This is a genomic window from Streptomyces sp. SCPE 10, from assembly GCF_051980735.1.
GTDB lineage: Bacteria > Actinomycetota > Actinomycetes > Streptomycetales > Streptomycetaceae > Streptomyces > Streptomyces misionensis.
In genome coordinates this window covers 3,444,001-3,500,779 of record NZ_CP197069.1, presented here as the reverse complement: position 1 = coordinate 3,500,779, position 56,779 = coordinate 3,444,001, and the positions used below count along the sequence as shown (strand labels likewise).

The following is a 56,779-nucleotide window of genomic DNA, read 5'->3' as shown; positions in this document are numbered from 1 at the left end:
GCCGCGTCATGGAGCTGCTGCGGCACCCGACCGAGTCGCCGTACGGCAACCCGATCCCGGGCCTGGAGGAGCTGGGCGAGAAGGACGGCGCCGACCCGTTCCTGGACGAGAGCATGGTCTCGCTGGCCGACCTGGACGCGGGCACGGACGGCAAGACGGTCGTCGTGCGCCGCATCGGCGAGCCGATCCAGATGGACGCCCAGCTGATGTACACGCTGCGGCGGGCCGGGGTGCAGCCCGGCTCGGTGGTGAGCGTGACCGAGTCGGCCGGCGGTGTGCTGGTGGGCAGCGGCGGTGAGGCCGCCGAGCTGGAGGCGGACATCGCCTCCCATGTGTTCGTCGCCAAGCGCTGAGAAGGGAAAGGGCCCCGGCGCCTGACGGCGCCGGGGCCTGTCCTCCCCATCGCTGACCCGGAGCCCCGAGCTCTCAGGGTCAGTCCCCCTCGGACCGTTTTTCCCCGAGCGGTCCGCCTCCCGCCTGAAAGATCCCCTCGGCGGCGGCGATCATGCCTCACGGGATGTCACTCGAAGGAGGGGTGTTGTCCGCAGGGGCAGCATTTTCGAATACTTATTCGATAGTCTGCGTGATCACACGGGGGGATCGGACACCGCGGGCGAAGCTGGGGGTGCCAGGCCCATGGCACGGCGTATCGATGTGACGGGAGCGGGCGGCGTACGCCTGGCGGCGTGGGAGTACGCGGACCCGCCCAAGGAGACCGAACCCCTGCGGGCCGCTCCCGGTGTGCTCTTCCTGCACGGACTCACCGGCCGCGCCTCCCACTGGGCCGCCGTGGCCCGCCGGCTCGCCGGGCGGTACCGCACCGTGGCCCTCGACCAGCGCGGCCACGGCCGCAGCGAGAAGCCCCCGCAGGCCGCCGCCCACAGCCGGGCCGCCCACGTCGAGGACGCGGCGGCCGCCATCGAACAGCTCGGCCTCGGCCCCGCCCTCGTCGTCGGGCACGGCATGGGCGCGCTGACCGCCTGGCAGCTCGCCGCCGAACGCCCCGAGCTGGTGCGCGGCCTGGTCAGCTGCGACATGCGGGCCGCCGCGCTCGGCGCGGCCTCGCAGCGCGAGTGGGCGCAGTGGCTGCGGTCCTGGCCCGTCCCCTTCGCCACCCTCGCCGACGTCCACAGGTGGTTCGGCGAGGACGACCCCCGGGTGGAGCGCCCCGACCCGGCCCGCGGGGCGTTCTACGCCGAGGTGATGCGGGAGGGCGAGGACGGCTGGCGGCCGGTCTTCGAACCCGAGCAGATGCTCCGCTCCCGGGAGACCTGGGTGTACGACGCCCACTGGGAGGACCTGGCCCGGGTCCGCTGCCCCGCGCTGATCGTGCGCGGGCTCGACGGCGAGCTGGGCCGGGCCGAGGCCCAGGAGATGGTCCGGGTGCTGCCCCAGGGCGCGTACGCCGAGATACCCGACGCGGGCCACTACGCCCACTACGCCCACCCGGAGGCCTGGCACTCGGCCGTCGAGCCCTTCCTGGACCGGATCACGGGCGACCGGCCGGCCGCCGACTGATCACCCCTTGCCGACCGCGGTCAGGATCTCCGGCAGCCGGGCCGCGGTGCGCGGGGCGGCCAGCCGCAGTCCGAGCAGGGCGAGTCCGGCGCCGTACACCGCGCCGACCGGCAGCGGCAGCCAGGACAGCTCGCCGCCGCCCAGCCACAGCACGAGCGCGATGACGGGGGAGCAGAGCACGGCGGAGCAGACCATGCCGCCGAAGATGGCGATCCAGGCGATGCCCGCCTGCCCGGGGACGACGTTCTTGTAGCCCTCCTGAGGGATGGAGTACGGGAACCGGGCCGAGGCGTACGCCCCGGTCGCCAGCATCGCCCCGAGCAGCGCCAGGGACAGTCCCAGCACCCGCGGCAGCGTGGCCCAGGCGTCCATCAGGGCGACGGTCAGCACGGTGACGAGGGTGGCGTACGGCAGCGTGATCAGCAGCAGCGCGAGGGCCCGGCCGCGCAGCTCCTCGTACGCGTCCCGGGGCGAGCTGATGGTCTGGGCGACCATCCAGAAGGCCGAGGTGTCCTGCCCGAACTGGTTGTTCATCTGGAGGCCCAGCATCCCGGCGGCGAAGCACGCGAGGTAGATCGAGCCGGTGTGCTGGATCGCGTAGAAGACCGGCAGGAGCAGCCCGACCGCCAGCGAGGTCACCCAGGCGGCCTTGGTCTTGGGATCGCGCCAGATGTAGCGCAGGGTGCGCTCCATGACCGCGCCGGTGCGCCCGCCGGGCAGCAGCCGCGTAAGACCGCGGGTGCGCCGCCGTCCGGCGCGGGCGTCGCCGGCGGCCTGGAGCGTGGAACCGTCCGGCGCGGTCATCAGCTTGGTCAGGCTCCGCGCCCACACCGCGACCAGCACCACCAACCCGGCCGCCGTGATCGCCAGTTGGGCGACCGCGACGCCGTACGACCCCTCGCTGGCCGTGCGCACCGCCGCCACCGCCGAGGCGGGCGGCACCCAGGACAGCACGTCCGCGACCGGCCGCAGCCGCCCCAGACCGCCCGAACCGAGGCTGCGGGCACCGAAGTTGACCAGCTGGGAGCCGACGGCGATCACCAGGCCGCTGAGCACGGCCAGATCGCGGCCCCTCCGGCTGGTGAGCAGCCGTACGTTGGCGACGGCCACCGTCCGGGCCAGCGCCACGCACACCAGCAGCGCGAGGACGAGGGCGAGGACCGCGACGACCCATCCCGCCGCGCCCCGCGCCGGCACCAGCACGCACCCGGCCAGCAGCAGCACGCTGACCAGCGGGCCGATGCCGACCAGGGAGGCCACGAGCAGCGAGCGCACCAGCGGACCGGGCCGCAGCGGCAGCATCACCAGCCGCGTCGGGTCCAGGGTCTCGTCACCGGTCGGGAAGAACAGCGGCAGGAACGCCCAGCCCAGCGCCAGCACTCCGGTGCCGACCACGGAGACCGTGTACCCGTGCGGCTGCCCGCGCAGCAGGATCATGCCCAGCAGCTGCGCCAGCGCGAACAGCAGCGCGAAGACGGTGGAGGTGATGAACGCGTCGCGCCGGCCCTTCGACTGCCGCAGCCCACCCCGCAGCAGGGACAGCTTGAGGCGTACGACGGTGGTGGTGAGGTCGGTCATCGGCCGGCCCCGCCGCCCAGCCAGTCCAGCTCGGACCCGGCGTCCCGGCCGTTCGCCCCGACCAGCTCCAGGAACGCGTCCTGGAGCCGGGGGTGCGCGCCGCGCACCTCGGCGAGCGGGCCGGTGGCGCGGATGCGGCCGGCCGCCATGACCGCGACCCAGTCGCACAGCGACTCGACCAGTTCCATCACGTGGGAGGAGAAGACGACGGTGGCGCCGGAGGCCGTGTACCGCTCCAGGACGCCCCGGATGGTCTGCGCGGACACCGGGTCGACGCCCTCGAACGGCTCGTCCAGGAAGAGCACTTCGGGGTTGTGCAGCAGGGCGGCCGCGAGGCCGATCTTCTTGCGCATGCCGGTCGAGTAGTCGACCACCAGCTTGTGCTGGGAGCCGGCCAGGTCGAGCACGTCCAGCAGCTGGGTGGCCCGCTTGTCCACCTCGTCGCCCGGCAGCCCGCGCAACCGGCCGCTGTAGCCGAGCAGTTCGCGCCCCGACAGCCGCTCGAACAGCCGCAGCCCCTCGGGCAGCACCCCGATCCGCGCCTTCACCGCCACCGGGTCGCGCCACACATCGTGCCCGACGACCTCCACGGTGCCCTCGTCGGGCCGCAGCAGCCCGGTCACCATGGACAGCGTCGTGGTCTTGCCGGCCCCGTTCGGCCCGACCAGCCCGATGAACTTCCCCGCGGGCAGCTCCAGATCGATCCCGCCGACAGCCACCTGCTGCCCGAACCGCTTCCAGAGTCCCCGTATGCAAACCGCCGCATTGGTCATGCCTGAAGGTTAGGCATGACCGCGGGCCGGGGGGTGGCCCACCCGAAGACGCGTGCGGGCCGCGGGTCAACGGTCCCGGCCGCAGGCGTACGCCAGCGCCGAGATCAGCTCCTCCGCGTCCGGCAGCCACCGGTTCGCCGGGGTCGGCCGCCGCGCCCACTGCACCGCGCCCCGCGCCCCGACCCGTGTCGGCGGCGCCGCCAGGTACGCCCCCTCGCCCAGCGTCACCAGGTCCAGCGACGCCGGCACCCACCCCAGCTCGCGCACCAGTTCCGGCACCTTCAGCGAGCCTCCCGGCAGCACGAAGAACTGCATCCGCCGGTCGGGAGAGAGGGCGACCGGACCCAGCGTGAGCGCCATCCGCTCCATCCGGGCCAGCGCCAGGAAGCCCGCGCTCTCCGGCACGGACAGCGCGTCGAAGGTGCGGCCCGTCGGCAGCAGTACGGAGGCCGTCGGCTGCTTCTGCCACAGCCGGCGCACGACGGTCGCGCTGCCGGTCGCCTGGGTCGCCCAGTCGGGGCGCGCGGGGTGCGCACCCGGCGCAGGGCAGGAGGCGTTGCCGCACGAGCACCGCGGCATGCCGGCGACGGGCTCCAGCCAGGTGCCCGGGAACACGTCCCAGTGCCGCTCCTCCGCGTACCGCACGGCGGCTTCCTGCGGTGATTCCCCGCGCTGTTGCGGAATCTGCCCGGCAATCTGACTGTCTTCGGCGGCCGCGATCGTCTCTTCCACGCTCCACTCAACTCCCGCGTCCACCTGGAGTTACGGCCCCTGCCCCGGCGGGGGGAGGAGCATCGCTTTTCCGGCCAGGCGCATGGGTGCATCCGCGGGGGCGCGTGGGAGGGGGCAGGGCGTGAGTTGGGTAGCCAGGGTGGGGGTTGGCATCAGCCTGTACCCGGCAAACCGCACATGTCGTGCATTGACGGTATATCAGCCGGGCAGTGATCTTTCCGACACGGTCCACGCTCCAGGGGTTCGCAGGGGGTAGCACATGGCCGCAAGGCCTCTCGTGGCGAGGCAGCCGAACGAACGGCTGCAGGCACTCATCCAGGAAGCGGGGTGCTCCAACGCCGGGCTGGCCCGGCGGGTCAACGTGTGCGGCGCCGAGCACGGCCTCGACCTGCGCTACGACAAGACGTCCGTCGCCCGCTGGCTGCGCGGCCAGCAGCCCCGGGGCCGCGCCCCGGCGATCATCGCGGAGGCGCTCGGCCGCAAGCTCGGCCGTACGGTCACGATCGACGAGATCGGCATGGCCAACGGCAAGAACCTCGCCTCGGGGGTCGGCCTCCAGTTCTCGCCGACGGTGCTGGGCGCCATCGAGCAGGTCTGCGAGCTGTGGCGCAGCGACGTGGGGCGCCGGGACTTCCTCTCCGGGTCCTCCGTCGCCGCCTCCGCGCTGGTCGAGCCCAGCCGCGACTGGCTGATCTCCGCGCCGGACGCCCAGGTGGCCCGGCAGGCGGGCCCGCGGGTGGGCCAGGCCGACGTGGCCGCCGTGCGGTCCATGACCCAGGCGCTGACCGACCTGGACCACCAGTTCGGCAGCGGCCATGTGCGCCCGGTCCTGGTGCACTACCTCAACAGCGTGGTCTCCGGACTGCTCGCCGGCTCCTACCGGGAGTCGACCGGGCGTGAACTGTTCGCCGCCGTCGCCCGGTTGACCGAGCTGGCCGGATACATGGCCGTGGACACCGGCCAACCCGGCCTGGCCCAGCGGTACTACATCCAGTCGCTGCGGCTCGCGCAGGCCGCCGGTGACCGCGGGTACGGCGGTTATGTGCTCGCCGCGTCCATGAGTCACCTCGCCGCGCAGCTCGGCAACCCGCGCGAGATCGCCCAGTTGGCACGGGCCGCGCAGGAGGGCGCGCGCGGGCATGTGACACCGCGCGTGGAGGCGATGTTCCACGCGGCCGAGGCCCGCGGGCACGCCCTGCTCGGTGACGCGCGCGCCGCGGACGCCGCCACCGGGCGGGCGATCGCGTCCATGGAGCGGTGCGACGCCGGCTCCGGGGACGACCCGGCGTGGATCCGCCACTTCGACGAGGCGTATCTTGCCGACGAGTTGGCGCACTGCCACCGCGATCTCGGGCAGGCCGAGCAGGCGGCCCGCTGCGCCGAGCAGGCGCTGGCCGGACATCCCGAGTCCCGCGCCCGCAGGCGCGCGATCGGTTATGTGCTGCTCGCCACCGCCCAGGTGCAGCAGCGGGAGGTCGAACAGGCCTGCGCCACCGGCATGAAGGCGGTGGACCTGCTGGAGACGCTGCGCTCCAACCGGGGCGCGGAGTACCTGGACGACCTCCAGCAGCGGCTCGAACCCTTCCGGGACGAGGCGGTGGTGCGGGAGTTCGGGGCGCGCCTCGAACTCCAGCAGGCCGCGTGAACACCGGCCCCGCGCCCGGGTGAACGTGTGGCGAACGCCACCCGGGAATGCGACCGGGGTCATATACAGCGTCGCGGGGGATCGTTCCGTTACTGCCGTGGCAGAAGGGGAGGAAGCGGACCGAGCTGCGTAGCACCCGGCTCCGGGGACCCGGTAGCGTGAGCCGACGATTCACAAGGTCCCCCATTGGTAGGAGTCCCGGTGACGCAGAGTGGACAGGGCGAGGAGCTCTCGGCGCAACCCGCGCGCGAAGGCATCGTGCTGCCCTCCGACGGAGGAGAGCCCCTGCTGCCGGGCACGCACGCCACGCCCGCCGGCGGACAGGCCTGGGGCGGATCCTGGGGGCCCGGCCGGCAGACGCCCCAGGCGGGCCGGCCGGACCAGGACTGGCCCCCGGCGGCCGCCCAGCAGTGGACCGACCACGGCGTCCCGGCGCAGCAGCCCCCGTCCGGCGCCGGACCGCTGCCCCCGGAGGGCGCCCCGGCCCCGTCGTACGGCGGTCAGCAGCCGGGCTACGGCGCCCAGGACCCGTATCAGCAGCATCAGCACCAGCAGCCGCAGTACCCGGCGCCCGGCCAGGCCGCGGCGCCGCTGCCGCCCGCCGCGCCGGGCGGCTACCAGGCCCCCGGCGCCCTGCCCCCGATGGCCGAAGGCGCCACCCAGTACCTGCCGCCGGTGCCCGCGGCCCCCGCCGACGAGGGCGCCACGCAGTACATACCGCCGGTGACCGGGGGCGCGCTGCCGCCCCAGTCGGCCGGCGAGGAGACCCGCTTCCTGGGTCTGACGGACCAGCGGCCGTCGCCGGACGCCGAGGCGACCCAGTACATCCCGCCGTACCAGGAGCCGGGGCAGGCACCGGGCCAGGGCCAGGGCGGGGACCGGCAGCCGCCCGCCGAGTTCGACAACCTCTTCCGCAACGCCCCGGCCGGGGCCACCGCGCAGCTGCCGCGGGTCGAGCAGCCGGGCGCCTACCCGCCGCAGTACGCCTCGCCCCAGACGGCGTACTCCGCGCGGCCCGGACGCGAGGACGGACAGGACGAGCGGCCGCGGCGCAAGCCGTCGAAGGTGCCGCTGATCGCCGCCGTCGGCGTCGGCATCGTCGTGGTCGGCGTGGGCGCGGGCGCGCTGCTCAGCAGCGGCGGCGGCTCGGACAGCACGGACGACAACAAGACGGTCGCCGCCACCTCCGCGGCCCCGCAGAGCTCGGGGCCCGCCGTCGACCCGGCGCGGGCGCAGGCGGTCGAGCTGGACAAGCTGCTCGCCGACAGCGGCAGCAGCCGGGCCGCGGTGATCAAGTCGGTGGCCGACGTCAAGCAGTGCGCGAGCCTGGACCAGGCCGCCTCCTCGCTGCGCGACGCGGCCGGGCAGCGCGGCCAGCTGGTCACCCGGCTCGGCAAGCTCGGCGTGGACAAGCTGCCGGACAACGCCGCCCTGACGGACGCCCTCACCAAGGCCTGGCGGGCGTCGGCGTCGGCCGACAACCACTACGCGGCCTGGGCCGACCAGGTCAAGGGCGGTGGCAAGCGGACCTGCCACAAGGGCCACGCCAAGGTCACCGACGAGGCGCAGGCCGGCAACCGCGCGAGCGGCACCGCCAGCCAGCAGAAGACCAAGGCGGCGGCGCTGTGGAACGCCATCGCCCAGAAGTACGGCCTGACCCAGCGCCAGCCGACCCAGCTCTGAGCCGGCCGGGCACGCGGGCGTGCGTCACCGCACGTCCGCGTTCTCCAGGGTGCCGGTCATGTCCGCCGTGCCGTCGATCCCGCCGACGCCCTGGCCGGCCGCGACCAGCTCGCCGCCGCGCACCACCTGGAGGGTGACGTCGGCGTTGACCATCCGCGGGAAGCCGACCGAGGCCAGCTTGCCCTCGTAGGGCCAGTACAGGGTGGGGGTGAGCCCCCCGGTGGAGACCCGCAGACCGCTGTTCAGGGTCTTGCGCACGGAGTCGGCGCTCACCTCGCCGCCGCCGATCCTGTCCAGGACGGCCTTGAACACGGTGTAGGCGATCCAGGTGGTCTGCACCCCGGCGTCCGCGGGATCGATGCGGTTGTCGTCGAAGGCCTCCTCGCTGATCACCCGCTTCATCGGCTTCCAGCGCGGGTCCGAGGCCGGCGGGTACCAGCCGGTGACGTACGCCCCCTCGTACGGCCCCGACGCCCCGCCGGTGGAGTTGATCATCGTCTGGTCGACGCTGCCCAGCACGGTGCCCAGGCGCACCGCCGGGAAGTCCGCGCGGGCCCGGCGGAAGGAGTCCATGAAGGTGTCCGTGCGGTCCCCGAGCGCGGGCACCACACAGCCCTTGCGGAGCGTGTCGCCGCTCGCGAACCTCAGCGCCCGGTCGGACTGGTCGTCGTAGCCGGTGAGGTCCTCGGCAACCAGCTGGTCGCCCGCCCCGGGATGGCCGGCCGCCTTCAGCCCCGAGTCGAGCATGGCGGGCAGCTGGTCGCCCGCGATGCTGTCCGGGCGGACCAGCGCGACCCGGCCGCAGCTCGCCCCGAGCGCCCGGCCGAGACCGGCGAGCAGGGCGGGCTGGCCGCCGTTGACCGGGTACGACATCGGGCCGGTGAACTCGTCGTCGGTGACGCCGTAGCCGCCGATGTAGGGGATGCCGGCACTCTCCAGCGGGGCGAGGAAGGAGTCGCCGAACTGGCTGTAGGAGCCGACGACCGCGACCACGTTCTCGGCCGCCGCGCGCCGGGCGCACTTGGCGGCGGCCACGCTGTCGTTGTGGTCGTTGCAGGTCAGGACCTCCAGCTTGCGGCCGTTCAGACCGCCGTGGGAGTTGATCCACTTGGCGTAGGCGAGGGCCATCGCGGGCATGCCCGGCTTGTTGGTGGCGCCGGTGTCCTGCGGGGCCCAGGTCATGACCTTGACGGTGTCCCCGGCGTCGCCCGTGACCGAGGGCAGGACCCCGCAGCCGGCGGTGAGCGACGTGCACAGGGCCATCGCGCCCAGGGACAGGGCGGCGGCCCTGCCGGGGCGGGAGAACGGGGTGGCGGGGGAGGGGGACGTGCGGGTGGTGCGGGGCCTGCCGGTCATGAACCCGCACCATTCCCCCACACCGCTAACCCGGGAGTGACCCATGGTCGACGGAAGGTGACGCCCGGGTGAATTGCGGGGGCCGCTGAAACTCCGGGCGGGCGGAACGTACGATCGTTGACCGTGCAAGGTTCGGAGAACTCTTCCCGTCGCGGCCGTCGCTCCTCCACCATGGGCGGCATGCCTGTGAACGACATGCCGTGGTGGCGCTGGCGCACACATGTGCGTTCCGCACTGCACATGCTCTCCGACCCCGTCTTCCAGCGGGACGTCTGGCTGGCCGGGGTGGACGGCTACGGCGACGTCACCGACGCCGTGTACCGGCTGGTGGAGGACACCTGGCTGGACAACTGGTCCGCGGAGAAGTACGTCGGCACCATCTTCCGGGACTCGCAGGAGGCGGCGCTCGTCGACACCGCCGTGCTGCGGGTGCTGCGGATCATGCACCAGGTCGGACCGGACGCCCCGGTCGCCGCCTACCTGGAGCATCAGGGCTGGCCGGAGGCGGTGCGCGCGGCCCGGGACGCCCACATACGGCTCGCGGCGAGCGACGGCGACGATCCGGACGCCCCGCCGAAGAGCCTCGAAGTGCTGCGGATCATGACCAGGTCCGCTTAGCGGACGTCGGCCCGCGGCCGGGGAGCGGTGTGGGATTCTGTGGTGCATGAACGAGCAGCCCGCGCCCGCCGCCCCGGCCGACCAGTACGTCCTCACCCTGTCCTGCCCGGACAAGCAGGGCATCGTGCACGCGGTGTCCAGCTATCTGTTCATGACCGGCTGCAACATCGAGGACAGCCAGCAGTTCGGCGACCACGACACGGGCCTGTTCTTCATGCGCGTCCACTTCACGGCCGAGGAGCCGGTCACCGTGGACAAGCTGCGCGCGAGCTTCGCCGCGGTCGGCGACTCCTTCCACATGGACTGGCAGATCCACCGGGCCGACGCGAAGATGCGCGTCCTGCTGATGGTGAGCAAGTTCGGGCACTGCCTGAACGACCTGCTGTTCCGGGCGCGCAGCGGCGCGCTGCCGGTGGAGATCGTCGGCGTGGTGTCCAACCACACCGAGTTCGAGGAGCTGGTCGGCTCCTACAACATCCCCTTCCACCACATTCCGGTCACCAAGGACACCAAGGCGGAGGGCGAGGCGAAGCTGCTCGACATCGTCCGCGAGGAGCGGGTCGAGCTGGTGGTCCTCGCCCGGTACATGCAGGTCCTCTCGGACGACCTGTGCAAGCGGCTCAGCGGCCGGATCATCAACATCCACCACTCCTTCCTGCCGAGCTTCAAGGGCGCCAAGCCGTACCACCAGGCGCACGCCCGCGGCGTCAAGCTGATCGGCGCCACCGCGCACTACGTGACGGCCGACCTCGACGAGGGGCCGATCATCGAGCAGGAGGTCGAGCGCGTCCGCCACGACGTCACCCCGGACCAGCTGGTGGCCATCGGCCGGGACGTGGAGTGCCAGGCGCTGGCCCGTGCGGTGAAGTGGCACGCGGAGCGCCGGATCCTGCTGAACGGGCGGCGCACGGTCGTCTTCGCCTGAGCCGGTTCTCCGGGCCGCGCGCCCGACCGGCCACCGGGCGGCCCGTCCGCCCGTCCGCCCGCAGGGCCGTCCGTTCGCCTCGGCTCACTGCTCGGCGATGGTGAAGTAGCGCGCGAACGCCGGTACGACGTCCCGCTCGCCGATCTCCCCGTCCCCGTCCGCGTCCAGCGCGGCGGCGACGGGGCCGGCGGCCTCCTCCGGGACCTGGCACACCCGCAGCACGCGTACGGCCTCCGCGACCGTGACCCGGCCGTCCCCGTCGGCGTCCGCGACGGCCAGTGCCGCGTGCAGGAAGGGGCGGGCGATCTCGGCGAACCGCTCGGGGTTGTCGCGCAGCCGCTTGACCGCGCCGCTGACGAACTCCTGCCGGGTGATGCGCTGGTCGCCGTCACGGTCCGCGATCCCGGCCATGCCCTGCCAGAACGCCTCGGCGCCGGCGTACAGCGCCTGGCCCTTCGCGGAGCGGGCGGGCACCGCGAACTCGGTGAGCAGCGCCTTGGTCACCGCGTTGAAGTCCTCGCGGGCGATGAAGCCGTTGCCGTCCTGGTCGAAGGTGGCGAACCGGGCTGCGATCCGGCGCTCGTACTCGGTGCTGACCATGTCGTTCGGGCCGCCTTACGTGTGCGTGGGGGGTGATCCACGGAGCGTACGACGCGCGTGACGGCAAGGTGACGGAAAACCGATGGTTATGCCAAGTCCGGGGGAATTCGACGCCAAGAGTGTGGTCTTGTCGCAAAGTCCGGTGTGTGGGCGGATGCACAGGCCCCCGCGGGTTCGGGGTTCACGCGGACAGGGGGCCCGCCTCCTCGGTCGTGGCGGAGTCGAGGTCCGGGTGGACGTCGAAGAGGCGGCGCACGCCGAGCGCGCCGAGGACGCGGTTGACGTGCGAGCCGTCGTCGGCGCCCCGGTCGGGCAGGACCAGCCGCAGCCGGCCCTGGCAGGAGCGGATCAGACGACGCGCGGCGACCAGCACGCCGACCCCGCTGGAGTCGCAGAAGAAGACGTCGGAGAGGTCCACGACGAGGCTGTGGTGGCCGTCGGCCACCACGTCGTGCACCCGTTGGCGCAGCACCGGCGAAGTCATGAGGTCCAGCTCGCCGCGTACGTGGAGCACGGCCCATTCGCCTTTTTCGACGCCGGTCACATTGAATGCCACGGCCCAGCCCCTCCGCTCGCCGGTTCTCCCGGAACAGCCCGGAAACGGAAGCAGTTCCTACGTTTCATTCCGCGCGGCTGCCCAGCCGCGTTTCCCTGAAACTCGATGCGGTAAACAGCACACGATCACTTAGGGGCTTGTTCCGGTCACTACCGATCTACTTTGATCAGATATGCAGGAGTCGCGTGTGAAGGAAATGTGAAGGGGGCACTATCACCTGCGGTGCGCCGGGGGGCGCACTTTGGCACAAAGAAGCATGCGTCGTGCATCGTGCCGACTACATTCGGCACGACGGCCGCACAGGTCCGGCAGGCCGGACGACGGGCGAGGGGAGGGGACCCCATGGCCAAGAAGGACGCACCACCGCGCTGGGACCGGAAGATGCAGCAGCGGCTCGCCCGGGGCGAGGCGGCCGCGCTGGGCGAGGTGTACGACCGGTTCGCCTCCCTGGTGCACAGCCTGGCCCACCGCGTCCTCGGCGACGAGAAGGCCGCCGACGGCGTCACCCGCGAGGTCTTCGCGCACATCTGGGAGCACCCCGAGACCTACGACCCCCGGCAGAGCCCGCTGCGCACCTGGATCGCGGACGTCACCCACCGGCTCGCCGTCCAGCGGCTGCGGGACCGCGAGGAGGAGCGCGGGCAGGAGGCGGACCGGGACCCCGGCGAGCCGCCGGCGCACGAGGAACTGGAACGCAAGGTGCGCCACGCCTCGGTGGCCGCCCGCGCCGACTACATCGTGCACTCCATGCCCCTGCCGCTGCGCCGCGCCCTCGAACTCGCCTACTTCCAGCGCCGCGACTACCGCCAGACGGCGGCCGACCTCGGCGTCACCGAGGACGAGGCCCGCCGCCGGCTCCGCCTCGGCCTCCAGCTCCTCGCCACGGCCCACGACACGGGCACCCCTCCGGGCTACGGCGGTGCGGTGTGAGCGGCGCGGAGAAACACCGGGCGGACCTCGGCGAGCCGTACGAGCGGCGGATACCGATGCCCCGCACCGCCGTCGAGGACAGCGGGTTCGTGCCGCCCGGACGCCCCGGCCCCGGCGAGGCGGCGGCGCCACCGCTCGATCTGCCGCACGACGTGCTGAAGTCACTGCTCGGCGCGTGGGCGCTGGCCGCCTGCTCGACGGCGGAGACCGCGGCCGTGGAGCACCACCTCGGCGACTGCGGCGGCTGCGCCGACGAGGCCCGCCGGCTGCGCGAGGCCGTCGGTCTGCTGCAACAGCCCGAGACCCTCGACCTGGACCCGGCGCTGCGCACCCGCGTGCTGCGCTCCTGCCTGGACCGCCGGCCGCCGCGCATCCCGGTGCCCGAGTGGGCGGCGCCGTACGACGCGGAGACCGCCCGCCTGGACGCGCTGCTCCAGGACTTCGGGGACGCGGAGTGGCACGCGCCGGTGCGGCTGCGCTGGTTCGAGGACGACACCCAGGTGGGCCGTCGTACGACCGTCGCCGGGGTGATCGCGCACCTGCTGTCGGTGGACGGGCTGATCGCGGCGGCGCTCGGCCTGGAGGACCCGCTGGCGGACCTCGCGAGTCCGGCGGGCCCGGCCGCGCGCACGGAGGCGTTCTGGCGCGCCGCCCCCTGCCCGCCGACCCGCGCGGTGCGGGCGCCCTGGCGGGAGCAGAGCCACGGCCTGGTGCGGACGGTCTCCTTCACCGGCGGCAGCGCGGGCGGGCTCGCCGTGTCCTACGGCGACTTCGAACTCCCGCTGCACGACGCGATGCTGGAGCGCGCCTTCGGCTGCTGGGTGCACGCGGAGGACATCGCGGTCGCGGTGGACTACCCGTACCGGCCCCCGGCCCCGCGCCATCTGCACAAGATGATCGACCTGGCCGCCCGCCTGCTGCCGGGCGCCCTCGCCGAACGCCGCCGGGCCGGCCTGTCCGCCCCGCCCGGCGGCACCCGCCACCTGGTCCCCGCCGGCGCCCCGGGCCGCAGCCTGCGCCTGGAGATCGAGGGCGCCGCGGGCGGCCAGTGGCTGATCCCGCTCGACTCCCCGGCCGCGGCGGGCTCCGCCGACCACGAGGTCGCCCATGTCGCCCTGGACGGCGTGGAGTTCTGTCATCTGGCCGCGGGTCACCTCTCCCCGGAGGAAGCCGCCGCCGGCCAGCTGGGCGACCGCGAGGCGATCAGGGACGTGCTCTTCGCGACGGCGTCGCTGAGCCGGATGTGAGCGGGGCGGTCACGCCGTCCCCCGGTCGGAGAACCGCCCCGCCGTGACCGGTACTTGAGCGTCTCCGCGGGATGTCGTCGCGTGGCGCCGCCCGGTGCCGGGGGTCCGGCGAACCGGACGCAGGCTCCGCGCACCCGCGCCCGCCGGGACGGCGACGACTTCCACGTCCCTGCGCGTCCCCGGCGCGCGTGAGTGCGGACCCGGCGCGGCGGCGGCCCACGGAGAGTGAGGAGACGCCCGCGGCCGTCTGCCCGCCCGACCGGCCCAGCGCCCGCCCGGAGCGGCCACGCGACCAAAGCGTTGGCCCAAGATGTCGCGGATCGTGGCGTCTCGAAATCACAGAGCGTTGATATCGGGTTGTGTCCTGGACGGGGGCTCGTCACGGCCCGCAGTCGGCAGCTGCTCCGGTACCTTGTGTGGGATGCGAGTGGCAGCGAGCGCGGGCGGTGCCGGCGGTGCCCTTGGGGCGGCGCCGGGAAACGCGGTGCGCGCCGCTTCTCGCCGGGCGGACCGGGCCGCGGCCCCCGCCTGTTCGACTCCCCGGCGTGAGCGTCGCACAGTATGCCCTACGCGTACTCCTTCGCGAGGGAATATGCCCGAAGCGCTTGTTGGGGTGACTGTACGTCAACCATGCTGTGCTGCAAGGAAATCACGTTCCGTGACCCTTGCTCGGGCTGTAGTCCAGGCCATGCAGAAAATGGCTACGATCGTGGCCCTCGTGATCGTCGTCACGGCTGAGGCCGGGACGGTTCGATGGCGTGGGGCCGTGGTATCGCCGGTTCGGATGGTGTGAGCGGTGCAGGTGCTTCAAGTGCAGCTGGAGATCCGGCCCGACCCCGCGGAAGTGGGGCGTGCCAGGAAGTGGGCCCGGTCGCGGCTCGGCGGGCTGGGCATAGCGGCCGACGAGCCGCTGGCCGAGACCCTCGTCCTGCTCGTGTCCGAGCTGGTCACCAACGCCGTGGTGCACACCGGCCGCCCGGCGGTGCTGCGGCTCTCGCTGCCGGGCGCGCGCACCGTCGCCGCCCCCTCGCCGACCGTGCGGGTGGAGGTCACCGACACCTGCTCGCGCGCCCCCGTGCCGCGCTGCGTCGGCCAGGACGCCACCGGCGGCCGGGGCCTGGCCCTCGTGGACTGTCTCGCCGACCGCTGGGGCTGGAGCCGTGAGGGAGCCGGCAAGAGCATCTGGTGCGAGGTGGACCGCTGCGGCCAGAGCGACGGGAACGCGGCGGTGGCGTACGGCGGCGGGCCGTCCGGCTACGAGGACTTCGCCTTCGAAGCGGTGTGACCCCGGCCGCGCGGACGCGCCGGGCCCGAGGCGGTGCCGGAGCGCCGCGCCGGGTGCGGGCCGCACCGGGCGGCGGCAGGTGCGGGCGGCGAGGGGAGGCCGCGCCGCGGGCCGCCGGGTCAAGGTCGTTCACCGGACCGCCTCCGGTCCCCCCGGCGACCCCGCCGTGCCGACGGACGGCTCGGGCGTCGCCGGTGGCGGGAGCGCGCACCGCCCCCCTGTCCACAGGTTGTGGACAACTTCTCCCCGTTCCGATTCCGGACCGGTCCGTCCCGGGCTGCCCGTGGAGGACGTCGAGAAGGCTGCGGCTACCGGGTCGCGAGCGTCCGGAACGTCCGCCGGTAGGCCGTCGGTGTCACCCCCAGCGCCTGCTGGAGGTGCTGCCGCATCGACTGGGACGTACCGAAGCCCGCCTCCTGCGCCACCTGGTCCATGGACAGGTCGGTGGTCTCCAGCAACTGCCGTGCCCGCTCCACGCGTTGGCGGGTGAGCCACTGCCCGGGGCTGATGCCGACCTCCTCGCGGAAGCGGCGGGTGAAGGTGCGCACCGACATGGCCTCCTGCCCGGCCATGTCGCGCAGCTGGATCGGCTCGTGCAGCCGGCGCAGCGCCCAGGCGCGCGCGGCGGCGGTGGTGGCGAGCTGCGGCTCGGGCAGCGGACGCGCTATGTACTGGGCCTGGCCGCCGTCGCGGTACGGGGGGACGACCGTGTGCCGGGCCACGTCGTTGGCGACCGCGGTGCCGTGGTCGCGGCGGATCATGTGCAGGCACAGGTCGATCCCGGCGGCCACCCCGGCCGAGGTCAGCACGTCCCCGTCGTCGATGAACAGCACGTCCGCGTCCACCTTGACCCGCGGGAACATCCGCTGGAAGTGGTCGGCGTGGGACCAGTGGGTGGTCGCCGGGCGGCCGTCGAGGCGGCCGGCGGCGGCGAGGACGTACCCGCCCGTGCAGATGGAGGCGAGCCGGGTGCCGGGCCGGATCAGGGCGAGCGCGGCGGCCAGTTCCCCGGTCAGCCTGCCCTCCTCGTAGACCGGGCCGAGTTCGTACGACGCGGGGACGATCACCGTGTCGGCGCGGGCCAGCGCCTCCGGGCCGTGCGGCGCGTGAATGCTGAAGTCGGCGTCCGTCTCCACCTCGCCCGGCGACCGCACAGAGCAGGTGAAGACCTCGTACAGGTGCCGGCCCCGCTCGTCCCGGGCGCGGCCGAAGAAGCGGTGCGGGATGCCCAGTTCGAAGGGGAGCAGGCCGTCCAGGGCGAGGACGGCGACCCGGTGCGCACGGAACGTCTCGGAGGCGGCCATGGCCCGATCCTAGCGAAGGCTGTCCTTCGGGCCACTCGATGCGCGGGAGGGGAGACCCGAAGCTCTATGACGTGACTCAGACAAACCGAGACGCGGCCACCGTCGCCGACCCGGCCGCGGTCCCCGGCGCGGCCACCGCCCCGGCCTCCGTCCCCACTGCACCCGAGCCGGATCGCCGTACCCGTACGAGGGTGCACCGCGCCTGGTTCGTCGCCGCCGTCACCTTCGTCACGATCACCGGCGCGGCCGCCTTCCGCTCCCTGCCCGGCCTGCTCATCGACCCGCTGCACCAGGAGTTCGGCTGGTCGCGGGGCACGATCGGCGCGGCCGTCTCCCTCAACCTCGCGCTCTACGGCCTCACCGCGCCGTTCGCGGCCGCGCTGATGGACCGCTTCGGCATCCGGCGGGTCGTCGCCCTCGCGCTGCTCGTGATCAGCCTGGGCTCCGGGCTGACCGTGTGGATGACGGCCGCCTGGCAGCTGTGGCTGTGCTGGGGGCTGCTGGTCGGGCTCGGCACGGGGTCGATGGCGCTGGCGTTCGCCGCCACGGTCACCAACCGCTGGTTCACCGAGCGGCGCGGACTGGTCAGCGGCATCCTGACCGCCGCGTCCGCCTCCGGCCAGCTGGTCTTCCTGCCGCTGCTGTCCTGGATGGTCGAGCACCACGGCTGGCGCCCCGCCGCCGTGACGGTCGCCCTCGCCGCCCTCGCGGTGGTCCCGCTCGTCTGGCTGCTGCTGCACGACCACCCCGCCGACGTCGGCCAGAAGCCGTACGGCGCACCGGAGTTCATACCCAAGCCGGCCGCCGCCACCGGCGCCGCCCGCCGCACCCTCGGGGTCCTGTCCACCGCGGTGCGCACCGGCACCTTCTGGCTGCTCGCCGGCACCTTCGCGATCTGCGGCGCCTCCACCAACGGCCTGGTGCAGACCCACTTCGTGCCCGCCGAGCACGACCACGGCATGCCGGTGACCACGGCGGCCTCGCTGCTCGCGGTGATCGGTGTGTTCGACGTCGTCGGCACCGTCGCCTCCGGCTGGTTCACCGACCGCTTCGAGCCCCGCCGCCTGCTGGCGCTCTACTACGCCCTGCGCGGCCTCTCCCTCGTCTTCCTGCCGATGCTGCTGGCCCCCTCGGTGCACCCGCCGATGATCTTCTTCATCGTCTTCTACGGCCTCGACTGGGTGGCCACCGTTCCGCCCACCCTCGCCCTGTGCCGGGAGCAGTTCGGCGACGACAGCGCCATCGTCTTCGGCTGGGTGCTCGCCTCCCATCAGGTCGGCGCGGCCGTCGTCGCCTACCTCGGCGGTGTCGCCCGCGACGTCTTCGGCTCCTACGACCTCGTCTGGTACGCCTCCGGCACGCTGTGCGCGGCGGCGGCGCTGATGTCCCTCGTCATCCGCAGAAGGCCCGCACCGCTGCCGGCCGTCTGACCGACGGCCGCCCGGCCCGGCTCACGACGAGCCGTACTCGTCCTGGGTGTCGACGTCGTAGAAGTCGGCGTCGAGCATCGTGGCACGCGGACAGTCTGTCGCGGTGCCGGAGGCCCGGCCCTCATCGCGACCGGGCCACCGCCTTGGCGATCCGCCCCGCGTCCCGTGCCAGCTCGCGCAGCATCCCGCTGATCGGGTTGGTGAACCCGGTGAAGTACAGGCCCGGTGCCCGGGCGGGCGTCCGGCCGCCGCGCACCACGGGCCGCCCGCGCTCGTCCAGTACCCCGAGATGCCCCACCAGTCCTTCGAGGCCCCGTGTGTACCCGGTCGCCGCGATCACCGCGTCCGGGGCGATCCGGGTGCCGTCGGCGAGGACCACCTTGCCGTCCTCGAACGCCTCCACGGCCGCCACCACCTCCACCTTCCCCCGGCGCACCGCGTCCACCAGGCCGACGTCCTGCACCGGGATCGCGCCCTGCCGCACCCTGCTGTACAGCCCGGTGTCCGGGCGGGGCAGCCCCCGCGCGGACAGGTCCGGCAGCAGCCGGGCCTGCTGCCGGGCGAGCAGGTCCACGAGGCGCACCGGCAACCGCCGTACCAGCACGGCCGAGTACTGCGCGGGCCAGCCCAGGGTGGAGCGGCGCACGATGTGCGGCACGGTGCGCACCGCGAGCCGCACCCGCGCGGCGCCGCCCTCCACCAGGTCCACGGCTATCTCCGCGCCGGTGTTGCCGACGCCGACGACCAGCACGTCCCGCCCGGCGTACGGCTTCGCGTTGCGGTAGGCGCCCGCGTGCAGGAACTCCCCCTCGTACGTCTCCCGGCTCGGCCAGTCGGGGATGCGCGGGGTGTGGTTGTAGCCGGTGGCGACGACCACCGCGGCGCCGGTCAGCTCGCGGCCGCCGGAGGCGCGCAGCAGCCAGCCGGTGCCGTCCCCGGTGCGCTCGATCCGGTGCACGGTCACCCCGGTGACGATCTCCAGTTCGTGGTGCTCCGCGTACTTCTCCAGGTAGCGCACCACGTCGTCGCGGGCGACCCAGCGGCCGAACCGGCGGGGGATGCGCAGGCCGGGCAGGGCGGACAGCCGGCGGGTGGTGTGCAGCCGGAGCCGGTCGTAGTGGCCCCGCCAGGAGGCGGCGACCCGGTCGGACTTCTCCAGGACGACCGCCCGTACGCCGCGCTCCCGCAGCGCGTGCGCGACGGCCAGACCGCCCGGACCGGCGCCTATCACGTACACCGGGTGGCCGGCGGGGGCCGGGGAGGGGGGTGTGGGGGCGGGGCGGGAGTCGGTCATGAGCGGGAGCGTAACCAGACGCCCGGTTGATGGGTCTCGGTCAAGACCGGAATTGGTTGCGGATTGATCACGGGTGTGCGCGCGGTGTATGCGGATGGTGTGCAAGGGGTCGGCCGAGACAGCCGATTGACGTCGCGTCAGGTTGGTGGAGGCGACGCGCGGTGGTCCGCGCCATGACCGTGTGAGCGACCGGCCGTGGGGGCGTTCCCCTACGGCGCTCCCTTACGGTCCTTCCCCAGGGCGCATCCGGTCCTTCCCTACGCGTTCCCCTACGGCCACAGCAGCCCCCTGCTCCAGCCGAACCCCGTGCTGCGGTATTCCAGGCGGATGTGCGCGCGGTCGGCGGCGCCCTGGAAGAACTCGACGGTGTCCGGGCGCAGACGGTAGAGGGTCCAGGTGGGGGCGGGCTCCGACGGGTTCTCGCGGGCCGTGGTCCACGCGGCGGCCGAGGCGTCGCGCAGTTCGTCCGCCGAGGCCAGCTCCTCGCTCTGCCGCCCGGTCAGCGCCGCCGCCAGCGCGCCCGTCGACCGGGCGTGCAGATCCGCCTGGCTCTCCTCGTAGGGCGCGGGCGCCACCGGTCCGCGCACCCGCACCTGGCGGCCCAGCACCGGCCAGTAGAAGGCCAGGGCGGCGTAGGGGTGTGCCTCCAGCGCCCGGCCCTTGCGGCTGCCGGCGTGCGTGGCGAAGGACCAGCCGTCCGGGTCGGCGCCGTGCAGCATCACGATCCGTACGTCCGGCCGCCCCTCCTCGTCCGCCGTGGCCAGCGACATCGTGTGCGGTTCCGGCTGCCCGGCCGCCACGGCCTGCGCGAACCAGTCGGTGAACAGCGGCAGCGGGGTGGGCGGGGCGGTGTCGGGGTCGAAGGGGGGCAGTGTCGTCGTCCCCGCATCCCACACCCGCAGCGACCTCAGCAGCGCCGGGAGATCAGTTCCCATTCCCCCATGGTCACATCCGTGCCGCCGCGCCCACAGCCGGGACCGCTCACGAGCGCCCGCCCGGTCGGTCCCGGCCGGGCGCCGGCGTCCCGGGACCACACATCTAGAGGGTCGCCAGCCGCTCCACCAGGAGCAGCCAGCGCCTGTACGACGACCGGCTCGCGACCCTGCCGGGTGTGCAGCGGCTGACCTCCACGCTGGTGATGAAGCACGTCGTACGGGACCGCCCGCTGCCCTCCTGACCCCTCCGGAAAACACGGCGGGCGGCGGCTCACCCGAGGTGAACCACCGCCCGTCAGACAGGACTTGGTGCCGTGGAGGAGAAAGGAACGTGCCGGTACCTACCGGGTGAAAGAGGAGCGGGCTATTTCGACGGCTTGCGGCCCGTCACGCCCAGGTGGACCAACAGGGCCAGATTCGGCTTGAGTTCGGCCTGCTTCACGCCCCAGGAGGAGAAGCCCTTCTGGTGGGCGGCCACCGCGGCGAGCATCGCGACGAGCGAACCGGCCACCGCCGAGGGGTTCACGTCCTTGTCGACGCGCCCCTTGGACCGGAGTTCCGTGATCGAGTCCGCGAGGGAGCTGTTCACCGAGTTGAGGATCTTCATGCGGATCTTGTAGAACCGTTTGTCCCCTTCGGCGGCACCGAGATCGACCACGCGCAGGATCGCCTCGTGCTTCTTCCAGAAGTCCAGGAAACCGTCCACGAGTTCCTGCGCCGTCTGCCAACCGGACTTGCCGGCCCAGGACCGCCCTTCGAGCAGTTCGGTCAATCCGGCGCCCTCGGCCGCCATTTGCTCGGCGATCTCCAGGACGGCGCCCTCGACGTCCGGGAAGTACTGGTAGAAGGTCGCGGGCGAAGTGCCCGCCTTCCGGGCGACATCGATGACCTTGACGTCCCGGTACGGGGAGGAGCTGAGCATCTCGCTGAGGCAGTCGAGCAGCTTCTGCCGGGTCGCCTGCCCACGTCGACCGGCCACGCGGCCGTCGACGGTACGCACTTGTCCTGTCATGCCGTCAGCTTACCGAGGGGGGCCGAGAGCGCGATTCGGCCGAGTGCAAATGGGGTGCACGCCCGTATCGGCGGTGGTGTGCCTGGTCTGCGCGGTGCGCGCCGCCCGGTTACTTTGACGGCATGGCCGAAAACAGGGCATCCGCGAACGAAGAGCCACACGGGGGTCACCGTGGCGCACCGGAGGGCCGGGAGCACCCCGGACCGGAGGCGGGACGCGAGGAGCCGGCCACCGGAAAGTCGCCCGGGGCACCCGCCGCCGAGCCCCCTTCCGGGGAAGGGGAGCCCGCTTCCGGGGAAGACGAGCGGCTCGCCGACACCCAGGAGATGCCGCGGCCCGACACCGAGGAGATCCCGCGCGTGGGCGCCGGCCCGCGGCAGCCGCCGCCCGCCGCGAAGCCGGCCGCCCCGGCCCCCTACCGGGAGGGCACCCCCTGCTGGATCGAGGCCCAGCTGCCGGACCTCGAAGCGGGCAAGCGCTTCTACGGGGAGCTCTTCGGATGGAGCTTCGAGGAGGGGTACGGCGGCTCGGTGTGGGCGCGGCTCGGCGGGGAGCCGGTCGCCGCGCTGGAGCGCAAGACGGACGGGCGGATGCCCACGGTGTGGACGGTGTACTTCGCCACCCCGGACGCCCAGACCCTCGGCCGGCGGATCGTCGCGGCCGGCGGGCAACTGGTCGTGGCCCCGTATCCGGTGGGCGACCTCGGCCGGGCCGCACTCGCCGCCGACCCCGAGGGCGCGGTGTTCGGGCTCTGGCAGGCCCGCCGGCACCCCGGGTTCGGCCGCCGTCACGAGCCCGGCACCTTCGCCTGGGCCGAGCTGTACACCCGCGACACCACCGGCGCCAACACCTTCTACGGCGGCCTGTTCCACCACGCCCTGTTCGCCCCCGGCGCCGAGCCCGACTTCGGCCGCGCCGACGTCACCGACGTCTTCCCCGCCGAGATGCCCCCGCACGTCCTCACCCACTTCCGGGTCGTCGACCTCGACGACGCGCTCGCCGCCGTTCGGCGGCTCGGCGGCCGGGTGCAGGCGGCGCCGTTCGAGGCGTCGTACGGGCGGGTGGCCGTCGTCACCGACAATCAAGGGGCGTCGTTCGCACTGCTGCGACGGTGAGCGGAGGCGGATGCTCCGGAAATGATCCTGGAGTGTCCGTGATGGAAAGGAGACATCCCGATTTGTCGCCGGGTTCGCAACCGGCCGTCCGGCCAGGAAGAATCGGGGTGCGACCGCCGTGGCGGTGCGGTGGTGAGACGCTGCGCTTCGGTCGCGTACCAATGGGGTGGCACGGCCAGTACGGGGAGGTGGCAGGCAAGTGGATCAGCTGACGCAGCACGATCCGCGGCGGATCGGGCCGTTCGAGGTGCTGGGCCGGCTGGGTGCCGGCGGCATGGGGCTGGTCTATCTCGCGCGCTCGGCGTCCGGCCGGCGGGTGGCGATCAAGACGGTGCGCACCGAGCTGGCCGAGGACCAGCTGTTCCGGGTCCGCTTCACCCGTGAGGTGGAGGCGGCCCGCGCGGTCTCCGGCTTCTACACGGCGGCCGTGGTCGACGCCGATCCGCGCGCCGCGGTGCCCTGGCTGGCCACCGCGTACGTCCCCGCGCCCTCCCTCGAGGAGATAGTGAACGACTGCGGGCCGCTGCCGGCGCAGGCCGTGCGCTGGCTCGCCGCGGGCGTCGCCGAGGCCCTCCAGTCGATCCACGGCGCCGGGCTGGTCCACCGCGACCTCAAGCCGTCCAATGTGCTGGTGGTCGAGGACGGCCCCCGGGTGATCGACTTCGGCATCGCCTCCGGTGTCTCGAACACCCGTCTGACGATGACGAACGTCGCCGTCGGCACCCCCGCCTACATGTCGCCCGAGCAGGCCAAGGACTCCCGCAGCGTCACCGGCGCCAGCGACGTCTTCTCCCTCGGCTCCATGCTGGTCTTCGCGGCCACCGGCCACCCGCCCTTCCACGGCGCCAACCCGGTCGAGACCGTCTTCATGCTGCTGCGCGAGGGCCCGGACCTCACCGGCCTGCCCGACGAACTGCGCCCGCTCATCGAGCTGTGCATGCAGATGGACGCCTCCGCCCGGCCCACCCCGGCGGATCTCCAGGCGCAGCTCGCACCCCATCTGTTCGGCTCCGGCTCCGACGACAGCGGCACCGCCTCCGCCTGGCTGCCCGAGAAGGCCGTGGCCCTGATCGAGGCCCGCCGCGGCGGACGCCCCGCCGCCAAGCCCGCCCCGGCGACGACCGGCGCCGGGCCGCGCGCCGCCGCCCGCCCGACGATTCCGCCGCCGCCCCCGTACGATCCCCCGGTCCCTGCGGCCCCGTCCGTCGCGCCGGCCCAGGGCCCCGCCTCCTTCGCCGCCCCGGCCGCCGCCCCCGACACCGGTCCGGTCCGGCTGGCCGGCGCCCCGGTGCCGATCGGTCCCGGCCCCCGGGTCGCCGACGCCCGTGCCGCCGCCGTCAAGGCGCCCCCGCCGGAGGCCGGACTGGTCGCCAACTGGACCCGCCCGCGCCCCGGTCCGGCCGGCGCCGACCCCGCCGTGCCGGCCGCCCCGCCCGGCCCTCCGGAGCCGAACGGCTGGCGGCCCTGGCGGTTCCGGATGTCCAACGACGTCTGGGGCACCCCGTCCGTCGACGGCGACCTCGTCTACGTCACCTCCTTCGAGGTGCACGCCCTGGACGTGGCCACCGGCCGGCGCCGGTTCAAGACGCGGGACGTGGCCTGGTCCATGGCGGTCGCGGACGGCCGGGTGCACGCCTCCGACGGCCCCACCCTGTTCGCGCTGGACGCCCGCGGCGGCACCGATCTGTGGCGGCTGTCCACGGACGCCTGGGTGTACTCGCTCAAGGCCGACCGCGGCACCGTCGTCACCGGCACCCGCGGCGGGGGCGTCCAGGCCTGGGAGGCGGCCACCGGGCAGAAGCTCTGGGAGATCGCCGGCTGCCAGACCGACTTCGAGTCCCCGGAGGCCGGCCCGCTCGTCCACGACGGCACGGTCTACGTCTGGCAGGACGCCCGGCTGCGCGCCCTGGACGCCCGCACCGGCGAGGAGCGCTGGTCGTACCCGATCGGCGACGCGGCCTCCTGCGGCGGCGTCCCGGTGCGCCTCACCCCGGCCCCCGACGGCCACGTCTACCTCGCCGCGGGCAGCCGCGTCCTCGCAGTCGAGGCGGTCAGCGGCAGGGTGCGCTGGCACTTCGAGGCCCCCGCGGTCTTCCTCAGCCCGCCCGCCTTCGCCCCCGGACCGGCCGTCACCGGCGGCGGCGTCTACCTCGCCGACTACCTCGGCACGGTCTACGCCCTCGACGCCGCCGACGGCCGCGACCGCTGGCGGATCGCGACCGAGGCCCGCGCCTCCGTCGAGCCGGTCCTGGTGGCCGCCGGGCACGTCCACGTCGGCAGCGGCAAGGGCCTGTACACCCTGGACGCGGTCACCGGCACCCCCAAGTGGCGCTTCCAGGCGGGCGGCGACGTGGTGGGCGCCCCGGCGGTGGCGGAGGGCCGGATCCACTTCGGCTCCACCGACCACCTGCTCTACACCCTCAAGGCCGACGACGGCCGGCTGCGCTGGAAGCTGGCCACCGGCGGCGAGATCACCGGCTCGCCGGTGGTCAAGGACGGGGTGGTGTACGCGTGCAGCAAGGACCGCTGCGTGTACGCGCTGGACGCGGAGAAGGGGACGGGGACGGCTCGTACGGCGTGACGGGCCGGCCGTGCGCCCGCCGTGTGCCCGCGTGCGGGCGGGTCGTGCGACGGCCGTCGTACCGGTGTGTCACGGAAGGGCTCCGGACGGCGGCCGTCCCAGGGCCGACGCTACCCGGGGTGCCGGAACCCCGCCACGCGGTGAACGCCTACACCGGCCACCACTACGGTCACGGCAGCCACTCGGGCGGTGGCGGCGGGTGCGGCAGTTCGCACCAGGACCACGACGCCACCCACTCGGACTACGACGACGAGGAGGACTTCGGCGACGACGGCAGCGGCAGCGGCACGGGCGACGACGCGACGCCGACGCCCGATGCGAGCACCAACGCGGTGCTGGGGTACGGCACGGTGGAGCTGGTGGGCTGCGCCACCGCGAAGAAGCCCTGTGCGACGGTCGAGATCACCAACCCGACCGACCGGGAGGACACCTTCACGGCGCGGGTGAACTTCGTGGCCGACGACGATCTCACGATCTCCTTCGGCAGCACGGACGTCACGCTCCCCGCGCACGGCACGAGGTCCGTGAAGATCCCCTTCGGCGAGGACGCCGACCTCGACTCGCTCGACCACTGCGAGGCCCAGCCGGACGCCTACCCGGTGGACTGAGGTTCCCCGAGCGCGCCCGGAACTCCCGCAGGCGGACGCGCTCGCACACACGTCGGCCGCGACGGCTCCCCCTCCGCGCCGCCGCGGCCGATCCCCCTGTGTGGCCCCCGTCGGACCAGTCCCCCGTGGTCTGTGGGGCGTTACGCCTTCTCGGAGCCGGCGTGGTTCTCCGCGGGCTGCACGATGTCCTCGGCCACGACGCCGGCGTGGTTCTCGAGAGGCTTGATGGTCTCGTCGCCCGCCACGACGCCGACGTGGCTGTCCAGCGAGCCGTCGCCGGGGCTGCCGGCGTGGTTCTCCAGGGTGCTGATCTTGGTCTTCTTCGCGGTCTCGCTCATCGTCGGCAACTTTCTGTCGGCGTCCTGAAAGGGCGATTGGGCGTCCGGCGGCTCCCCCGAGGGCCGCCGGACGGATTGCAAGGCCGTCACCCTAACGGTGAGACCAGGTGCCGGTTCGTCTGGCCCCCCGCCGCGACGAACCGGCACTCATGAGGATGGCGAGCGGCGATAAACAAACAATGAACGCGGGTGCTGCCGGTCCGTCAGGCGGCCGCGGTGCACCGGAGGAAGGCTCTGACCTGCTCCGCCTCCGCGGCGCCTGACCGCTCGTGCTCGGCGAGTGCCTCACGCCAGCAGGCACGTGCCCGGTCCGTCTGGCCGAGACGCTCAAGCGTCTGACCCAGCGTCGTCAGCACATTGGCCCGCATCCAATCACCTCCGATGACGCGGAGCGCAAGGGCTTGCTCGGCGTGGCGCGCCGCGAGGGCGTACTGACCACCCGCGAAGTGTGCCTCCGCGATGCGGAAGTTGGCCGTCCCCTCCCACAGACGTTGCCTGTTGTCCTGGAACAGCCGCAACGCCTCGTGGAGTTGCTCCAGCGCCTCGTCGCTTCGGCCCGCGGCGTTCAACGCGATACCCAGGGCGAGCCGCGCGTTGGCGACCCGCAGCGTCATGCCGAGCCGGTCGTAGAGGGCCAGCCCCTGTCCCGCGAGATCGACCGCGCTGTCGAGCCGGCCGAGCTTCACATGGATCCGGGAGAGATTGCACAGGGCGCTGGCCTCTCCCGGCAGGTTGCCGTCCGCGCGGTAATTGGTGATCGCCTCTCGCAGATGCCGTTCGCCGTCGTCGTTGCGGCCCTGGTAGAGGGCGATGATGCCGCGGTCGTTGGGGACCCAGCAGCACGGCGCGAGATCGTCCGCCGCCTGGGCCAACTGGATCGCCAGCCGGGCCTCCTCGTCGGCCTGGTTGAACCGGTCGGAGACCAGCAGCGCGTTGGTCAGCGCCGTACGCGCACGGCCCTCGGCTCGCTGGTCACCCGCGTCGCGCGCCATGTCCCGCACGGCGACGGCGGTCGTCTCGTACTGGTGGGAGTTGGCGCCGGACTCGGCGAGGTCCTTGGCCACCCACAGCAGGTCGACGGCCCGTCTCAGCATGCCCTGCCCGGCGCTCTGCCGGACACAGGCCAGCAGGCAGTCCCCCTCGGCGTGCAGCCAGTCGACGGCGCCCTTGGAGTCGCTGAAGGTCAGGCCCGGGTGCCGGGTCGGTTCCAGATGGTCCACCAACCGGTCCCCCGGCCGCTCGATGGCGTACACGCCCGCCGCCGTCGCCAGATAGAAGTCCAGCAACCGCGACATCGCCGCCCCCCTCCCGCTCGCCGGCCGCTCGTCGCGTTCGGCGCACGCGCGGGCGTAGAGGCGGACCAGGTCGTGGAAGCGGTAGCGGCCGGGGGCGGCGGATTCCAGGAGGGAGGTGTCGACCAGGGATTCCAGGAGGTCTTCCGTCTCCTCCGGCGGCAGGTCCAGGACCGCGGCCGCGGCCGGCAGGGAGATGTCGGGGCCGTCGGCCAGGCCCAGCAGGCGGAAGGCGCGGGCCTGGGCGGGATCGAGCTGGCCGTAGCCGAGTTCGAAGGTGGCCTTCACCGCCAGGTCCCCGGCCTGCAGCTCGTCCAGCCGGCGGCGCTCGTCGGCGAGCTTGGCGGCGAGGACCGAGACCGTCCAGGTGCGCCGGGCCGCGAGGCGGGAGGCGGCGATACGGATGGCGAGGGGGAGGAAGCCGCAGGCGGCGACCACGTCGAGTGCGGCCTCCCGCTCGGGCGTCACCCGTTCCGCGCCGACGATCCGGGTGAACAGGGCCAGCGCCTCGTCGGGGGACATGACGTCCAGGTCGACCAGGTGCGCCCCGGCCAGCCCCACCATCCGCATCCGGGACGTCACGAGGGCCGCGCAGCCCTCCGTGCCGGGCAGCAGCGGGCGTACCTGAGCCGCGTCCTTGGCGTTGTCCAGGAGGACCAGGACGCGGCGGCCGTCCAGCACCGAGCGGTAGAGGGCCGCGCGTTCCTCCAGCGAGTCGGGGATCGCGGAGTCCGCCGTGCCCAGCGCGCGCAGGAAGGAGCCGAGGACGGTCTCCGGTTCCGCCGGGCGGTGGCCCGCGCCCTGGAGGTCGACGTAGAGCTGGCCGTCCGGGAAGGCGGAGCGGGCCCGGTGGGCCACGTGCACCGCGAGCGTGGTCTTGCCGACGCCGCCGATGCCGGCCATCGCGGAGACCGCCATGACGCTGCCCTCCGTCTCGCCGGCCGACGCCAGCACCGCGCTGAGCTCGTCCACGAAGGCGGCCCGGCCGGTGAAGTCCGGTACGGAGGCGGGCAGTTGTGCCGGGCGTACGGGTGCCGCGGGTGGCTCGGCGACCGGCGCCGAGGGTTCCGCGAGTGCCGGGTCGGCCTGGAGGATGCGCTGCTGGAGCTCGCGCAGCCCGGGGCGCGGGTCCACGCCCAGTTCCTCGGCGAGCAGCCGGCGCGTGTCGGCGTACACCGCCAGCGCCTCGGCCTGCCGGCCGCTGCGGTACAGCGCCAGCATCAGCAGCTCGCGCAGCCGCTCCCGCAGGGGGTGCGCGGCGGTGAGCGCGGTCAGCTCGGAGACCGCCTCCGCGTGGCAGCCCTGCTCCAGGTCCATGTCCAGGCGGGACTCCAGCAGGCCGAGCCGCCACTCCTCCAGGCGGACGCGCTGCGTCTCGGCGTAGGGGCCGGGCACGCCCGCCAGGGGCTCCCCGTCCCACAGGTCCAGCGCCTCGTTGAGCAGGGCGCGGGCCCGGGCCAGATCGCCGGTGCCGCGCGCCTTCTCCGCCTCCGCGCCGAGGTCCTGCGCCCGTACGAGGTCCAGCGCGGCCTCGCCGAGCCCGCGCACCGCGTAGCCGCCGGACTCGGTGACCAGGACGCCGGAGCCCAGCACCTTGCGCAGCCGGGACGCGTACGTGCGGACCGCCGCCAGTGCCTGGGACGGCGGCTCGGAACCCCACAGCGCGTCGATCAGCTCCGCCGCCGTGGCCGTGCGGCCCTCGCGCAGCAGCAGGGCGGCCAGCAGGGCCCGCTGCTGGGGGGAGCCCGTGTGCAGGGCTTCCTCGCCGCGCCAGGCCCGCACCGGACCGAGCACGCCGAACCTCAGCGCCGCCGGCTCCGCGCCTGTCGCGGAGCCGGGTCGCCGCTGCTCGGGTACTCGCGGCCGACCGTCCATGCGTTCGCCCCCTCGGCATCACAGACAACCCCGTCAGTTTGCCTTGTTCCGGGTGGTTGCGTCAGCCGTGGGAGACGCCGATCACAGGCCGCCGCACGGCAGTCCACAAACCTCTCACACGCTCTTCGCACGCGCGTGACCCGGCAGGACAACTGACGCGCCGTCAGATGTGTGCTGCGGTGGGCGCCATGGGCATCCCCGAGGGCCGGCAAGCGGTAACTGATGCGCTGTCAGGCGTTGCCGGGGTGTTCAGTCCGCCAGATCCACCCGCACCGTCAGCAGGTCCGTGCCGAACGCCCGTACCGCCGCGCTGTTGAACCGGGGCAGGGAACGCAGCCGGGCCCGGGGATCGTCGTCGGGCAGCAGATGGGCGACGCCCCGGTGCCAGCGCCCGCCGACGCGCACCCGCACCCGGGGGTCGGCCTGGATGTTCCGGACGTACTGCGACGCGTACCCGTACTCGGAGACCAGCCAGAACGAGCCCCCGACCCGCCGTCCCCCGACCGGCGTCCGCCGGGGCTTCCCGGAGACCCGCCCGGTGGTCTCCAGCAGCGTCTGGAACGGCAGCCGCCGGTTGACCGGATTGGCGACGTACCGCTGGAGGCGGGTGACGAGACGCTGCTTGCGTCCCGTGGTTACCGGCATCCGCGTCCTCCTCCTGTCCCCGGCCCTCGCACCCGGCGACGCCGGTGTGTCGGCCCCGTGCGGGGCCTGTGGCGCCCCGGTGGCGGCCCGACCGACGTGCGACCGCCGCGTGTCAGCCTCCTCCGCGATCAGGGTCTTCGCAACGGGGGAGCGGGGATGGGCGCGTCTTCGGACGGCTGCACGGTCAGGACCGGCGTGTCCGGGCAGGCGTGCGCGCTGGACGACGCGGGCGACGAGGCCGGGCGCACCCACCGGGCCGTCCAGCCCGCCATGTGCCACACCCAGGAGACCCTCGGCGGGCCCGAAGCCGCCGCGGTGTGCGACGCGTTCGCCGCCGCCTGGCCGGACGAGGCCGCCACGCTGGAGTCCGCGCCGCACGAACTGGCCGGTACGACTGGCCGAGCGGGCCCACCACGGCGGCGACCACACGGCGGCGGAGCGCGCCGCGAGCGTGACCGTCGGCCGCCCGTCGGCCCTGACCGGCTACTGAGCGCGCCCTGCGGCGGGCCGCCCGCCGCCCTCGCCCAGGAAGATCGGATTCGTGAACGCCGCCAGCGCCCCCGGCACCGGGCCGAGCGCCGTTTCATGGCGGACCTCGGCGCGCACATAGGCCGCGTAGGCGGGCGTGGTGCGCCACTCCACCGAGCCCGTGCCCGACACCGGCAGCGGATCGCTGGTGACGAGGGTGCCCTGGTCGGTGACGAGGCGCAGCGAGCAGCGGGGGGCGCCGGAGACGTCGAGGCGGAGGGTGACCGGGGTGTCGGCGGACACCGGCAGGCGTTCGCCGAGGCCGGCCCGCAGACCGCGGCCGCCCGTCGCCGTGAGCGAGACGGTGACGTGCCGGGACTCGGCCACGTAGGAGCGGCCCGCCCGGATGCCCTCCTGGACGGCCTCGCGGGTCAGGTCGTCGGCGAGGACGACCGTCTGGGGCAGGCCGACCGAGTCCGGGGCGCGGTGGGCGTCGCTGTTGCCCATCGCCGGGAGCCAGTCGCGGCCCGCGCGCACCGAGGCGACCAGCAGGTTGTCCCACTCCGCCAGCGTCACCTCGTCGTCCGGGGTGTACGGGCCGTTCCACACCTCCACGGCGTCCGCCTCGGCGAAGCCGAACTTCCAGCCGCAGCCGACGCAGGTGGCGTGCGGGTGCGCGGGCACCACCAGTCCGCCGGCGCGGCGGATGTCGCGGGCGAAGCGGGCCCAGCGGTTGTCCCGGGCCCGGTAGCGCCAGTCGACGAACGTGCCGGGCTCGGTGCCGAGCGCCAGCACGTGCCCGTTGCGGGTGGTGATCTCCTCGCCGAGCATGACCAGCAGGTCGTCGCCCGCCTGGTCCGCCCAGTGCGGGTGGGCCGAGTGGGTGTTGTGGTCGGAGGAGTTGACGAAGTCCAGGCCCGCGGCGCGCGCGAGGGCCGCGATCTCGGCCGGGGTCCGGCGGCCGTCGGAGTACCAGGAGTGCAGGTGGCAGTCGCCCCGGTACCAGTCCCGGCCCCGGCCCCGCGCCCGGGAGGGCGGGTACACCGGCCGGGGGGTCGTGCCCGGCTCGCCGTAGGTCAGCGTGATCGTCAGCTCGTACGACAGCCCCTGGGGCGCCACCGTGTAGGGGCCCAGCGCGATGTGCCAGGTGCCCTCGCGCACCGGGCCGGGGAGGTAGCCGGGGGTCGCGTCGTCGGCCCGCACGAAGAACTCCGTGCGGGCGCCGCCCGACCAGCCCCGAAAGCCCCGGCCGCCCAGCTCGGTGCCGTGCTGGTCGAAGAGGCCGATGTCGAGCGCGTTGCCCGGGGTGCCGGCCGGGACCGAGGGTCTGTCATAGGTGTAGGAGACCCTGAACTCGCGTACTCCGGCGGGGACGTCCACCGGCACGTACACATAGTCGGGCGAGCCGGGCGGCAGGGTGCCGCGTACCGTCCGGGTCTCCTGGCGCCCGCCGTCCGCCGCTGCGAAGCTCACGGGTCCCAACGTAAGGGCAGCGGCGGCACCCGTCACGAACAACGCGCGCCTGCCGAGCCCCCGGGCCTGATCGTGCGTGTCCTCACACATGGCGCCGATTCTCCCGTCCGCGCGTGAACTCTCGTGTAAAACAAGGGGGTTGACCGTGGTCCCGGCCCCTACAGAGGGGGCGCGCGCATCTCCGTCACGATCTTCCTCACCGACGAGACCGTCACCCCGGTCCGACTCGCCCGCGAACCGGAGCTGCGCGGATTCGCCGGCCTCCGCCGCTCCGAACCCGCGCGTCCACGGCCGCACCCTCGGCCCCTTCGTCGCGCCCGCCCGGGCCGCCGCCGTCACCGAGCGGCCCGGCCTCGGCGCCGGGGTCACCCTCCTCCGGCGGGGGACCGGGACGTGCTGCGCACCCCGGACGAGTGCGCGAGCTTCCTGTGGCCCCGGCCGCCGGTGATCACCGCGAACGTATCGTGGAGATATGACGACTTCCGCGACCTCCGGAACCGGCCCCACCGAGAACTCCATGCGTCGCGCCCTCAAACGCGCCCGGGACGGCGTCGCCCTCGACGTCACCGAGGCGGCGGTGCTGCTCCAGGCGCGCGGTGAGGCGCTGGCCGACCTCACCGCGTCCGCCGCCCGGGTGCGCGACGCGGGGCTCGAACAGGCGGGCCGGCCCGGTGTCATCACGTACTCGAAGAGCGTCTTCATCCCCCTCACCCGGCTGTGCCGGGACAAGTGCCACTACTGCACCTTCGTCACCGTCCCCGGCAAGCTGCGCCGCGCCGGGCACGGCATGTTCATGTCCCCGGACGAGGTGCTGGACATCGCCCGCAAGGGCGCGGCCCTCGGCTGCAAGGAAGCCCTGATCACCCTCGGTGACAAGCCGGAGGACCGCTGGCCGGAGGCGCGCGAGTGGCTGGACGCGCACGGCTACGACGACACCATCGCCTACGTCCGCGCCATCTCCATCCGCATCCTGGAGGAGACCGGCCTGCTGCCCCACCTCAACCCGGGCGTCATGAGCTGGACCGACTTCCAGCGGCTGAAGCCGGTCGCGCCGAGCATGGGCATGATGCTGGAGACCACCGCGACCCGCCTGTGGTCCGAGCCCGGCGGCCCGCACCACGGCTCCCCGGACAAGGAGCCGGCCGTACGGCTGCGGGTGCTGGAGGACGCCGGCCGCTCCTCGGTGCCCTTCACCTCCGGGCTGCTGATCGGCATCGGGGAGACGTACGAGGAGCGCGCCGAGTCCCTCTTCGCGCTGCGCAAGGTCTCCCGCGCCTACCACGGCATCCAGGAACTCATCATCCAGAACTTCCGCGCCAAGCCGGACACGGCGATGCGCGGCATGCCGGACGCCGAACTGGACGAGCTGGTCGCCACGGTGGCCGTCGCCCGGCACATCATGGGCCCCGCCGCCTGCCTCCAGGCCCCGCCGAACCTGGTCGACTCCGAGTACGAGCGGCTGATCGGCGCCGGCATCGACGACTGGGGCGGGGTCTCCCCGCTGACCATCGACCACGTCAACCCCGAGCGCCCCTGGCCGCAGATCGAGGAGCTGGCCGAACGCTCCCGGGCGGTCGGCTTCGAACTGCGTGAACGTCTCTGCGTCTACCCGGAGTTCGTCCGGCGCGGCGAGCCCTGGCTGGACCCGCGGCTGCGCCCGCACGTCGCCGCGCTGGCCGACCCGGAGACCGGTCTCGCCCTTCCCGACGCGCTGCCCGCGGGGCTGCCGTGGCAGGAGCCGGAGGACACCTTCACGCCCACCGGCCGCACCGATCTGCACCGCACCATCGACACCGAGGGCCGGACGGCCGACCGCCGCGAGGACTACGACGAGGTGTACGGCGACTGGGAGGCGCTGCGCGAGGCGGCGGCCCCCGGCATGGCGCCGGAGCGCATCGACACCGACGTGCGGCAGGCGCTGCGCACGGCCGCCGACGACCCGACCCGGCTGACCGACGCCGAGGCCCTGGCGCTGCTGCACGCGGACGGGCCGGCGCTGGACGCGCTGTGCCGGATCGCCGACGACGTGCGGAAGTCGGTGGTCGGCGACGACGTGACGTACATCGTCACCCGCAACATCAACTTCACCAACGTCTGCTACACCGGCTGCCGCTTCTGCGCCTTCGCGCAGCGCCGCACCGACGCCGACGCCTACACCCTCTCCCTGGAGCAGGTGGCCGACCGCGCCCAGCAGGCGTGGGACGTCGGCGCGGTCGAGGTGTGCATGCAGGGCGGCATCCACCCCGACCTGCCCGGCACGGCGTACTTCGACATCGCGAAGGCGGTCAAGGAGCGCGTCCCCGGCATGCATGTGCACGCCTTCTCCCCGATGGAGGTGGTGAACGGCGCCACCCGCACCGGCATGTCCATCCGCGAGTGGCTGACGGCCGCGAAGGAGGCGGGCCTCGACACCATCCCCGGCACGGCGGCGGAGATCCTGGACGACGAGGTCCGCTGGGTCCTCACCAAGGGCAAGCTGCCGACGGCCACCTGGATCGAGGTCGTCAAGACCGCCCACGAACTGGGCATCCGCTCCTCCTCCACGATGATGTACGGCCATGTCGACCAGCCCCGGCACTGGCTCGGCCATCTGCGCACCCTGGCCGGCATCCAGCAGGAGACCGGCGGCTTCACCGAGTTCGTCACCCTGCCCTTCATCCACACCAACGCGCCGGTCTACCTGGCCGGCATCGCCCGCCCCGGCCCGACCACCCGCGACAACCGGGCGGTCACGGCCATGGCCCGTCTGCTGCTGCACCCCTGGATCCCCAACATCCAGACAAGCTGGGTCAAACTGGGCACGGAGGGGGCGGCGGAGATGCTCCGCTCCGGCGCCAACGACCTGGGCGGCACCCTGATGGAGGAGACGATCTCGCGGATGGCGGGCTCGTCGTACGGCTCGTACAAGTCGGTCCGCGACCTGGTGGCCGTGGCCGAGGCGGCCGGCCGTCCGGCGAAGCCCCGCGACACGCTCTACGGCGAGGTGCCCGAGGAGCGCCGGCGCGCGGCGGCGGCCTCCGACGGCCACCTTCCTGAGCTCCTCCCGGTGCTCGACTGAGCTGCCGGTGCTCGGCCGGGGGCGGACTGAGTACGATGATCCGACCCCCGGTCCGAGTGGGGGACCCATAGCGGAGGAGATGCGTACCCGTGGCTGCCCGACTGCCCTCCTGGGCCTGGGTCACCGGTCTGACGGTGGGGGCGACCGTGGCCGTCGTCGCGCTCGCCGTACAGGCGGACCACGGGCCGCACCCCACGGCCGCGACCGTGAAGCCGAGCAGCACGGCGTCGGCGAGTCCTCACGGCTCGGCCAAGCCGAAGCCGCCCGCGGGACCGCCGGCGCTGCCGGACGAGTCGGGGCAGGGCCGCCGGATCGTGTACTCGCTCACGGAGAAGCGGGTGTGGCTGGTCGACGCCACCGGCAAGGCGGGCCGCAGCTTCGCGGTGTGGCCGGGCACGGTGAACCCCGAGCCCGGCCGCTACTCGATCACGCTGCGCCGCCAGTCCCTCAAGGGCTCGGACGGCGTCCAGATCGAGCACGTCATGTACTTCACCAAGGTGGAGGGCATGAACATAGCCTTCTCCAACGCCCTGGACGGCGCCTCGCCGCCCCCGGCCAACGGCCAGAAGCTGGGCGGCATCCGCATGCACAAGGAGGACGGCGCCGCCCTGTGGGCCTTCGGTGATCAGGGCACGAGCGTGACGGTCGTCAAGTAGCCGGTCAGGCGGCGGACTCCTTGCCGGCCGGCAGATGGTTGACGATCAACGCCACCCCGCTGAGCAGGAAGACGCGGGTGGCGGAATCCTCCCCGTTCCACGCCTTGGCCTGCCACATCGCGAACCACTCGCCGCCGATCGCGATGAACCCGGCGCCGAAGAGCAGCAGCAGCATCAGCAGCCCGTACGTCGAGACGCGCCGCGCGAACGCGTCGTCCCGCCGCGCCGCCCACAGGTACGTCCCCCAGATCAGGACCAGCGCGGCCACCGTCTCCCACGCGATGATCAGGACGTACGCGGTGTCCTGGAGCGCGCTGCTGGTGATCGCGCGCCACATCAGATCGTGGTCCTTGAACGTCGAATCCATCGCCAGCACATGCCGCACGAACTGCTGGTTCGTCCCGAAGTCCGTGATGTTGCCGAACGCGACGAGGGTGATGTAGAGCGCGAGTATCCCGGTGAGCACACCGGCCGCCAGTCTGAGACCGGAGTGCCGGGTGTTGTCAGTGGTGATCATGGCTGGATTCTCCCCGACGAACTCGGCGGTCTCCTATACGCATTGAGCCAGAATGAATCCGGGCGACCGGCTTCCCGCTGCGGACGGGCACGGAGTGCGCGAGGACATGAGGGCGCGTCCGTAGGACACCGTGCAGCAGCGTCATCCCTTGGGCACGCGGGGATCCACCCGGTAGACGATCTTCCCGTCGTACTCGGCGAAACCGAGCGACTTGTAGAAGGCCCGTGCCCCCGGGTTGTCGCGGTCGGTCATCCACTCCAGCCTGCTGCATCCGGGGCGGGCGGCGGCCAGCGAGCGGAGTTCCGACATGAGGCGGTCTCCGACGCCCCGGCGGCGAAGGGTGTCGCGGACGTACAGCTCCTTCAGGAACAGGGAGTGCGAGGTGCCCGCGGCCGGCCAGAGGAAGGAGTAGGCGGCGAGGCCGACGATGGCTCCGGCGCCGTCCTCCACGACCAGGGCGCAGGCCATCGGCGGAGTTCCGAACAGAGCCTCCTCCACCTGGGAGAGGCGCTCTTCCAGCGGCTGGATGTCGCAGTCGGCGGCCCCGTAGAACCGTTCGATCTCCTCGATCAGTTCGGCCAGGGCGGGAACGTCCCGCTTCTCCGCGGGACGGATCGTCTCGGCCATCCGGGCCTCCTGTCGCTCTTCGGTCACTTCGTTCGCTCCCACTCGGTATCACCTCCGGGCGGCGCGGCCCCGGGTTCCCAGCCGTGCCGCCGGAGGGAGCTCTGTACATGCCGGATCAGATACTCCAGGTCCGCGCAGTAGACGGACGGGTTCCGGTATCCGGCGGCGGTGCTGAAGCGGTGCGGGAGATAGCCTCCGCCGCAGACCGCCACGAGCGGGCATGCGCGGCACTTCGCGGCGAGCGCGTCCTTGCCGTACCGGCGATGCGACAGCTTCGGGTGCCACAGTGCCTCGTCGAACGAGTGGTGGAAGACGTCGAGGCCGAGCCGGGAGGCACCCTCCTCGACCGATCGCAGGGTGTCCACGCCTTCCACCGAGCCGTCGGACTCGATCACGAGCCCGGCTTGAGGGGCCAGGCCGAGCGTTTCCACCGAGCCGTGCACGCCGGAGCTCAGGGCCACGATGTCCTCCAGCATGCGGATGCTGTGCCGGTGCTCGGGCCGGTCGAGCCAGGTGTCGTAGACCCTGCTCATCCACCGCCCGTACTCGGGTACTTCCGTGTCGCGACGGTACGGGGGATCGTCGTGGGTCGCGTGCGGCAGGCCGAAGTCGATCACGGGCGGTTCGAAGGCGGCCAGACAGTCGTGCACGGCCACGGGATCGTTCGCCGGATCCACCACGGCGAGCAGCCCCGCGAACAGGTGCGGCCGGGTTCGGAGCAGTTCGATGCCCCGTACGGTGGCGGCCGTGCTCGACCGGCCACGGTGGGTCAGCCGGTGCCGGTCGTTCGCGTCCGGGGGCCCGTCGAGGCTGACCCCCACCGTCACGCCGTACCTCTCGAAGAGGTCGAGCCAGGCGGGGGACAGCAGAGTTCCGTTGGTCTGGAGCTCGAAGCGGACCGTCGTCCGGTCCGGTATGCCGTCACGGACCGCGCCCAGCAGGGCGGCGAGGTGCGGGACGCCGGCCAGCAGCGGCTCCCCGCCGTGCAGGACGACATGAACGATGCGCAGTTCATGGGCCTCGGCGTGCTCGGCGATCCGGCGGGCAGCCGCCCGGGCGACAGCCAGGCTCATCCGGGCGGGCAGGCGACGTGCCGTCTGGTCCTTGGAGTTGAAGACGAAGCAGTAGTCGCAGTCGATGTTGCAGCGGTTGGCGACCTTGAGGATGAACGTCCCGAAGGGCGCGGGAGCGTCGGGACGCGTCATGGAGCGGTTGCGCTCACACGGACCGGGGACAGGCGAGAGAGGCCGCGTGCGTGCCGTCGCCGACCCGGTCGGCGGAGGCCTGTTCGGCCTCCAGACGCAGCCTGACACGGGCGGCCACCCGGTCCAGGACGCCGGCCTCGGGTACCGCGGGGCGCTTGTCCGGCGCGGTATCGGTCATGAGTGACGACATGCAGCACTCCTTGCGGGCAACGGGCCGGGTCCGGGCAACGTAACAGCGCCAACCGCTGTGCCATAACGGTCATTTCAGCCAGCGTCGGCCGTACGGTCGCAGCGCTCGACACCTTCCGTCGCCCGCGCCTGCTCCGACGGGCTGCCGATGTCCCGGGCGAGGGCGAGCGCACGCCGGAAGTGATCCCGGGCGGTGTCCGGGGTGGTGTCGGCGAGCAACGTCCCCCAGTTGTTGAGCACTTCGGCCTCGCCGTACCGGTTGCCGAGCGCACGGAGGAGCTCCAGACCGCGCGCGAAGGCCTCGGCGGCGCCATCCGGGTCGCCGAGCATCCCACGGGCCACACCCAGCTCGCTCAGTGCGGCGGCCTCACCCCCGCGGCTGCCGAGTTCGCGGAAGGTGGCCAGCGCTTCCTCCGACAGGGAAAGCGCCGCGGCGGCATCACCGGATGCCCGCTCCACCGTGCCGAGCAGAAGGACGCTGTTCGCCCTGCCGTACCGGTCACCGAGCTCGGTGAAGTAGGTCAGGGCCTGGCGGTGCGCCGCCCGTGCGCCCTCCGGATCCCCGGTGAGCCTCCGCACCACCCCCTGCTCGTTGAGGGCATACGCCTGGTGTTCGCGGTCGTCCAGGTCGACGTAGATGTCGAACGCCTGCCGGTGGTGGCGCGCGGCCAGGTCGTAGGCGCCCAGGAGACGGTGCACGACACCGAGGTCCCGGAGCGAATTCGCCTCCCCGTAGCGGTCGCCGAGCTCCCGGTAGATCGCCAGGGCCTCGCTCTGCGTCTCCACCGCGGCCTCGAAGCGGCTCGTCTGCCGCCAGACCATGCCGAGATCGGCGAGCGCGTTCGCCTGACCGAGCCGGTACCCCAGCCTGCGGTAGAGGCCGAGCGCATCGGTCTGGGCGCGCGCCGCGTCCTCGTTGTCGGCGGTCAGGTACCAGACGATGCCGAGCTGGTTCAGGGCGTCCGCCTTGCCACGCAGGTCCCCGACGGCGTCGTAGTGCGCAACTGCCTCGTCCAGGGCCGCGACGGCGTCCGGGTAGGCGGCCATGAAGCGCCGTACGACCCCCAGCTCGGCGAGGGCGTTCGCCAGGGCTTGTTCGTCCCCGGTCCGGCGGGCTGCCTCGGCCGCGGTCCGGTGCAGCCCGACGGCCTGGTCCCAGGGGCCGGCCTGGCGGAGGAAGGGAGCCATGGCCACGGCCAGCCGGATCACGGTGTCGTACAGGGCGAGACCGTGCGCACGCCGGATGCAGGCCAGGATGTTCGCCCGTTCGTTCTCCAGCCAGCTCAGCGCGTCCACCCGCGAGGCGAGGGCCGGGGTCTCCAGCCGCCGGGCGCCGTCGGGAGGCGGCGGCACCATGGCACCGCTGCGGACGAGGTGCCCGTTGGCGACGGCGAGTGCGCAGAGGTAGTACGCGCACACGCGCTGGACGGACTGGAGGTGGTCCATGTCGTCTCCCTCGGCGGCGAGACCGCGGGCGTAGTCGCGCAGAAGGTCGTGCAAGCGGTAGCGGCTCCCAGGATGCTCCTCGATCAGGTGGTCGTCATAGAGACCGTCCAGGTGCCGGCGGGCCTCGGCGACCGGGACCTCACCGAGGGCCGCACCGGCGTACGCGTCGAGATCGGTGCCCGGGTAGCAGCCGAGCCGGCGGAAGAAGCGCTGCCGTTCCGGAGGAAGATCACGGTGGGAGAGATCGAAGGTCGCGGTGATGGCGCGCTCCCCGGAACGCAGTTCGCCCAGCCGGTCCTGGGTCGCCACCAACCGCTCGTACAGATCGCGGGCGCTCCAGGAGGGATGGTGGCGCAGCCGGGCCGCGAGCAGGGAGATCCCCAGGGGGAGGTAACCGCACAGTCGCACCAGCTCGTTCAACACGCCGTGGTCCAGCTCGTCGGCCGGCCGGGCACTGAGCCGTACGAACAGCTCCACCGCGTGCCGCGGCGGCAGCGCGTCCACCGGCAGGATCACCTCCTCCTGCCCGGCCAGCCGCTTCCGGCTGGTCACCAGCACCAGGCAGCCGCCCCCGCCGGGCAGCAGCGGTTCCAACTGCCGGTATCCGGCGGCGTTGTCGAGGATGAGCAGCGCCTTCTTGTCCGCCAGCCTGCTTCGCCACATGGCGGCGCGTGCTTCCGTGACCGCGCCGATGTCGTCACCCACGGGGATCTGGTGCGTCGGCACCCCCGCCGCGGTGAGCAGGGCGGCCAGCGCCTCGCCGGGCTGTACGGGAGTGCGGCCGGGCGTGTGCCCGTTGAGGTTGACGAAGAGCTGGCCGTCCGGAAAACGTTCGGACAGGATGTGCGCGGCGTGCACGGCGAGGGCCGTCTTGCCCACGCCCGGCATGCCGTCGATCAGGTGGACGGGCAGTGCCGAACCGGCCTCCTGCGCGGTACGTACCGAGTCTCGCAGCGCGGCGAGTTCGGCCGACCGGTCGGTGAAGGCCGTGGTGTCACGCGGAAGCGACCGCAGGACGAGTGCGGCACCGGGCGGATCGGCGGTGTCGCCGGTGTGTGCCGGCGGCTCACCGTTCCGCCGCCCGGAGCGTCGGTCGTCCAGCACGGCGAGCATGGCCGCCAGTCCGGCGGTGACGGCTCCCAGGACGACGAACGACAGCCAGGGGCGGACCTGTAACCAGCGCAGCCAGGGAGGCCAACGCGACTGTGCCGAAACGACGTTCGTCACGAGGCCTGCCAGCGTCGTCGTGACCACGCCGATGACGGCGATCGCGGCGAGCGCCGCACCCCGCCTGATCCTCATGTGCCCCCCGAACCACGTCCCAGCCCGAGAGGCAAGCGGACCAGCCGCCGCGGACCCGGGTCAAGGCCGTGTCCCCCGCCGCGGTGATCCGGCCTGATCTCACCTCTCCACCTCCGTCCCCGTCACCCGGCCGCACCTGGTGTCGTAGGTCGGCGGGTCGGTCGTGAGCACGGTCTTCGCGTAGCGCGGCCACTCCTCGGCGCGTTCCACCCGGACGGCGTCGATCCGCTCGGATTCGGGCTCGATCGGATTCCGGGTGGGGCGGAAGCGGTCATTGACGGGCGTGAATGACACGTGAGGGTCGCTTTGAGTCGCTGAAGGGGCCGTACCCGGTCGATTAGAGTGCCACCGTCGTACGGGCGGGCGGTGCCGGAGGAGGGTCTGGGTGGCTACGACGACCGGTGCCGTCTGGGGCCGAGCCGAGCAGCAGGACTTCCGCAGCCGGGTGCGCGGCACCCTGCTGGGCGCCGCGCTGGGCGACGCGCTGGGCGGACCCGTCGACACGCGCACGCTGGAGGAGATCCGCGCCGCGCACGGTCCCAAGGGCCTGCTCGACCTCGCCGTGGGGCGCGGCCGGCGCGGTACGGTCACGCATCACACCCAGCTGACCCTGTTCACCGTGGACGGGCTGATCCGGGCCCAGGTGCGCCGCGACACCGGCGCCTGGCACCCGCCGACCGATCTGCACCGCGCGTATCTGCGCTGGGCCGCCACCCAGCGGGACTGGGGCCCCGACGAGCGCCGCGAGGAGGACGGCTGGCTGGCGCGCGAGGAGTGGCTGTACGCCCGCCGCGGGCCGACCCGGCCGCTGCTCATCGGCTTCGGCGACGACCGGATGGGCACGCTGGAGCGGCCCAAGAACCCTGGGGCGCAGGGGCCGGAGGCCGTGGCCCGCTCGGCGCCCTTCGGGCTGCTGGTCGGCTGGGAGCCCCAACTCGTCGTCCAGCTCGCCGTGGAGTGCGCGGCGCAGACCCACGGCCACCCCGTCGCCTGCCTGGCCGCGGGCGCGTACGCCGTGATCGTGCACGGTCTCGCCCGTGGCGAGAGCCTGGACGGCGCCGTCCAGCAGGCCCTCGCCCTGCTCGCCGTCCGCCCCGGCCACCAGCCCGTCTCCGACGCCCTCCAGCACGCGCTCGGCACGGTGCGGCAGGGCATGCCCAATCCGGCGCGGGTGGAGGAGCTGACCGGCGAGGGCACCGCGGACGGGCTGCTCGCGGCCGCCGTCTACTGCGCCCTGGTCGGCGAGGACGTACGGCACGGCCTGTGCCTGGCGGTCAACCAGAGCGGCCCCTCCGCCGCGGCCGGCGCCCTCACCGGCGGCCTCCTCGGCGCCCTGCACGGCGAGACCGCCCTGCCGCCGGCCTGGCTCGTCGAACTGGAGGGCCGCCCCACCCTCCTCGAACTCGCCGACGACTTCGCCATGGAGATGACCCAGGGCCCCGCCCTGCACGGGCCGGCCGGGTCGTCGCCGGGGTGGCTCGCGCGGTATCCGCGATAGCCCCGGCGGCGCGCGTCACTTCAGGGCGTCGGGGCACGGCGTGCCGCGCGGCAGCTGGTACGGGGCCGCCAGGCGGTACGTGCCCGCGTGCGGGGCGACCAGCATGGTCCACTTGTCGCCGTTGGCGTCCTCGGGCGTCTCCATCAGACAGCCGTTGACGTTGCGGTACTTCTTCTCCGTGCCCGGCGCCGAGGGGACCGCCTGCGGGGCCTTCAGGCTCTTGCCGTGGGCGTCGACCACGCTGAGCCAGGGCGAGTAGGGGATCCGGATCAGGATCCGCCCGGCCTCGCGCACCTCCAGCGTCATCTCGCCCTGCTCGGCCCGGTCCACCACCGCGTGCGGCTCGGCCAGCGGCGTCGGGTCGGTCACCCGGAACAGCTGCCAGTTGGCGTCCCCCCAGATCTGCGTCAGATACGGCATCCCGCGCCGCAGCAGCTCCCGCTCGCGCTCGCCGCCGTCGCCGTCCGGGTTGTCCCGGGGCAGCACCACGAAGTGCACGGCCCACCGCTGGAGCCACTCGTGGTAGTTCGCCGAGTTCAGCGTGTCGTCGTAGAAGAGCGGGTTGCGCTCCATGTCGGCCTGCCGGTTCCAGCCGCGCGCCAGGTTGACGTACGGCGCGAGCGCGGAGGCCTCGCGGTGCGAGCGCGCCGGGACCACCTCGACGCGGCCCCGCTCGGCGCCGACCTTCTGGAGCTGGTTGACCAGCGGGGCCAGCTCGTGCGCCCAGGACGCGGCCGGGGTCGTGTGGACCATGTCGTCCACCGACTTGTAGCCGATCCAGCCGACGAAGCCGAGGAACGCCACCACGGTCGCGTACCACTTGCGCGACCTCGGCACCGTGAACGGCAGCGCCGCGATCAGCGTCGCACCCGCGAACAGCATCGGCAGCCGCGAGATGTTCGAGCCGATCTGCGAGCTGACCACCCACACCGCCACGACCGAGACGCTGTAGACGGCCGCCGTCAGCCGGACGGTGACCCACCTCCTCGGCACCAGGAACAGGCACAGCAGGCCGTACAGCAGCGGCAGGCTCACCGAGCCGACGGTCATCGGCTGGGTGCCGGAGAAGGGAAAGAGGAAGTACGACGCGGCCACCACCGCGGCGGGCGCGAGCCCCAGCGCCCACGCGCCCGGCCGCCGCTTCTGGAGGAACAGCGCGACCGCGACCAGGCCGACGAACAGCCCGGAGACCGGCGAGGCCATGGTGGACAGGCCGGCCAGCGGGGCGGCCACCGCGGCCTTCGCCCAGCGTTTGTGCCGCCACCGGTACGGCCAGCAGAACACGGCCGCCACCGCGCCGAGCGCGATCATCGTGCCGAGCCCGAACGTCACCCGGCCCGACATCGCGTTGCACAGCAGCGCGAAGACCCCGGCGAGCGAGGCCCACAGCGGGTTCTTCACCGCCCGGCTGCGGATCAGGATCAGCGTCAGCAGGCCCGCGGACACCGTTCCGGCGATCATCATCGTCGTACGGACGCCGAGGACGGCCATCAGATACGGCGACACCACGCTGTACGACACCGGGTGCATGCCCCCGTACCAGGCGAGGTTGTACGCCGAGTCCGGGTGCCGGCCGACGAACTCCGCCCAGGCGTCCTGCGCCGCGAGATCGCCGCCGCTGTTCGCGAACGTGAAGAACCAGACGATGTGCAGGACGCCCGCGAGCGCGGTGACCCACAGGACGGGGTGGCGCAGCATGCGGACGCGCAGCGGGTCCAGGGGCGCGAGGAGGCGCGCGAGGGCGCTCCCCAACCGGGTGGTGGGGTCCGAGGGCGCTCCGGCGCCGCCGTCCGCGCCCGTACTGCCGTCCTTGCCCGTGCCGGTGCCCGCGCCCGTGCCGGGGCCCGTGTCGCCGTCCGCTCCGGCGCGGTCCTGCGCGCGGTCAGGTCTGTGCGCGCCGGTGTCCGCGTCGGGCGTGGACAGGCGTATTCGTGGGCCGGATCCCGGGCCCGGTTCGGCGTCGTCGGCGCGTGTCGGCTCCGCAGTGGCCACCTGAAGGCACTCCCCGTGTCCCGTCTTCTGTTCTCGGCCGTTTCCTTCGGTGTCCCCGGCCGCTTCTCGTCCAGTTCGCGGCCCTGTCCCGGGAACCGGCGACCTGCCCCGATTCGTGACGCTAGCACGCACCCCGCCACGGGGCTCCCGGGTGGGGCGCCGTGACGGGGTGCGTGGGCGGGCTGTGGGTGGTGCGGTGGTGTGCGGTGGTGCGCTCAGCCCAGGCGGGTGAGCTTCGCGCCGAAGCCGGGCTCGGTCAGGTCCCGGGCGAGGGCCACCGGGACCTTCACCCCGGCCGTCGTGCCGTCGCCCACGGTGAGCGTGCCGACCTCGGTGCCGGCCTTCGCCGTGTGCGGAACGGTGCCGGAGCTGAAGGACAGGTTCACCTTCAGACCGGACCAGCCGACCGCGGTGACGTCCCGCGTGACCACGATCGGGGTGTGGCCGCCGAGCCGGTCGTCCACGTAGCCGACCACGTCGCCCTTCTTCAGGATCTGCGCCGAGGTCAGCGCGTGCTCGGCGCCGAGCAGCGCCGTCTTGCTGACCTCGTTGACCGTGTCCAGGATCGAGGGCTTGTGCTGGCCGAGGATCGCGCCGACGACGGTGACCGTCTGCCCGCCGACCGTTTTGCGGGCGGCGAACAGCAGGTTGCCGCCGGCCGCGGTGGTGGTGCCGGTCTTGATGCCGATCGCGCCGACCCAGTAGGGCAGCGAGTTGTAGTTCGGCCAGTTGTGGCCGGTCGGGTCGGTCCAGCTGGCGGCGCTGGTGATGGCGACCAGGGCCGGCTGCTTGACCACCGCGCGGCCGAGCCGCACCTGGTCGTGGGCGGTGGAGACGGTGGTCTCCTTCAGGCCCGAGGGGTCGGTGTACGTCGTACCGGTCATCCCCAGTTCCTTGGCGGTGGCGTTCATCTTCTTCACGAACGCCGCCTCCGAGCCCGCGTCCCAGCGGGCCAGCAGCCGGGCGATGTTGTTGGCGGAGGGGATCATGACGGCCGACAGGGCCTGCTTCTCGGTGAGGTGGTCACCGGCCTTGACGGTGTTGAGGGTGGACTCGCCGCTCTTGTTGTAGCCGCCCTCCTTCTCCGCCGTCGCGTCCACCTTGATCTTCGGGCCCTCCTGGCCCGGCTTGAGCGGGTGGTCGCGCAGGATGATGTACGCCGTCATGGTCTTGGCGACCGAGCCGATGGCGACGGGCGTCTGCTTGCCGAAGTCGCCCATGGTGCCGAGGCCGTCGACGTCCATCCAGCCCTCGCCCTCGTTCGGCCACGGCAGGTTCACCCGGCCGCCGTCGAAGGTGTAGCTGTCCTTCCCGGTGAGCGCGAGGGTGGGGGACGGGAGCGGGCGCAGGGCCTGTACGACCGCGAAGACGATCACCAGGAGCAGGACCAGCGGGGTCCAGATCTTGACCCTGCGCACGAGGGTGCGGACCGGGGTCTCCGGGGGCGGCGGCGTGTTGGTCAGCTCGGCGAGGAGGTCCAGCGGCGGCTTCGGGGGCAGCGGCTGCTGGGTGGTGCGCTCGGGGCCGACCTGGGGGACGGCGGTGGTCTTCTCGTCGGCGGCGGGCTTCGGCTTCGCCTTGACGTCGTCCTTCAGCGCGACGAACTTGCTGGTGCGCTCGGCGTCGGACTCGGCGGGCCGGTCCTTGCCGCCGACCTTGAGCATGGTGGTGGGCTGGTCGACCTGGTCCGGCTTCGGCTTGACGGCCTTGAAGACGGTGGTCGGCTGGTCGACGCCCGCGGCGGCGGTCTCGGCCTTCTTCGCGTCCGCACCGTCCGCCGCCGGCTTCCGGGGCTCCTTGCCGCCGTCGGCGGCGTCGTCGCCCTCGGTCTTGCCGGCGGGGGCCTCGGCGGGCCGGTCCTCCTCGTCGTCGGGGTCCGCGTCGTCGTCCTTGGTGTCGCCCGTTGCGGCGTCCTCGGCGTCGGAGGCGGCGTCGGCGTCCGGGCCGGCCTTCGCGGTGCCGGCCTTCGCGCCGGTGTCGGACTCGGTGCTCGCCTTCACGTCCGCGTCGTCGTCCTCGGCCTCGGCAGGGCCCGCCTCGGCCTCGGCCGCCTTCCCGTCGCCGTGCTCGGCCTCCTGACCGCCGCCGGTCTTCGCGTCCTTGGCGTCCTTGGCGGCGTCCTTCGCGTCCTGCGCGTCCGCCGTGCCCTTCGGGGCCTCGGACTCCGCCTCGGGCCCGGCCTCGGCCTCCGCGCCGGACTCGTCGCCCGCGTCCTGCTCCGACGCGGCGTCAGCGTCCTCCGGATCCCCGGCACTCGAAGCCGCCGCACCCTTCGGGCCGGCGTCCGCCTCCGCGTCGTCGCCCTCGGCCTCGGCGTCCGCCTCCGCCGTACCCTCCGCTTCCCCGGACCCGTCGGCGCCCTTCCCTGACCCCTCCGCGTCCGCCACGGCTCCCTTCGCGTCCTTCCCGGACCCTTCCGCCTCCGCCGCGTCCTTCGCGCCCGCGTCCTCCCCGGCCCCGTCCGCGTCCCGGACCCACGAGGACACCGCGCGGTTCAGCGCGGTGTCCTCTTCGAGCGGCTCGGCGGCGCGGACCGAGAGGACCTTCGTCGCGGTGTCCGCGCTGCCGTTCGAGGAATCCTTTTCCCCGGCTTCCCGGGCGACCGCGAGGCGCGGATCACGCGCCTCCGGAACCGAACCCGCGCTCCCCGACGTCGCTCCTGCCGACGACTGACGCTGCTTCGACCTGTCGGGGGACTCGCCCGCCACCGATGCCTCCTCCATGCGCCGCACGCCCACGCGCGCGCCCTGTCCGAACCATGTACCAGTGTCCTGTGTGAGGGCTTGGCCCCTGTGGTAGACGAGAACGACATACCTACCGGTTCCCTCACGAACCGGTCACGCACCCTCGACAGACCAATGTGAGAGGGGTCACCCTGTCATTCATCCACGCGGGGAGGCATGGATGGGCAGGAGCCGCAGAACACTTCCGGAGGAGCTTCTGCTGCTGGCACTGGACCCGGCCACGGGTACCACTGCGCAGCCGCAGTCGCTCGACCTCGGTCTGGCCGGTGCACAGCTAGTGGAGCTGGCGCTGGCCGGACGGATAGCCCCAGACGGGGATCGTATCGCCGTGGTGGTGCCACGGCCCACAGGAGATCCAACTCTGGACTGCGCGTTGGAGTTGCTGCGAAGGCGCGGCGCTCCGGTACGCGCCGTCCACTGGATCGGCGGACCCCGGCTGGGGCTGCGTCAGACGTACCTCTCGCACCTGGAGCGGTGCGGCATGGTCGCCGCCGTGCCCGGCCAGATGTGCGGGGTGCTGCCGACGACGCGGTACCAGGCGACCGACACCGCCATCAGCCGGGAGATCCGTGCCCGGCTGGACTCCGCGATCCGCACCGGCGTACCGCCGGACCCGCGGACCGCGGCGCTCGCCGCCCTGGCACACGCCGTCGGGCTGGGCAAGCACCTGTACCCGGGGAACGAGGGCCGATCGTCCCGCTCCCGGCTGCGGGACCTGATCCGGCACGACCCGATGGGCGGGCTCGTCGCGCACGCCGTGATGGACGTGCAGAACGGCGCGGCCGCGCCGCCGCGCCGCGGCCCGGCCGCACCGGGCCGGCCGGCCGCGCCCGGTGCCCGCTCCGCGCCCGAACCCGCGCACGGGGTGCCGATGCAGCCGCGCCACGGATCCATGGCGCGCGCCGTGGCGCACTGAGGCCGTAACGCCCGCGCCCGCGAACCCGGTTCGGGAGCCGCCGGTCCGGGCGGGGTGGCGGGACCCCTGTGGTCCCGCCACCCCGCCCGGCCGCAATCCCGTCCCCGGCGCGGTCCCTCCGGCTCACCTCGCGAACTGACGCCCGAACCGACGCGTATACGTGCCGCATCTCCAGCATTTCCCAGCGGTGACAAGCGGGTTGGTGGCAATCTGCTCAGCAGCAGATACGGAAAGTGTCAGTACAGGCAGCAGCCGGAGGTGCACGTCCTGTGGCGTCCAATGTCAATCCCACCGTCAGGCGGCGCCGGCTGGGCCAGGAGCTGCGCAGACTGCGCGAGCAGAAGGGCATGACGGCCGAGGAGGTCGCCGAGCGCCTGCTCGTGTCGCAGTCGAAGATCAGCCGCCTGGAGAACGGCCGCCGCAGCATCAGCCAGCGCGACGTGCGCGATCTGTGCGGGGTCTACGAGGTCGAGGACCAGCGGATCGTCGACTCGCTGATGGAGATGGCCCGGGACTCCCGGCAGCAGGGCTGGTGGCACACCTTCGGGGACATCCCGTACAGCGTCTACATCGGCCTGGAGACCGACGCCGAGTCGCTGCGGGTCTACGAACCCCAGATCGTGACCGGCCTGTTGCAGACCCCGGCCTACGCCGAGGCGCTGGTGCGCGGCGCGCTGCCGGAGACGTCGACCGCGGAGATCGAGAAGCGCGTCCGGGTGCGCATGCGCCGCCAGGACCGGATCAAGGACCCCGCCAACCCGCTGCGCCTGTGGGTGGTGCTGGACGAGGCGGCGCTGCACCGGGTCGTCGGCAGCCGGCTGGTGATGCGCGAGCAGCTGGAGCGGCTGCTGGAACTGGCGGACCTGCCCCATGTCACCGTGCAGGTGCTGCCGTTCGAGGTGGGCGCCCACCCGGGCCTCAACGGCCAGTACGCCATCCTCGAGTTCACCGACACGGCCGACTCCAGCGTGGTCTACCTGGAGGGCGTCACCAGCGACCTCTACCTGGAGAAGGCGCAGGACGTGCAGAAGTACGCCGTGATGTACGAGCACCTGCGGGCGCAGTCCCTCAACGTGGAGGCGTCCCGGCAGCTCATCGACAGGATGGCGAAGGAGTACGCGCAGTAGGCCCCGCCATGGAGGGCGCGTGATCCTACACGGTCAGTGCGCCCGTGCGGAAGGAAGCCCTGGAATATGCCATCCGGTCGAGTGAACGGCCCCTCCGGTCACCGGAGTTGCCCGGTAGCGTCGATCACGCCAATCCGTCATCGCGGTTGGCGCGAACCGCACTACCGCAAACTCGCACACAGGAGTGGACATGGCATTGATTCAGGGCGCTTCCGAGACGTGGATGAAGTCCTCCTACTCCGCGGGCAACGGCGCCTGCGTGGAGGTCAAGTCGCCCGCCACGGCCGAGCTCGCCGTCCGCGACTCCAAGGTCACCGAGGGCCCGGTCCTGGCCTTCCCCGCCGACGCGTGGAACGCCTTCGTGGCCTCGGTGAAGGCGTAAGGGGCTCGCCCCTGACCCTCGCCGCCGAGCACCACAACCGCACATGCACCACCCAAGAGCCCTCTCGACCAGTCGCCGTCCTTGCCGAGAGGGCTCGCCGGTGCCCCGGCTCAGCGGGCCCGCACCGGGAACGCCACGTCGCACACCGGGTCCTCGGGTCCCGCCGCCACCCAGTCCGCGAAGTAGACCTCGCGGCAGGGGCCGGCCATCTCCAGGCCCTCCCGGGCCATCCACTCCTCGACCGCCTCGAACGCGGCGAGGATCTGCGGATGCGCCACCTGCGCCTTGGTGATCCGGGTGTACGCCAGCCGGGCCGCCGGCTCCACCCGCACCCGGGTCTCCCGGGCCCGGCCCTGCCGCTCCGCCCAGGCCCGCGCCGCCGCCTCGTCGGCCACCGGCACACAGGCCTCGGCGGGCCCGTCGCTCTCCATCGACACCTCGGCGTGGTAGACGACGAACGGCGCCCCGGCGGCACCCCCGCACTCCCGGGCGGCCGCCTCCAGCCGGCCCAGCGACGCGCCGATCCACGCCGGCAGCTCGTCCGCCAGCGTGTGCCGCGTCTCGGTGATCACCACCCGCGCCGGCACGTCCACCGTCTCGACCGCGAACTTCCCGTACATCTCGGAGCTCCTCCCCGACAGCCGTCCACGGAGGTACTCGACGAGGGTCCGCTGCCCGGCCACCCGGGACTCCACGTCCGCCCAGTAGGCGGCCAGCAGCCCGGCCGCCTCGGCGCCCTCGGCCCCGATCACCTCGGCGATCCGGGCCAGCGGCATGTCCAGCTGCCGCAACAGGGCGACCAGACGGGCGCGTTCGACCTGGTCGGCGCGGTAGTAGCGGTAACCGCTCGCCTCGTCGACGTACGCCGGGGCGAGCAGACCGAGCCGGTCGTACAGCCGCAGGGCCTTGGCCGACAGCCGGGCCCGCGCGGCGAACGCACCGATGGTGAGCGGTTCCTCGTGCACCGTGTCATCCTCCGTCGCCGGGCGGGTTCCTTCCCGCCCGGCGACAGGGACGCTCCGCCCTGCCCCAGGGGCAAGGTCAAGGAGCGGCGGTCAGCCGAGCTGCGCCTCGATCGCGGCGACGACCTCCGCCGACTCCGGCTCGGTCTGCGGCGAGAACCGGGCGACGACCTCGCCGTCCCGGCCGATCAGGAACTTCTCGAAGTTCCAGCGGATGTCCCCGCTGTGGCCCTCGGCGTCCGCGAAGCCGACGAGGCGCTGGTACAGCGGGTGCCGGCCCTCGCCGTTCACCTCCACCTTCTCGGTGAGCGGGAAGGTCACGCCGTACGTCGCCGAGCAGAACTCGGCGATCTCCTCGGCCGTGCCGGGCTCCTGCCCGAGGAACTGGTTGCACGGCACGCCGAGCACGGTGAAACCGCGTTCGGCGTACCGCTCCTGGAGCTTCTCCAGGCCCGTGTACTGCGGGGTCAGGCCGCACTTGGAGGCCACGTTCACGATCAGCACGGCCTTGCCCGCGTACTGCGGCAGGTTCGCGGCGCCGCCGGTGAGGGCGCCGATCTCGACATCGAGCACGGTGTGGTCAGCAGTCGTCATGGGCGTGATGGTATGCGCCCGGCGCCCGAAGTGGCGGCGTCCACCAGGACGTCCCCCGCCGCCGTGCGGCCGTACAGCACCGCCCGCCCGGCCCGCTGCCGCGTCACCAGCCCCGCCTCCCGCAGCACCTTCAGATGGCGGCCCACCGAGCCCAGCCCCTGCCCGGTCACCGCCGTCAGCTGGGTGGTGGTCAGCGGGGAGTCGAGGAGCACCAGGACGCCCGCGCGGGCCGGGCCGAGGAGCGCGCCGAGACCCGCCGGGACGGCCCGGTCGCCGGTGCCGGCGAGCACCCCGGAGCAGGGGTAGATCACCGCGTACCGCTCGCCGTCGTCCCAGGACACCCAGCCGTGCCGCTGCGGGGTCACCGGCACGAAGACCATCTCGGCGCCGGATATCTCGCGGGGCGGGTACTCGTGCCGGTTGATCTGGAACCGGTTCTGCCCGAGCCACCGGGTGCGCCCGGGCCGCAGCGAGTCCAGCACGCTCGCCCAGCCGGCCCGGCCGGCCCGCGCCGTCCGCGTCACCACATCCGCCTCCAGCACCCGCCGCTGCCGCGCCCAGTACGGCCGTACGGTCTCCTCCCACACCCACTCCAGCAGCGCGGCCGCCCGCTCGGGCAGGTCGTCGCGGTCCAGCGCGGCGGGCAGCGGCCCGGCGAGGGCGGTCCGCAGATGCGCCCGGGCCAGCTCCGGCGCGACCGAACGCACCCGGGCCACCTCGCGCGCGAACTCCTCGCCCGCGCGCGGCGTCGGCGTCAGGAAGTCGGCGATCCACTCCCGGCCCAGCCCCGCCCGCACCAGCCGGCCCGTCACCGGCTCGGCCGCCAGCAGGGCGCGGTAGCCGGGCAGGTGCTCGCGCAGCCACTCCCGCTCCCCGGGATGCGCCGCGTCGTTCGCGTGCAGCAGCTTCAGCCGCGCGAACGTCTCGGCGAGCGGCGAGATGACGAACCTACTGCGCGCGAGCGTGTCCGCGTTGAGTTGCCACCAGCCCACGGTCCCCCCGGTCCCTGTCGTCGGCCTTTCGCGCTGCCGCGAAACATTAACCGGCCCGCGCCCGCCCGCCCGAGACTCCCTGTATGCCCAGCTACAGATCCCTGTTCCGCACCCCGGAGTTCACCGCGCTCTTCCTCGGCACGGCCGCGCAGACGGCCGCCCAGACCGTCGGCGGGCTCGCCCTCGGCACCCTCGTCTACCGGGCCACCGGCTCCCCGCTGCTGTCGGCGGTGAGCATGTTCGGGCCCTCGCTCGCCCAGGTCCTCGGTGCCACCGTCCTGTTGTCCGGTGCCGACCGGCTGCCGCCGCGTACGGCCCTGTCCGCGATCGCGCTGGTCTTCGCGGCCGGTACGGCGCTCCAGGCGCTGCCCGGACTGCCGGTCGGCGCGCTCTTCGCGATGCTGCTGGTGCTGGGCCTGGTGGCGTCGCTGGGCGGCGGGGTCCGCTGGGGTCTCCTCAACGAGATCCTCACCAAGGACGGCTATCTGCCCGGGCGTTCGCTGTTCAACATGATGAGCGGCCTGATGCAGATCGCCGGGTTCGCCACCGGCGGCGCGCTGCTGGCCGCGCTGCCGCCCCGCGTGTGCCTCCTCCTGTCGGCGGCCCTCTACCTGGCGTCGGCGGCCGTCCAGCGCCTCGGCCTGTCCGCCCGCCCGCCGCGCACCGCGGGCCGCCCGTCCGCCGCGGCCACCTGGCGCGCCAACGCCGAGCTGTGGTCGTCGCCCGCGCGCCGCCTCACCTATCTGGGCCTGTGGATCCCCAACGGCCTGGTGGTCGGCTGCGAGTCCCTGTACGTGTCGTACGCCCCGCACGCCGCCGGCACCCTGTTCGCCTGCGGGGCGTTCGGGATGTTCGCCGGGGACGTGACGGTGGGCCGGCTGCTGCCGCCCCGGGTGCGGCGCGGGCTCGCCACGCCGCTGCTGCTCGTCCTCGCCGTGCCGTACCTGGCGTTCGGCGCGCACCCCGCGCTGCCGGTCGCGGCGGTGTGCGTGACCATCGCCTCCGTCGGCTTCGGCGCGAGCCTCGTGCAGCAGGAGCTGCTGATGGAGCGGACCCCCGGGGAACTCGCCGGGCAGGCGCTCGGACTGCACTCCTCCGGGATGCTGACCATGCAGGGCGTGAGCGCGGCCCTGGCCGGCGCGGTGGCGCAGCTGACCTCGCCCGCCACCGGGATGGCGGTGATGGCGGCGGGCTCGGTGTGCGTGACGCTGGCGCTGGCCGCGGCGGGCCGCCGTATCCCCGCGGACGTGCCTATGCGGGCGGCGGCAGCGACTGCTCGGCCCAGATGACCTTGCCGGTGGGCGTGTAGCGGGTGCCCCAGCGGTGGGTCATCTGGGCGATGATGTACAGGCCCCGGCCCCCTTCGTCGTCGCTCGCCGCGTGCCGCAGATTCGGGGTGGTGCGCCCGGTGTCGAAGACCTCGCAGGTCAGGGTGCGGTCGCGGATCAGGCGCACCTGGATGGGGCCGCCGACGTAGCGGATGGCGTTGGTGACGAGTTCGCTGACGATGACCTCGGTGGTGAACGCCAGCTCGGCCAGGCCCCAGTCGTCCAGCTGCTTGCCGACGCTGCCGCGCAGCGCGGCGACCGCGGCGGGATCGGCGGCGGGCTCCCACTGGGCGAGCCGGGTGCGGTCGAGCAGCCGGGTGCGGGCCAGGAGCAGCGTCGCGTCCTCGTCCACCGCCCCCGGCAGCAGGGCGCCCACCGCCCGTTCGCACAGCTGGTCCAGCGGCGCCCGCCGGTCGGCGAGGACGTCGGCGAGCCGCCGTACCCCCGCCTCCTGCCCGTCGGCCGCCTGGAGCAGGCCGCCGGTGAACAGGGCCAGCAGGGTGCCCGGGGCGAGCCGCAGCTCGGTGGTCCGGTACGGCAGGCCGCCGACGCCGAGCGGTGGCCCCGGCGGCACGTCGAGGCCCCGGGCCACACCCGTGTCCCCGTCCACCGCCACCGGCGGCGGACCGCCCGCCCGCGCCATGCTGCACCAGCCGGAGACCGGGTCGTACACCGCGTACAGGCAGGTCACCATGGACTCGTCGGCGGGCGGCGGGGTGCGGCCCGGGACGTGCCCCGGCGCGGGGGCGCGTTCCTGCGCGGTCTGCTCGGCGAGGTCGTCCAGCCGGGTGAGGACCTCGTCCGGGGCCAGGTCGAGCCGGGCGAGGACCCGCAGGCCGGTGCGCAGCCGGCCCATGGTGGCGGCGGCGGGCAGCCCGTGTCCCAGCACGTCCCCGGCGACCAGGCCCACCCGGGCGCCGGACAGCGGGATCACGTCGTACCAGTCGCCGCCCACCCCCGAACCGCTGTCGGCGGGCAGATAGCGGCTCGCCGTCTCACAGGCCGTCTGCGGCGGCAGCCTGCCCGGCAGCAGGCTGCGCTGGAGCTTGAGGGCGGTGCTGTGGCCCCGGGTGACCACCGGCAGCAGCAGGAAGCCGACCAGCAGCGCGCCGAGCCCGAGGACGGCCACCCCGCCGGTCGGCCCGATCAGCGGCAGGTCGACGGTGCCGGCGCCGTACCCCGGCCGGGCGTAGACGACGAAGGCGGTGTACACGAACAGCACGGTCATGAACAGCCCGCCGAGCCCCGGCATCAGGCCCTTGCAGATCAGGTCCCGGGGGCTGCGGGTGAGGACCTTGCGGTGGTGCCAGAGGCAGGCGAAGCCGGTCAGCCCGTACTGGAAGGCGATCGCGAGGCCCACCGAGTCGACCGTGTCGGCGAGCACGTGGTGGCTGAACGACGTCAGCAGCACCAGCAGCGCGACGGAGGCGGCGCCCATGCCGAGCGTGGCCCAGGTCGGGGTGAGGAACCGGCGGTGCACCCGCGCGAACCGGGCCGGCACCGCCTTGTGCACCGCCATCGAGAAGACGGTCCTGGCCAACGGCAGGATGGTGGTCAGGGCGGAGGCCAGTGCCGAGGTCAGCACCATCAGGATCAGCAGCCGTGCCAGCAGCAGCCCCGCGTCGTGGCTGCCGAACACGGCCTCGCCGAGCCCCGAGAACACATCGTCCGAACGGTCGCCGTTGCCGAGCCCGATGCCGGTGGGGCCGACACCCGCGAACGCCTGCGCCGAGGTGGCGACCAGCCCGTACAGGACCAGCAGCAGCACGGGGGACAGGACCGCGGCGCGCCCGGGGACGCGGGTGCTGTCCACGGTCTCCTCGTTGACCGACACGGCGGTGTCCCAGCCCCAGTAGATGAAGACGCCCGCGAGCAGCCCCGAGGTCAGGGCCTGGGCGGAGGGCACCTCGAAGGGGTTGAACCAGGAGGCGGAGACATGGATCGCGGTCGGCGGCGGATCGCCGTACACCCGCACCAGCGCGGCGACGGCGAACAGCAGCAGCACGGCGACCTCCAGGCACAGCAGCCAGCGCTGTACGACGGCCGAGACATGGATGCCGACGTAGCAGATCCCGGTGAGCACACCGATCCACACGATCCCGGCGACGGTGACCCACAGCCGGCTCGCGCCGAGTTCACGCAGGCCCACCAGCCGGTACCCGTAGGCACCGGCGACCGTGGCGAGGTTCGCCATGACGATGATGTTGGCGACGATCAGCCCCCATCCGCCCATCCACCCGGTGCGCGGTCCGAAGGCCCTGGTCGCCCAGGTGAAGGTGGTGCCGCAGTCCGCGTTGCCCGCGTTCAGCTCCCGGAAGGCGTACGCGATCAGCAGCATCGGCACGAACGCCAGCATGGTCACGACCGGCGCCTGCAATCCGACCCCCGCCACGATGATCCCCAGCGTGGCCGCGAGGCTGTACGCCGGTCCCGTCGATGCCAGCGCCATGGCGACCGAGGAGAACAACCCCAGGGAGTTTCCGCGCAGCCCCTTCCGTCCGGCCTCGGACCCCGGAGCGGGCCGGCTCCCGGACACGGCACCGCTCCCGAAAAGCCTCACATTCGATTCCAACGCGGGGCCGACGGGGGTGCAAATACAGCGGAGCGGCACCGTCCCCGTCCGGTCCCCCGCCCTCCCCGTCCCGGTCGCGGGAGCGGACCACCTGGGGCAGCATGAACCTGCCGATAGTGAGGCGATCACGGATCAACCGGACACCGACGGGTTGGCGGAAGGGAACGGATGCCATGGGTAGCGGCGTGCCGAGGGGCGGACGACGGCTGCGGTACCGGGGCGCGAGCGCTGCCGCGGCGGTACTGGCCACCGCGGGCACCCTGACGCTGGCGGCCTGTGGCGGCGGCAACAACAACCAGGGCGGCGGCGCGACCTTCACCCCCCGCCCGACGGCCCCCGCCACCGAGTCCTTCACGGGCACCCCGCCCTCCCCGCTGTCCTCGGCCGCCTCCTCCGCCATCGCCTCGGCCCGCGCGTCGGCCTCGGCCGCGGCCGCCTCCGCGTCGGCGCGGGCCGACGAGTTCGAGGCCTCCGTCGCCGCCCGGACCGAACAGGCGAACCAGCAAGCCCACCAGCGGCTGGCGAAGGTGCGGGGCCGGGGCAACGCCGCCTCCGACGTCTCCCTCAGCGGCATCCCCCGCTCCCAGGTCGGCGACCTCCAGGCCGCCCACGTCAACATCCACAACTCCTCGGACCGCACCGCGAACTTCGCCGTCCAGATCGACTTCCGCGACGCCCGGGGCAAGGTCGTGGAAACCCGCTACGTCGGCGCCGAGAACGTCCGCGCCGGCCAGACGGTCCACCCCTACGCCATCAGCCACCAGCCCCCGGAGCCACGGCTGACGGCGGTGGTGGCGAAGGCGGAGCGGTACTGACGGTCACTGGTCGCGGGCGTAGACCGCGTCCCCGGCCAAGG

General features: G+C 73.4%; 48 protein-coding genes and 2 pseudogenes (2 of these 50 running past the window's edge). 23 read left to right on the top strand and 27 right to left on the bottom strand.

The window, feature by feature from the left end:
- Together ACSP97_RS16265 and ACSP97_RS16260 are read left to right on the top strand one after the other, a co-directional pair.
- Nucleotides 1-353, top strand: partial view of a metal-dependent transcriptional regulator gene (locus tag ACSP97_RS16265; protein WP_070023905.1) — the 3' portion only. Its footprint begins 340 nt before the window's first position; 353 of the gene's 693 nt are visible here — the last part of the coding sequence; its start codon lies off the left edge, out of view; it ends in the stop codon at nt 351-353.
- A gap of 283 nt (nt 354-636) precedes the next feature.
- Nucleotides 637-1,518 (top strand): alpha/beta fold hydrolase, encoded by an 882-nt coding sequence (locus ACSP97_RS16260; protein ID WP_440558055.1) that lies wholly within the window; start codon nt 637-639, stop codon nt 1,516-1,518.
- On the opposite strand, the gene ACSP97_RS16255 is transcribed toward ACSP97_RS16260, so the two are convergent.
- From ACSP97_RS16255 to ACSP97_RS16245, 3 genes are all read right to left on the bottom strand, one after another.
- Entirely contained in the window at nt 1,519-3,096 is a 1,578-nt protein-coding gene (locus ACSP97_RS16255) for a transporter (protein WP_355148023.1), read from the bottom strand. It abuts the gene before it with no gap.
- A complete protein-coding gene (locus tag ACSP97_RS16250) occupies nt 3,093-3,869 on the bottom strand; it encodes an ABC transporter ATP-binding protein (protein ID WP_355148021.1) in 777 nt (258 codons plus the stop codon). Before ACSP97_RS16250 ends, ACSP97_RS16255 begins: the two co-directional genes overlap by 4 nt.
- Before the next feature lie 66 nt (nt 3,870-3,935).
- Nucleotides 3,936-4,601, bottom strand: coding sequence for a bifunctional DNA primase/polymerase (locus tag ACSP97_RS16245; protein ID WP_355148019.1), 666 nt, complete (start codon nt 4,599-4,601; stop codon nt 3,936-3,938).
- 259 nt (nt 4,602-4,860) lie between these two features.
- Between ACSP97_RS16245 and ACSP97_RS16240 the strand changes: the two genes are divergently transcribed.
- Together ACSP97_RS16240 and ACSP97_RS16235 are read left to right on the top strand one after the other, a co-directional pair.
- Nucleotides 4,861-6,246 carry a transcriptional regulator gene (locus tag ACSP97_RS16240; protein ID WP_355148017.1) on the top strand — a complete coding sequence of 462 codons (1,386 nt, stop codon included), beginning with the start codon at nt 4,861-4,863 and terminating at the stop codon, nt 6,244-6,246.
- Between the two features lie 201 nt (nt 6,247-6,447).
- Nucleotides 6,448-7,929, top strand: a complete 1,482-nt coding sequence (locus ACSP97_RS16235) for a hypothetical protein (RefSeq protein WP_440558052.1) — start codon at nt 6,448-6,450, stop codon at nt 7,927-7,929.
- Between the two features lie 24 nt (nt 7,930-7,953).
- Here the strand turns inward: ACSP97_RS16235 and ACSP97_RS16230 are convergent, their stop codons facing one another.
- A complete protein-coding gene (locus ACSP97_RS16230) occupies nt 7,954-9,285 on the bottom strand; it encodes an ABC transporter substrate-binding protein (protein ID WP_355321826.1) in 1,332 nt (443 codons plus the stop codon).
- A gap of 117 nt (nt 9,286-9,402) precedes the next feature.
- Between ACSP97_RS16230 and ACSP97_RS16225 the strand changes: the two genes are divergently transcribed.
- Both ACSP97_RS16225 and purU read left to right on the top strand, forming a co-directional pair.
- A complete protein-coding gene (locus tag ACSP97_RS16225; protein WP_355148011.1) occupies nt 9,403-9,903 on the top strand; it encodes an SCO4402 family protein in 501 nt (166 codons plus the stop codon).
- Nucleotides 9,904-9,949: 46 nt separating this feature from the next.
- On the top strand, nt 9,950-10,828 hold the full coding sequence (purU, locus tag ACSP97_RS16220; RefSeq protein WP_355148009.1) for a formyltetrahydrofolate deformylase: 879 nt from the start codon (nt 9,950-9,952) through the stop codon (nt 10,826-10,828).
- A gap of 84 nt (nt 10,829-10,912) precedes the next feature.
- On the opposite strand, the gene ACSP97_RS16215 is transcribed toward purU, so the two are convergent.
- Together ACSP97_RS16215 and ACSP97_RS16210 are read right to left on the bottom strand one after the other, a co-directional pair.
- Entirely contained in the window at nt 10,913-11,428 is a 516-nt protein-coding gene (locus tag ACSP97_RS16215; RefSeq protein WP_358270398.1) for an EF-hand domain-containing protein, read from the bottom strand.
- A 181-nt stretch (nt 11,429-11,609) separates the two neighbouring features.
- Nucleotides 11,610-11,984: an STAS domain-containing protein gene (locus ACSP97_RS16210; protein WP_440558049.1), complete on the bottom strand. Its 375-nt coding sequence runs from the start codon at nt 11,982-11,984 to the stop codon at nt 11,610-11,612.
- 342 nt (nt 11,985-12,326) lie between these two features.
- Between ACSP97_RS16210 and ACSP97_RS16205 the strand changes: the two genes are divergently transcribed.
- From ACSP97_RS16205 to ACSP97_RS16195, 3 genes are all read left to right on the top strand, one after another.
- On the top strand, nt 12,327-12,914 hold the full coding sequence (locus ACSP97_RS16205) for a sigma-70 family RNA polymerase sigma factor (protein WP_355148003.1): 588 nt from the start codon (nt 12,327-12,329) through the stop codon (nt 12,912-12,914).
- On the top strand, nt 12,911-14,161 hold the full coding sequence (locus tag ACSP97_RS16200) for an MDMPI N domain containing protein (protein ID WP_440558047.1): 1,251 nt from the start codon (nt 12,911-12,913) through the stop codon (nt 14,159-14,161). The genes ACSP97_RS16205 and ACSP97_RS16200 overlap by 4 nt, the downstream gene beginning before the upstream one ends.
- Nucleotides 14,162-14,972: 811 nt before the next feature.
- Nucleotides 14,973-15,446, top strand: coding sequence for an ATP-binding protein (locus ACSP97_RS16195; RefSeq protein ID WP_355148201.1), 474 nt, complete (start codon nt 14,973-14,975; stop codon nt 15,444-15,446).
- Between the two features lie 308 nt (nt 15,447-15,754).
- Here ACSP97_RS16195 and ACSP97_RS16190 read toward each other — a convergent pair whose 3' ends face one another.
- Complete coding sequence (locus tag ACSP97_RS16190) at nt 15,755-16,750, bottom strand: GlxA family transcriptional regulator (RefSeq protein WP_355148001.1); 996 nt, start codon at nt 16,748-16,750, stop codon at nt 15,755-15,757.
- Between the two features lie 71 nt (nt 16,751-16,821).
- On the opposite strand from ACSP97_RS16190, the gene ACSP97_RS16185 reads away from it, so the two are divergent.
- Entirely contained in the window at nt 16,822-18,180 is a 1,359-nt protein-coding gene (locus ACSP97_RS16185) for an MFS transporter (protein WP_440558044.1), read from the top strand.
- A gap of 121 nt (nt 18,181-18,301) precedes the next feature.
- Here ACSP97_RS16185 and ACSP97_RS16180 read toward each other — a convergent pair whose 3' ends face one another.
- Both ACSP97_RS16180 and ACSP97_RS16175 read right to left on the bottom strand, forming a co-directional pair.
- Nucleotides 18,302-19,474: a flavin-containing monooxygenase gene (locus ACSP97_RS16180; protein ID WP_440558043.1), complete on the bottom strand. Its 1,173-nt coding sequence runs from the start codon at nt 19,472-19,474 to the stop codon at nt 18,302-18,304.
- A 269-nt stretch (nt 19,475-19,743) separates the two neighbouring features.
- Nucleotides 19,744-20,409, bottom strand: coding sequence for a pyridoxine/pyridoxamine 5'-phosphate oxidase (locus ACSP97_RS16175; RefSeq protein WP_358673191.1), 666 nt, complete (start codon nt 20,407-20,409; stop codon nt 19,744-19,746).
- 134 nt (nt 20,410-20,543) lie between these two features.
- Between ACSP97_RS16175 and ACSP97_RS16170 the strand changes: the two are divergent.
- A pseudogene (locus tag ACSP97_RS16170) lies at nt 20,544-20,651 on the top strand (Lrp/AsnC family transcriptional regulator); the annotation flags it as partial.
- A 122-nt stretch (nt 20,652-20,773) separates the two neighbouring features.
- Here ACSP97_RS16170 and ACSP97_RS16165 read toward each other — a convergent pair.
- Complete coding sequence (locus ACSP97_RS16165; RefSeq protein ID WP_355148199.1) at nt 20,774-21,409, bottom strand: TetR family transcriptional regulator; 636 nt, start codon at nt 21,407-21,409, stop codon at nt 20,774-20,776.
- A 452-nt stretch (nt 21,410-21,861) separates the two neighbouring features.
- Here ACSP97_RS16165 and ACSP97_RS16160 point away from each other — a divergent pair, with 452 nt between their 5' ends.
- From ACSP97_RS16160 to ACSP97_RS16150, 3 genes are all read left to right on the top strand, one after another.
- Nucleotides 21,862-22,536, top strand: coding sequence for a VOC family protein (locus ACSP97_RS16160; protein ID WP_358673778.1), 675 nt, complete (start codon nt 21,862-21,864; stop codon nt 22,534-22,536).
- A 199-nt stretch (nt 22,537-22,735) separates the two neighbouring features.
- On the top strand, nt 22,736-25,117 hold the full coding sequence (locus tag ACSP97_RS16155) for a serine/threonine-protein kinase (RefSeq protein ID WP_355147993.1): 2,382 nt from the start codon (nt 22,736-22,738) through the stop codon (nt 25,115-25,117).
- A 119-nt stretch (nt 25,118-25,236) separates the two neighbouring features.
- Entirely contained in the window at nt 25,237-25,725 is a 489-nt protein-coding gene (locus tag ACSP97_RS16150; protein WP_440558040.1) for a hypothetical protein, read from the top strand.
- A gap of 140 nt (nt 25,726-25,865) precedes the next feature.
- Here the strand turns inward: ACSP97_RS16150 and ACSP97_RS16145 are convergent, their stop codons facing one another.
- The 4 genes from ACSP97_RS16145 to ACSP97_RS16130 form a co-directional block, all read right to left on the bottom strand.
- Nucleotides 25,866-26,063: a hypothetical protein gene (locus ACSP97_RS16145; RefSeq protein WP_355321834.1), complete on the bottom strand. Its 198-nt coding sequence runs from the start codon at nt 26,061-26,063 to the stop codon at nt 25,866-25,868.
- Nucleotides 26,064-26,266: 203 nt separating this feature from the next.
- Nucleotides 26,267-29,230, bottom strand: coding sequence for a BTAD domain-containing putative transcriptional regulator (locus ACSP97_RS16140; RefSeq protein ID WP_440558038.1), 2,964 nt, complete (start codon nt 29,228-29,230; stop codon nt 26,267-26,269).
- A gap of 249 nt (nt 29,231-29,479) precedes the next feature.
- The gene (locus ACSP97_RS16135) at nt 29,480-29,875 is read right to left on the bottom strand and encodes a nitroreductase/quinone reductase family protein (RefSeq protein WP_355523695.1); all 396 of its coding nucleotides are present in this window, start codon (nt 29,873-29,875) and stop codon (nt 29,480-29,482) included.
- A 483-nt stretch (nt 29,876-30,358) separates the two neighbouring features.
- Nucleotides 30,359-31,906: a CehA/McbA family metallohydrolase gene (locus ACSP97_RS16130; RefSeq protein WP_440558036.1), complete on the bottom strand. Its 1,548-nt coding sequence runs from the start codon at nt 31,904-31,906 to the stop codon at nt 30,359-30,361.
- An 87-nt stretch (nt 31,907-31,993) separates the two neighbouring features.
- On the opposite strand from ACSP97_RS16130, the pseudogene ACSP97_RS16125 reads away from it, so the two are divergent.
- From ACSP97_RS16125 to ACSP97_RS16115, 3 genes and pseudogenes are all read left to right on the top strand, one after another.
- A pseudogene (locus ACSP97_RS16125) lies at nt 31,994-32,192 on the top strand (LLM class F420-dependent oxidoreductase); the annotation flags it as partial.
- Between the two features lie 96 nt (nt 32,193-32,288).
- Nucleotides 32,289-34,874, top strand: a complete 2,586-nt coding sequence (locus ACSP97_RS16120) for a bifunctional FO biosynthesis protein CofGH (protein ID WP_440558034.1) — start codon at nt 32,289-32,291, stop codon at nt 34,872-34,874.
- Between the two features lie 89 nt (nt 34,875-34,963).
- Nucleotides 34,964-35,530, top strand: a complete 567-nt coding sequence (locus ACSP97_RS16115) for a hypothetical protein (protein ID WP_440558032.1) — start codon at nt 34,964-34,966, stop codon at nt 35,528-35,530.
- Nucleotides 35,531-35,534: 4 nt separating this feature from the next.
- On the opposite strand, the gene ACSP97_RS16110 is transcribed toward ACSP97_RS16115, so the two are convergent.
- The 6 genes from ACSP97_RS16110 to ACSP97_RS16085 form a co-directional block, all read right to left on the bottom strand.
- The gene (locus ACSP97_RS16110; protein WP_355147977.1) at nt 35,535-36,047 is read right to left on the bottom strand and encodes a DUF2165 domain-containing protein; all 513 of its coding nucleotides are present in this window, start codon (nt 36,045-36,047) and stop codon (nt 35,535-35,537) included.
- 141 nt (nt 36,048-36,188) lie between these two features.
- Entirely contained in the window at nt 36,189-36,674 is a 486-nt protein-coding gene (gene haaN, locus ACSP97_RS16105; RefSeq protein ID WP_355147975.1) for a cyclophane-containing RiPP N-acetyltransferase HaaN, read from the bottom strand.
- A 23-nt stretch (nt 36,675-36,697) separates the two neighbouring features.
- On the bottom strand, nt 36,698-37,879 hold the full coding sequence (locus ACSP97_RS16100) for an FxsB family cyclophane-forming radical SAM/SPASM peptide maturase (protein ID WP_440558030.1): 1,182 nt from the start codon (nt 37,877-37,879) through the stop codon (nt 36,698-36,700).
- 13 nt (nt 37,880-37,892) lie between these two features.
- The gene (haaA, locus tag ACSP97_RS16095) at nt 37,893-38,069 is read right to left on the bottom strand and encodes a HaaA family cyclophane-containing RiPP peptide (RefSeq protein ID WP_355321848.1); all 177 of its coding nucleotides are present in this window, start codon (nt 38,067-38,069) and stop codon (nt 37,893-37,895) included.
- A 74-nt stretch (nt 38,070-38,143) separates the two neighbouring features.
- Complete coding sequence (gene haaT, locus ACSP97_RS16090; protein WP_355321850.1) at nt 38,144-40,816, bottom strand: cyclophane-containing RiPP biosynthesis TPR protein HaaT; 2,673 nt, start codon at nt 40,814-40,816, stop codon at nt 38,144-38,146.
- Nucleotides 40,817-40,915: 99 nt separating this feature from the next.
- Nucleotides 40,916-41,110 (bottom strand): hypothetical protein, encoded by a 195-nt coding sequence (locus ACSP97_RS16085; RefSeq protein ID WP_382009005.1) that lies wholly within the window; start codon nt 41,108-41,110, stop codon nt 40,916-40,918.
- A 91-nt stretch (nt 41,111-41,201) separates the two neighbouring features.
- Here ACSP97_RS16085 and ACSP97_RS16080 point away from each other — a divergent pair, with 91 nt between their 5' ends.
- Nucleotides 41,202-42,314: an ADP-ribosylglycohydrolase family protein gene (locus tag ACSP97_RS16080; RefSeq protein WP_355147965.1), complete on the top strand. Its 1,113-nt coding sequence runs from the start codon at nt 41,202-41,204 to the stop codon at nt 42,312-42,314.
- A gap of 15 nt (nt 42,315-42,329) precedes the next feature.
- On the opposite strand, the gene ACSP97_RS16075 is transcribed toward ACSP97_RS16080, so the two are convergent.
- Nucleotides 42,330-44,306: an MFS transporter gene (locus tag ACSP97_RS16075; protein WP_440558028.1), complete on the bottom strand. Its 1,977-nt coding sequence runs from the start codon at nt 44,304-44,306 to the stop codon at nt 42,330-42,332.
- Between the two features lie 215 nt (nt 44,307-44,521).
- On the bottom strand, nt 44,522-47,029 hold the full coding sequence (locus ACSP97_RS16070) for a D-alanyl-D-alanine carboxypeptidase (RefSeq protein ID WP_440558026.1): 2,508 nt from the start codon (nt 47,027-47,029) through the stop codon (nt 44,522-44,524).
- Nucleotides 47,030-47,210: 181 nt separating this feature from the next.
- Between ACSP97_RS16070 and ACSP97_RS16065 the strand changes: the two genes are divergently transcribed.
- The 3 genes from ACSP97_RS16065 (at nt 47,211) to ACSP97_RS16055 (ending at nt 49,475) form a co-directional block, all read left to right on the top strand.
- Nucleotides 47,211-47,966 carry a GOLPH3/VPS74 family protein gene (locus ACSP97_RS16065; protein WP_180330606.1) on the top strand — a complete coding sequence of 252 codons (756 nt, stop codon included), beginning with the start codon at nt 47,211-47,213 and terminating at the stop codon, nt 47,964-47,966.
- 269 nt (nt 47,967-48,235) lie between these two features.
- Nucleotides 48,236-49,093: a helix-turn-helix domain-containing protein gene (locus ACSP97_RS16060; protein ID WP_355147959.1), complete on the top strand. Its 858-nt coding sequence runs from the start codon at nt 48,236-48,238 to the stop codon at nt 49,091-49,093.
- A gap of 190 nt (nt 49,094-49,283) precedes the next feature.
- A complete protein-coding gene (locus ACSP97_RS16055) occupies nt 49,284-49,475 on the top strand; it encodes a DUF397 domain-containing protein (RefSeq protein WP_070023822.1) in 192 nt (63 codons plus the stop codon).
- Nucleotides 49,476-49,585: 110 nt separating this feature from the next.
- Here ACSP97_RS16055 and ACSP97_RS16050 read toward each other — a convergent pair whose 3' ends face one another.
- The 3 genes from ACSP97_RS16050 to ACSP97_RS16040 form a co-directional block, all read right to left on the bottom strand.
- Nucleotides 49,586-50,440, bottom strand: a complete 855-nt coding sequence (locus ACSP97_RS16050; protein ID WP_382075622.1) for a MerR family transcriptional regulator — start codon at nt 50,438-50,440, stop codon at nt 49,586-49,588.
- Nucleotides 50,441-50,530: 90 nt separating this feature from the next.
- Complete coding sequence (locus ACSP97_RS16045) at nt 50,531-51,031, bottom strand: glutathione peroxidase (RefSeq protein WP_070023818.1); 501 nt, start codon at nt 51,029-51,031, stop codon at nt 50,531-50,533.
- Nucleotides 51,028-52,023, bottom strand: a complete 996-nt coding sequence (locus ACSP97_RS16040; RefSeq protein ID WP_355147954.1) for an ArsR/SmtB family transcription factor — start codon at nt 52,021-52,023, stop codon at nt 51,028-51,030. The genes ACSP97_RS16045 and ACSP97_RS16040 overlap by 4 nt, the downstream gene beginning before the upstream one ends.
- A gap of 83 nt (nt 52,024-52,106) precedes the next feature.
- Between ACSP97_RS16040 and ACSP97_RS16035 the strand changes: the two genes are divergently transcribed.
- Nucleotides 52,107-53,312, top strand: a complete 1,206-nt coding sequence (locus ACSP97_RS16035) for an MFS transporter (RefSeq protein ID WP_355321859.1) — start codon at nt 52,107-52,109, stop codon at nt 53,310-53,312.
- On the opposite strand, the gene ACSP97_RS16030 is transcribed toward ACSP97_RS16035, so the two are convergent.
- Entirely contained in the window at nt 53,275-55,800 is a 2,526-nt protein-coding gene (locus ACSP97_RS16030; protein ID WP_440558023.1) for an amino acid permease, read from the bottom strand. The two genes, ACSP97_RS16035 and ACSP97_RS16030, sit on opposite strands and share 38 nt — an antisense overlap.
- Before the next feature lie 296 nt (nt 55,801-56,096).
- On the opposite strand from ACSP97_RS16030, the gene ACSP97_RS16025 reads away from it, so the two are divergent.
- Entirely contained in the window at nt 56,097-56,738 is a 642-nt protein-coding gene (locus ACSP97_RS16025; protein ID WP_388294405.1) for a hypothetical protein, read from the top strand.
- Nucleotides 56,739-56,741: 3 nt separating this feature from the next.
- On the opposite strand, the gene ACSP97_RS16020 is transcribed toward ACSP97_RS16025, so the two are convergent.
- Nucleotides 56,742-56,779, bottom strand: partial view of a wHTH domain-containing protein gene (locus ACSP97_RS16020; RefSeq protein WP_440558021.1) — the end only. 4,714 nt of this gene lie beyond the right edge of the window; 38 of the gene's 4,752 nt are visible here — the last part of the coding sequence; its start codon lies off the right edge, out of view; its stop codon occupies nt 56,742-56,744.

Excerpts from the sequence above, each read along its gene's own strand:
- ACSP97_RS16260 (WP_440558055.1), top strand. The coding sequence starts at position 637 with ATGGCACGGCGTATCGATGTGACGGGAGCGGGCGGCGTACGCCTGGCG.
- ACSP97_RS16255 (WP_355148023.1), bottom strand. The coding sequence starts at position 3,096 with ATGACCGACCTCACCACCACCGTCGTACGCCTCAAGCTGTCCCTGCTG.
- ACSP97_RS16250 (WP_355148021.1), bottom strand. The coding sequence starts at position 3,869 with ATGACCAATGCGGCGGTTTGCATACGGGGACTCTGGAAGCGGTTCGGG.
- ACSP97_RS16240 (WP_355148017.1), top strand. The coding sequence starts at position 4,861 with ATGGCCGCAAGGCCTCTCGTGGCGAGGCAGCCGAACGAACGGCTGCAG.
- ACSP97_RS16230 (WP_355321826.1), bottom strand. The coding sequence starts at position 9,285 with ATGACCGGCAGGCCCCGCACCACCCGCACGTCCCCCTCCCCCGCCACC.
- purU (WP_355148009.1), top strand. The coding sequence starts at position 9,950 with ATGAACGAGCAGCCCGCGCCCGCCGCCCCGGCCGACCAGTACGTCCTC.
- ACSP97_RS16215 (WP_358270398.1), bottom strand. The coding sequence starts at position 11,428 with ATGGTCAGCACCGAGTACGAGCGCCGGATCGCAGCCCGGTTCGCCACC.
- ACSP97_RS16205 (WP_355148003.1), top strand. The coding sequence starts at position 12,327 with ATGGCCAAGAAGGACGCACCACCGCGCTGGGACCGGAAGATGCAGCAG.
- ACSP97_RS16190 (WP_355148001.1), bottom strand. The coding sequence starts at position 16,750 with ATGGCCGCCTCCGAGACGTTCCGTGCGCACCGGGTCGCCGTCCTCGCC.
- ACSP97_RS16180 (WP_440558043.1), bottom strand. The coding sequence starts at position 19,474 with ATGACCGACTCCCGCCCCGCCCCCACACCCCCCTCCCCGGCCCCCGCC.
- ACSP97_RS16175 (WP_358673191.1), bottom strand. The coding sequence starts at position 20,409 with ATGGGAACTGATCTCCCGGCGCTGCTGAGGTCGCTGCGGGTGTGGGAT.
- ACSP97_RS16145 (WP_355321834.1), bottom strand. The coding sequence starts at position 26,063 with ATGAGCGAGACCGCGAAGAAGACCAAGATCAGCACCCTGGAGAACCAC.
- ACSP97_RS16140 (WP_440558038.1), bottom strand. The coding sequence starts at position 29,230 with ATGGACGGTCGGCCGCGAGTACCCGAGCAGCGGCGACCCGGCTCCGCG.
- ACSP97_RS16135 (WP_355523695.1), bottom strand. The coding sequence starts at position 29,875 with ATGCCGGTAACCACGGGACGCAAGCAGCGTCTCGTCACCCGCCTCCAG.
- ACSP97_RS16130 (WP_440558036.1), bottom strand. The coding sequence starts at position 31,906 with ATGTGTGAGGACACGCACGATCAGGCCCGGGGGCTCGGCAGGCGCGCG.
- ACSP97_RS16120 (WP_440558034.1), top strand. The coding sequence starts at position 32,289 with ATGACGACTTCCGCGACCTCCGGAACCGGCCCCACCGAGAACTCCATG.
- ACSP97_RS16110 (WP_355147977.1), bottom strand. The coding sequence starts at position 36,047 with ATGATCACCACTGACAACACCCGGCACTCCGGTCTCAGACTGGCGGCC.
- haaN (WP_355147975.1), bottom strand. The coding sequence starts at position 36,674 with ATGGCCGAGACGATCCGTCCCGCGGAGAAGCGGGACGTTCCCGCCCTG.
- ACSP97_RS16100 (WP_440558030.1), bottom strand. The coding sequence starts at position 37,879 with ATGACGCGTCCCGACGCTCCCGCGCCCTTCGGGACGTTCATCCTCAAG.
- haaA (WP_355321848.1), bottom strand. The coding sequence starts at position 38,069 with ATGTCGTCACTCATGACCGATACCGCGCCGGACAAGCGCCCCGCGGTA.
- haaT (WP_355321850.1), bottom strand. The coding sequence starts at position 40,816 with ATGAGGATCAGGCGGGGTGCGGCGCTCGCCGCGATCGCCGTCATCGGC.
- ACSP97_RS16070 (WP_440558026.1), bottom strand. The coding sequence starts at position 47,029 with ATGGAGGAGGCATCGGTGGCGGGCGAGTCCCCCGACAGGTCGAAGCAG.
- ACSP97_RS16065 (WP_180330606.1), top strand. The coding sequence starts at position 47,211 with ATGGGCAGGAGCCGCAGAACACTTCCGGAGGAGCTTCTGCTGCTGGCA.
- ACSP97_RS16055 (WP_070023822.1), top strand. The coding sequence starts at position 49,284 with ATGGCATTGATTCAGGGCGCTTCCGAGACGTGGATGAAGTCCTCCTAC.
- ACSP97_RS16045 (WP_070023818.1), bottom strand. The coding sequence starts at position 51,031 with ATGACGACTGCTGACCACACCGTGCTCGATGTCGAGATCGGCGCCCTC.
- ACSP97_RS16035 (WP_355321859.1), top strand. The coding sequence starts at position 52,107 with ATGCCCAGCTACAGATCCCTGTTCCGCACCCCGGAGTTCACCGCGCTC.
- ACSP97_RS16030 (WP_440558023.1), bottom strand. The coding sequence starts at position 55,800 with ATGGCGCTGGCATCGACGGGACCGGCGTACAGCCTCGCGGCCACGCTG.
- ACSP97_RS16025 (WP_388294405.1), top strand. The coding sequence starts at position 56,097 with ATGGGTAGCGGCGTGCCGAGGGGCGGACGACGGCTGCGGTACCGGGGC.